The following is a 57,144-nucleotide window of genomic DNA, read 5'->3' as shown; positions in this document are numbered from 1 at the left end:
TCGAGCAAGAAGCCCGACACGGCGTGCACAATGCCGGGTTTGTCCTTGCAGGACAAGGTCAAAACGTAAGTCGAATTCATGATCCCCCGATTGTCGCAGGTCGGGGGGAGCCTTCAGCCGTCCTGGTTGATGCGGCTGATGAGCGCCTGCAGCACCGCATCGGCACGGTCGTTGCTGACCTGGCAGGTACCCGCTGCCTGGTGTCCACCGCCGCCGTAGGCGAGCATCAGTTCGCCCACATTGGTTCGGGACGAGCGATTGAGGATGGACTTGCCTGTAGCGAACACGGTATTCTGCTTTTGCAGGCCCCACATCACATGGATGGAGATGTTGGCTTGTGGGAACAGCGCGTAGATCATGAAGCGGTTGACCGCCCAGATCGTTTCCTCGGTGCGCAGGTCCAGCACCACCAGATTGCCGTGCACGGTGGCGCAGCGCCGGATCTGCTCCTTGCCCTTGGCTTCGTGTTCGCGGAACAGCTCCACCCGCTCCTGCACGTCGGGCAGGGCCAGGATCTGCTCGATCGTGTGGTCGCGGCAGTACTGGATCAGGTCCATCATCAGCTGGTAGTTGCTGATGCGGAAGTTCCGGAAGCGGCCCAGCCCGGTGCGTGAGTCCATCAGGTAGTTCAGCAGCACCCAGCCGGTGGGGTTGAGCACCTCATCTTCGGAGAACTGGGCGGAATCGGCCTTGTCCACCGCGTCCATCATCTCGTCGGAGACGCGCGGAAAAGCGGCCTTGCCCCCATAGTGCCGGTACACCACCCGAGCGGCCGAAGGGGCAGATGCGTCGATGACGTGATTGGGCCGGTCGCCAGTGTTGCGCAGTGTTTCCGAATCGTGATGGTCAAAAGCCAGGTGCGCGCCGGGCACATAGGGCAGGTTCGTGGTGATGTCGCGGGATGTGATCGCCACCTTGCCGTCCTGCATGTCTTTGGGGTGAACGAACAGGATGTCGTCGATATCAGGTCAAGTTCGTTCAGCAAGACAGCACACACGAGGCCGTCGAAGTCGCTGCGGGTCACCAGGCGATAGCGTTGTCCAGACATGGAAATACCTCGTGCACGGTTGGAAGGAAGGATCGGCTTCATTATGACGCCGAAACCGCTGGACTCAAGCCGCCGTTTCCAGGGCGCGCACCAGCGTGTGGAGCAAGCGATTCGCTGGCACCGGCAGGCCATGCAACGCGGCGCGGCGCAGGACATAGCCATTGATGTGGTCGATCTCGCTGGGATGGCCGCGCATCATGTCGCGCGCGGTGGACGACAGCTGCGTCGGCATGGTTCGGGCAATGTTTTCGATGGCGGCCCAGGTGTCGCCAGGCAGGGTGATGCCGTCTGCAGCGGCGACAGCCAGGCATTCGCGCTGGATGTCGCGCATGACGTCCCACATGCCATCGAAGGTCACCAGGCGGGCATAGGGCTGCCGTGTCACCGCCGACAGGGCGTTGTAGGCGCAGTTGATCACCAGTTTGGCCCACAACTCCCCTTCCACATTGTCGCTGGTGGTGACGGTCACGCCGGCCTGGGCACAGGTGGCGATGAGGGCCTGGTCGCCGTCATAAGGGCGGATCACCAGCTCGCCCCGGCCGTGGTGTTGCACATGCCCTGGTCCGGCCATCCCGCAAGCCACATAGACGACCGCCGGGATGACGGCACGGCCCAGCACGTCGGCCAGACGGGGTGCGTTGTCCACTCCGTTCTGCAGGCTCATCACCACCGCCCCGGGCTTCAGGTGGGGCCGAATCTGGGCGCCGGCCGTTTCGGTGTCGGTGGACTTGACGCAGAACAGCACGACATCGGCGTCCTTCACCCCGATAGGATCGGTTGTCGCCGACACCGGGACGTACTCATCAAAAGTGGTGGCCTGCAGCCGCAGCCCGTGAGCCCGAAAGGCCGCCACGTGTGATTCGCGCCCAATCAGCGTGACCGGATGACCGGCACGCGCCAGCATACCGCCGAAATAACAGCCGACCGCGCCGGCCCCCATGATGGCAAAGTGCATGATTGGTCTCCTGAGGACTGGCCTCTTCCATACCCTGCGCATGCTACAGGAACCCGCTTGAGCGCTACACTGAACCCATCATGGTTTCCCCTTCGTCCTCCTCAGTTGTCCCACCTTCGTCGGTCATCGTGCTGGGCGCCGGCATGATCGGTACCTGCACGGCGCTGCACTTGCAGCAGCGCGGTTGTCAGGTGACATTGATCGACCGTCGCGAGCCCGGCCGCGAAACCTCGTATGGGAATGCCGGGCTGATCCAGCGCGAATCGGTCGAGCCTTATCCCTTCCCGCGCCAGTGGCGTAAGCTCTGGCAGGTGCTGTGGCAATCCGGGGCCGATGTGCACTACCACCTCAAGGCCCTGCCGTCACTGATCGGGCCGCTGTGGGGCTATTACCGGCATTCAGGGCCGGCGCTGTATCCGCAAGTGGTGCAAGCCTACAGCCGCCTGATTGCCCATTGTGTGACCGAGCATCAGGCGCTGATGCAGGGGGTGGACACACAGAACCTGGTGTCGCCGACGGGCTATCTGGACGGCTTTCGCACCCCGGCGGCCTGGGCGGCCGCGGTGAAAGACGCCCAGCGACTGACGGAAGCGTTTGGCATCCGTCACCAGGTGCTCGACAGTGCCGGTATGGCGCAGGCCGAACCGGCCTTGCATGCCCGGCTTGCTGGAGGCTTGCTCTGGCAGGACCCATGGGCGGTGAGCGATCCTGGGGCGCTGGTGCGTCGCTACGCCGAGGCTTTCGCGCAGCGTGGTGGCACCTTGGTGGAAGCCGATATCCAGCAGTTGCACGCCAAAGGTGCCGGCTGGCAAGTGGAGACCTCGCAAGGTCAGTTTGAGGCCTCGGCCGTCGTGCTGGCGCTGGGCCCCTGGGCAGCCCGCTGGACGCAGACGCTTGGCTACCGCATGCCTTTGTTTGTGAAGCGCGGGTACCACCAGCACTACGCCGCCGGCGGGCGATTGAACCGCCCCTTGCTGGATGCCGAGTCGGGCTACGTGCTGGCGCCGATGCAACGCGGCATGCGACTGACGACCGGCGCTGAATTCGCACCGGTGGACGCGGCCCCCACGCCTGTGCAGGTGACCAAGGCTGAAAGGCTGGCCAGGCAATGGCTGGACTTGCGTGATCCGCTGGATGATCCACCCTGGCTGGGTGCGCGCCCCTGCACGGCCGACATGCTGCCTGTGATGGGGCCTGCGCCCCGGCATCCGGGCCTCTGGTTCAACTTCGGGCATGCCCATCAGGGCTTCACCCTGGGGCCGGTGGCCGGTCGTTTGCTGGCCGAACTGATCACCGGTGAAACCCCCTTCATCGACCCCACGCCTTACTGCGCCAGCCGTTTCTGAGCCGATAATCGCGCCACTGGGGTGCAAGGGTACCTTCGATACAGGAAAGGGCGGTATGACAGGGTTGGTGGATGTGGTGGTGATGGCGGCGGGCAAAGGCACACGCATGAAGAGTGCCTTGCCCAAGGTGTTGCACAAACTGGGGGGCCGGGCGCTGGCCGCTCACGTGCTCGATTGCGCGGCTGCGCTGGGTGCTCGCCGGGCCGTGGTGATCATCGGCCACGGTGCCGACCAGGTGGAGCCCGCGCTGGCTGCCCACGCCGAGGGCCTGCTGCCCCTGCAGTTTGTGCGACAGGAGCCCCAGCTGGGCACCGGCCATGCCGTCCAGCAGGCCATGCCCGTGCTCGACGACGATGGGGTCACCCTGGTGCTGTCGGGCGACGTGCCGCTGACCCGACCGGACACCCTTCAAGCCTTGCTGTCCGTGTGCGGGGGTAAACATCTGGCCTTGCTGACGCTGGATCTGCCCGATCCCACGGGCTATGGCCGCATCCTGCGCGACGACGGTGGCCAGGTGCGCGCGATCGTCGAGCACAAGGATGCCAGCGAGGCCCAGCGCGCCATACGCGAAATTTACAGCGGCATCATGGCTGTGCCGACGCGCCTGTTGCGCCGCTGGCTGTCCCAACTGGACAACCGCAACGCCCAGGGCGAGTACTACCTCACCGATGTGGTGAAGTTTGCCGTGGCCGATCGCGTGCCTGTCCATGCCCATCGCATTCAGGATGCTTTGCAGGTGGCGGGTGTGAACAGTCCGGCCCAGCTGGCCGAGCTCGAGCGAGGGTACCAGCGTCGTGTGGCGGACGCACTCATGGCCCAGGGTGTGCGGCTGGCCGATCCCGCCCGTCTCGATGTACGCGGTCGCCTGATCTGCGGCCAGGATGTCGAGATCGACGTGAACTGCCTCTTCGAAGGCGAGGTGGTGTTGGGTGATGGTGTGCGCATTGGCGCGAACTGTGTCATCGCCCATGCTCGGATGGCGGCTGGTGCCGTGATTCATCCCTTCACGCACATCGATGGAGGGACTTCCGGGGTGTCGGTGGGGCCGGGTGCGCTGGTCGGGCCCTTTGCGCGCTTGCGCCCGGGCACCGAGCTCGGGCCCGAGGTGCACATCGGCAATTTTGTCGAAGTGAAAAACAGCCAGCTGGCCGCCGGGGCCAAAGCCAACCACTTGGCTTATTTGGGCGACGCCACGGTGGGCGAGCGCGTGAACTACGGCGCCGGCTGCATCACCGCCAATTACGACGGTGCCACCAAGCACCGCAGCGTGATCGAGGCCAACGTGCACGTGGGCAGCAACAGCGTGCTGGTGGCGCCGCTCACGCTGGGGGCGGGCGGCACCGTGGGGGCGGGATCGACCCTGACCAAAAACACGCCACCGGGCGCGCTCACCGTGGCGCGCAGCAAGCAGATCAGCCTAGCCAACTGGCAGCGGCCCAAGAAGGGCAAGGGCTGAGGCAGCGCTAGGCGCGCCCCCTGGGTGGCGCTGGCGCAAGCGGTGGCTACCAGCCCCAGAGCAGCTCGCTGGCCACCCAGGCGTTGCCGCGGCCGTCGGGGCGCTGCACCTGCACCCAGTCGCCTTGGCGGCGCACGGTGCGCAAAATGTCGCCATAGACGGCGGTGTGCACCACGCGGTGCTGGGTGCCGGGGCCGGCGCGCAGGTTGGCGCGCGGGCTGCGCACGATGTGGTGCGGGGTGTCGCCCACCACGCGGCGCGCCACCCAGCCTTGGTCGCCTTCGAAGTCTTGCACGCGCAGCCAGTCGCCACGGCGCTCGAGCACCTGCAGCGGGTAGCCTCGAGCAAGGCGCCAGAGCACCTCGGCATCGGTGCTGGGGGCGGCGCGCATGTTGATGGTCGGGTTGCGCGCGCTCACCAAGTCTTGCGCCCAAACCGGGGCCAGCGCGGCCAGCCCCAAGGCGGCGGCAAGAAACAGAAGGCGGATGTGGGCCAGCCAGGACATGCGTGAAACTCCTCGAGACACAGGGGGGGCGGGTCGGGCGGTGAAGCCGGGCGGTGCGCGCTGTTTTTGCCGTTAGCATCGTGACCTCTGAATTCTATTCTCAAGAAGGCTATTTCCTATGTGCGGCATCGTGGCAGCGGTTTCGGGTAGCAATGCGCTACCGATCTTGGTTCAGGGTTTGCAGCGGCTCGAGTACCGCGGCTACGACTCGTGCGGTGTGGCCGTGCACACCAGCGCTGGCCTGGTGCGCAGCCGCAGCACCGCGCGCGTGGCCGAGCTGCGCGCCCAAGTGCAGGCCGACGGGCTGGTGGCGGGCACCGGCATCGCCCACACCCGCTGGGCCACCCACGGCGCCCCGGCCGAGCACAACGCCCACCCCCACTTCAGCCACGGCCCAGGCTCGCTGGCCGCTGTGGCGCAGCAGCCGGCGCGGGTGGCGCTGGTGCACAACGGCATCATCGAAAACCACGAAGAGCTGCGCGCCGAGCTGCAAGCCCAAGGCTACGCCTTTGCCAGCCAGACCGACACCGAGGTGATCGTGCACCTGATCGATGCGCTCTACCAGGGCGACTTGCTGGCGGCGGTGCGCGCAGCGGTGGCGCGGCTGCACGGCGCCTACGCGATTGCGGTGCTGCACCAGGCCGAGCCCGAGCGCGTGGTGGGTGCACGCGCCGGCTCGCCGCTGGTGTTGGGTGTGGGTGCGGCCGATGCGCCCGGGGCCGCGCACTACCTGGCCAGCGACGCCATGGCGCTGGCCGGCGTGACCGACCAGATCGTCTATCTGTCCGAGGGCGACGTGGTCGATCTGCGCCTAGGCAGTTATCAGATTTTTGCTGGCAGCGGCCAGTTGCTCGGTGCCGCCGAGCGCCCGCTGCGCACGGTGCAGGCGCACACCGGCGCGGCCGAGCTCGGGCCCTACAGCCACTACATGCACAAAGAGATTTTTGAGCAGCCGCGCGCGCTCGCCGACACGCTCGAGGGCGTGGAATCGATCGGCCCCGAGCTGTTCGACGGCTTGGGCGAGCAACCGGCCAAAGCGGCGGCGGTGTTCGCGCAGATCGACCGCGTGCTCATTTTGGCCTGCGGCACCAGCTACTACAGCGGCTGCGTGGCGCGCTACTGGTTGGAAGACATGGCCGGTGTGCCGACCACGGTCGAAGTGGCGAGCGAATACCGCTACCGCACCAGCGTGCCCGACCCGCGCACGCTGGTGGTGGCCATCAGCCAGAGCGGCGAAACCGCCGACACCCTGGCGGCGCTGCGCCACGCCCAAAGCCTAGGGATGCGGCACACGCTGGCCGTGTGCAACGTGGCCACCAGCGCGCTGGTGCGCGAAACCGCGCTCAGCTACCTGACGCGCGCCGGGGTCGAGATCGGCGTGGCCAGCACCAAGGCCTTCAGCACCCAGTTGGCTGGGCTATTTTTGCTCACGCTGGCCTTGGCCCAAGTGCGCGGGCGGCTCGACGCGCAGCAGCAGGCGCAGCAGCTCAAGGCCATGCGGCATCTGCCGCTGGCGCTGCAAGCCGTGCTGGCGCTCGAGCCACAGCTCATCCATTGGGCCGAGGCCTTTGCCCAGCACGAGCACGCGCTGTTTCTGGGCCGCGGCATGCACTACCCGATCGCGCTCGAGGGCGCGCTCAAGCTCAAAGAGATCAGCTACATCCACGCCGAGGCCTACCCGGCCGGCGAGCTCAAGCACGGCCCGCTGGCGCTGGTGACCAAGGAAATGCCGGTGGTGGTGGTGGCACCGAATGACGCGCTGCTGGAAAAGCTCAAGAGCAACATGCAAGAGGTGCGCGCCCGCGGCGGCGTGCTCTACGTGCTGGCCGACGCCGACAGCCACATCCGCAGCGCCGACGGTCTGCACGCGATCCGTCTGCCCGAGCACTACGGCCACTTGAGCCCGATTTTGCACGTGGTGCCGCTGCAACTGCTGGCCTACCACTGCGCGTTGGCGCGCGGCACCGACGTGGACAAACCGCGCAACCTGGCCAAAAGCGTGACGGTGGAGTGAGGGGGCTTGGGTAAGTGCGTACGGGATCAGTCGCTGCGCAACTGGCGCCGGGTGGTGCTGGGGCGCTGGCGACAATCCAGCACGCGCCAGACTTGGATCTCCTCGCCCTCGAGGCGGTAGTAAATGGCGTACGGAAAGCGGCGCGACAACGCGCGGTAGCAGCCCAAGACCTTGGCGTGCACGCCGGCGTAAAGCAGCAAGGATTCGATGTCGGAGTACAGGGAATCGAGAAAATAGTCGCCCAAGCCGGCTTGCTGGCGTTCGTAAAAGCGCCGTCCAGCGTCCAAGTCATCGAGCGCCAAGGACAGCAGGCGGATGGTCATGCCCGGCTGCGCGCACTCAAGATTTGTTTGGCGGCTTGCCAGTCGATGAACTCGGCTCGGCCCGCGCGCAGCGCAGTTTCAGCCTCCTGCAAGGCCTGCGCATGCCAATCCGGGGCGGCCTCGCTGTCGGGGGCGTCTAGGGTTTGGGACAGCGACTCCCACAGCGCCTCCATCAAACGCAGTTTTTGGGCCACCGGCATGGAGTCGATTTCGATAGCGTTCATGGAAGCAACCTCTGGTGCGGTAGTGTGGTTTGGTGGCGCCATGGTAGCAAAATCCCATGCTGTTTGGGTTTTTGGGTGCGGGCCAAAAGCGTGACGGTGTAGCAGATCAATGCTTCCGTAAAAAACCCGCTTTGGTCGAAGAAGGCGCCGCCGCTGCTGAGAGCCTGCATGGCCAAGCGCTGCGCCTAGGCGAGGCTTTGGCGGTGTACCGAGCCGATGCAGAGCAGGCCCCAAGCGCACGGGCAGCGCAGCCCCAACGCACCCAGTCCACAGCCAAGGCACCCCTGCGGCTGGCGGCCAAGGCGGCCTGAGTCACGGCACCAGACGCAGTGCGACGCAGCGCGGGCTCTGGGCAGCGCAGGCTTTGGGCGGGCTGGGTGGACGGGGGCTAAAATGCATGTTTGGTGCGCTCGCACGGCGTGCGCGCACCCAGCCCGGCCCGGTCGGCCGCTTTATTGAACCGCTTGCGCCGCCGGACGCGAGACCAGCTTTTTGCCATGCCTCTTCAATTCCTGACCCAGCTCTTTGGCAACCGCAACGAGCGCCTGCTCAAAACCCACCGCAAGACGGTGGCCCGCATCAACGCCCTCGAGACCGAGTTCGAGCGCCTGAGCGATGCCCAAGTGCAAGCCAAGACGGCCGAATTCAAACAGCGGCTGGCGCAGGGCGAGACGCTGGATGCGCTGCTGCCCGAGGCCTTTGCCACCGTGCGCGAGGCCAGCAAGCGCGTGCTCAAAATGCGCCACTTCGACGTGCAGCTGATAGGCGGCATGGCGCTGCACAGCGGAAAGATCGCCGAAATGCGCACCGGTGAGGGTAAAACCCTGACCTCGACGCTGGCGGTCTATCTCAACGCCTTGGCCGGCCAAGGCGTGCACGTGGTCACGGTCAACGACTACCTGGCTGGGCGCGACGCCGAGTGGATGGGCCGCATCTACAACTGGCTTGGGCTCTCGGTCGGGGTCAACCGCTCGCAGACCACGCGCGAGCAAAAGCAGGCCGCCTACGCCGCCGACATCACCTACGGCACCAACAACGAATACGGCTTTGACTACCTGCGCGACAACATGGTCTATGAGGCCCGCGACCGGGTGCAGCGCGGGCTGTATTACGCCATCGTCGATGAGGTCGATTCGATTCTGATCGACGAGGCGCGCACGCCGCTGATCATCAGCGGCCAGGCCGAAGACCACACCGACGAATACATCGCCATCAACAAGCTGGTGCCGCACCTCGAGCGCCAAGAGGGCGAAGAAGACATGCGCACCGGCGAGGGCGTGATCAAGCCGGGTGATTTTTTGGTCGATGAAAAGGCGCAGACCGTCAACCTGACCGAGAGCGGGCACGAAAAAGCCGAGGCGCTGCTGGCCCAAGCCGGCCTGCTGCCCGAGGGCGCTTCGCTCTACGACCCGGCCAACATCGCGCTCATGCACCACCTGGTGACGGCGCTCAAGGCGCAGCACCTGTACCACCGCGACCAGCAGTACGTGGTGCAAAACGGCGAGATCATCATCGTCGATGAATTCACCGGCCGCCTGATGGTCGGGCGGCGCTGGAGCGAGGGCCTGCACCAAGCGGTGGAGGCCAAAGAGGGCGTGCGCATCCAGCCCGAGAACCAGACCCTGGCCTCGATCACCTTTCAAAACTACTTCAGGCTCTACGCCAAGCTCTCGGGCATGACCGGCACCGCCGACACCGAAGCCTTCGAGTTCCAGGAAATCTACGGCCTCGAGACCGTGGTGGTGCCGCCGAACAAACCGAGCCAGCGCAAGGACGAGCTCGATCGCGTGTACAAGACCACGCCCGAAAAATACGCTGCCGCCATCGCCGACATCCGCGAGTGCCACGAGCGCGGCCAGCCGGTGCTGGTGGGCACCTCGTCGATCGAGAACTCCGAGATCATCGCCGACCTGCTCAAAAAGGCCCAGTTGCGCTTTGAGGTGCTCAACGCCAAGCAGCACGAGCGCGAGGCCGAGATCATCGCCCAGGCCGGCCGGCCCGGCGCCATCACCATCGCCACCAACATGGCCGGGCGCGGCACCGACATCGTGCTCGGCGGCAACCTGGAAAAAATCTGCGCGGCCATCGAGGCCGACCCGGCGCTCGACGAAGCTGCGCGGGCGAGCAAGGTCGCCGCCGCGCGCGCCCAGTGGCAGGCCGACCACGAGCGCGTGGTGGCGCTGGGGGGCTTGCGCATCATCGCCACCGAGCGCCACGAGAGCCGGCGCATCGACAACCAGCTGCGCGGCCGCGCCGGGCGCCAGGGCGATCCGGGTTCGAGCCGTTTCTACCTCAGCCTCGACGATGCGCTGATGCGCATCTTTGCCGGCGACAAGGTGCGCGCCATCATGGAGCGCTTCAACATGCCCGAGGGCGAGGCGATCGAGCACCGCATGGTGACGCGCTCGATCGAGAACGCGCAGCGCAAGGTCGAGGCGCGCAACTTCGACATCCGCAAGCAACTGCTCGAGTACGACGACGTGGCCAACGACCAGCGCCGCGTGGTCTATCAGCAGCGCAACGAGTTCATCGACACGCAGGAGGTCGGGCCCCAGATCCGCAACCTGCGCAGCGGCGCGCTCGAGCACGTGGTGCGCCAGTTCGTGCCGGCCCAGAGCGTGGAAGAGCAGTGGGACTTGCCGGGCCTGGAAAAAACCCTGGCCGACGAATGGGGCCTGCAGCTGCCTCTGGTGCAAGAGGTGCACGCGGCCAGCGAGATGGACGACAGCGACGTGGTGGAGAAGGTGCTGCAGGCCGCACACGCCCACTACGAGGCCAAGGTGCAGCTGGCCAGCCCGGGCAGCTTTGCCGCCTTCGAGCGCGTGGTGCTGCTGCAAAACCTCGACAGCCACTGGCGCGACCACCTGAGCGCGCTCGACTACCTGCGCAAAGGCATCCACCTGCGCGGCTATGCACAAAAGCAGCCCAAGCAGGAGTACAAGCGCGAAGCGTTCCAGTTGTTCTCGCTGATGCTCGACCAGGTGCGCGGCGAGGTCACGCGCATCCTCATGAACGTGAAAGTGCAGACGCCCGAGCAGGTCAGCGCCGCCGCGCAGGAGCTCGAGGCCGCAGCCGAGCGCTTCAGCAACGTCACCTACACCGCCCCGAGCGAAACCGGTGAGGCCGAAACCGTGGCCGACCGTGGCCTGCTGGGCGGCCGCGCCACCCCGGCTGGTGCGCTGCCGCGTGTGGGCCGCAACGACCCTTGCCCCTGCGGCAGCGGCAAGAAATACAAGCATTGCCACGGCAAGCTGGCCTGAGCGGCCCGGAGCTCGAGCGGCACCAAGGCCCAAAGGAGTACCCACCATGCCCGTCAACTGGAGCGCCCCTGCCGCCGACAGCCTGTTGCCCGTGCCTGGGGTGCGCATCGGCGTGACTGAAGCCGGGGTGCGCAAGCCCAACCGCAAAGACCTCACCGTGCTGCTGCTCGACCCCGGCAGTGCCGTGGCCGGGGTGTTCACGCGCAACCGCTACTGCGCCGCACCGGTGCAGATGTGCCGCGAGCACCTCGGGGCCGGCGCGGCGGTGCGCGCGCTGCTCATCAACACCGGCTGCGCCAATGCCGGCACCGGCGAGTCGGGCCTGGCGCACGCGCGCCAGAGCTGCGCCGCCCTGGCCGCGCTGCTGGGCCTGGCGCCCGAGCAGGTGCTGCCTTTTTCCACCGGCGTGATCATGGAGCCGTTGCCGATCGAGCGCATCGTCGCTGGCTTGCCGGCGGCGCTGGCCGACGCCCAGCCCACGCACTGGCTGCGCGCCGCCGAAGGCATCATGACCACCGACACCGTGGCCAAGGCCGCCAGCCGCCAGCTGCAGCTCGGTGGCCAGCGCGTGACCTTGAGCGGCGTGTCCAAGGGCGCCGGCATGATCCGGCCCAATATGGCGACCATGCTCGGCTTTGTCGCCACCGACGCCTGCATCGCCCCCACGCTGCTGCCCGAGCTGGCGCGGCGCCTGGCCGATGCCTCGTTCAACCGCATCACCATCGATGGCGACACCTCGACCAACGACTCCTTCATCCTGATCGCCACCGGGCAGGCCGGGCACGCCCCCGTCACCGACCTGGCCAGCCCAGACGGCGTGGCCCTGCAAGCGGCCCTGACCGAGCTGGCGCAGACGCTGGCGCACGCCATCGTGCGCGACGGCGAGGGCGCGACCAAGTTCATTGCCGTGCGCGTCGAAGGCGGGCGCGACGCCGAGGAATGCCTGCAGGTGGCCTACGCCATCGCGCATTCGCCGCTGGTCAAGACCGCGTTCTACGCCAGCGACCCCAATCTGGGCCGCATCCTGGCGGCGGTGGGCTACGCCGGCATCGCCGACCTGGATCAAGGCCTGATCGAGCTGCACCTCGACGACGTGCACGTGGTCACGCGCGGCGGCCGCCACCCCGGCTACACCGAAGCCGAGGGCGCGCGCGTGCTGCGCCAGAGCGAGATCACGATCCGCGTCGGCCTGGGCCGGGGCGCGGCCACCGAGACCGTCTGGACCTGCGACCTGAGCCACGAGTACGTCAGCATCAACGCCGATTACCGCTCCTGATGCGCATCTCGATGCCCGCCTGGACATGAACGAAACCTTTGCCCGCGTGCTGCTGCGCGCCGAAGCGCTGTTGGCGCGCCTCGAGGCCGTGCTGCCGCAGCCGCTGGCCGCGCCCGACTGGGGCGCCGCCGTGGCCTGGCGCTACCGCAAGCGCGGCGGTCACGGCCTGCTCGAGCCGGTGCGCCACATCGGCGCCATGGCGCTGTCGGACCTGCAGGAAATCGAGCCGCAAAAGGAGCGCCTGGTGCGCAACACCGCGCACTTCGTGCAGGGGCTGCCGGCCAACAACGTGCTGCTCACCGGCGCGCGCGGCACCGGCAAAAGCTCGCTCATCCGCGCCTGCCTGCACGCCTTTGCGGCCCAGGGCTTGCGCCTGATCGAAGTCGATAAGGCCGATCTGGGCGACTTGCCCGACCTGGTGGCGCTGGTGGCCGAGCGCAGCGAGCGCTTCCTGATTTTTTGCGACGACCTGAGCTTCGAGGAGGGCGAGAGCGGCTACAAGGCGCTCAAGTCGATTCTGGATGGCAGCGTGGCCGCCAGCAGCCCCAATGTGCTGATCTACGCCACCAGCAACCGGCGCCACCTGCTGCCCGAGTACCTGCGCGACAACCTGAGCCACCGCCGCGACGAGGACGGCGAACTGCACCCAGGCGAGGCGGTGGAGGAAAAAATCTCGCTCTCCGAGCGCTTCGGGCTGTGGATCAGCTTTTACCCCTTCAGCCAGGACGAATACCTGAGCGTGGTGCGCCAGTGGTTGGCCCATTTTGGCGTGCCCGAGGCGGCGATCGAGGCCGCACGCCCGCAGGCGCTGGTCTGGGCGCTCGAGCGCGGCGCACGCAACGGCCGCGTGGCGTACCAGTTTGCGCGCGATTACGCCGGCAACCACCCGAGCTGCGAAACGGCCGCTTCGCTGCCGGCCTGGCCGCACCGACCCAGCCAGCCTGTGGCCCCTACATGAGCCTGCCGCCGCCGTTGCCGGAGTTGCACGGGTCGCCGCTGCCGCCGGTGTGGGTGGTGGACGCCGAGCGGCCGCGTGCTCCGGGCCACGGGCAGCGCCTGATCGAAGTCGCGGTGGGCGTGCTGATCGACACCCAAGGGCGGGTTTTGCTCACCACGCGCCCGCCGGGCAAGGCCTATGCCGGTTGCTGGGAGTTCCCCGGCGGCAAGATCGAAGCCGGCGAGAGCCTCGAGGGGGCGCTGCGGCGCGAACTGCACGAAGAAATCGGGCTCCAGATCGGCGCCGTGCAACGCTGGCGCAGCCTCGTGGTGGACTACCCGCACGCCTTGGTGCGCCTGCAGGTGTGCCTGGTGCGCGACTGGAGCGGCACCCTGCACATGCACGAAGGCCAAAGCTGCGCTTGGCAGAGCCTGCCGGTGCAGGTGGCACCGCTGTTGCCGGGTTCGGTGCCGCTGTTGCAGGGGTTGCAGCAGTTGCAGGGCTTGCTGCTGCAGCCTCCCTTGGCCCCTTAACCTTAAGTTAAGCGCAGAGCGTGAACTCCAGCTCGGCCTCGCTCTCGCTGGCCAGGTGCAGCTTGCCGTCGACGCCGCGCTGCAGCAGGCGCACAGCAAACAGCATCCGGTTGCCGCTGATCTCGGGCACCAGGCTCAGCTCTGGGGCGATCCACAGCCGCAGCATCTGGTAGCTTTTGCCTTGGGCCAGGTTTTGCTGGAACTGGCCGTGGCTGGCCCAGACCTTTTGCGCTTGGGCCGAGTTGCGCAGCACGTTCATCAGCAGCTGCACCGGTTCGAGCAACGGTTCTAGGGTCTGCGCCCACGGCTGCAGATCTTGCTGGCGCAGCTCGGGGCTGCGCTGTTGCCAGTCGTGGTAGGCGGGCAAGTCGAACTCGAAGCTGCCGCCGGGGATGGCCAAGCGGCTGCGCACCGCTGTCAGCCATTCGTTGTCGGCCAGCGACTGCCCCACCTTGCCGCATTCCTGCAAGGCGGCGTAGCAGCCTTCTAGGCGGGCGATGAACTGCTCCAGCGCCGCCTCGGAAATGGCCGGGTTGCCACGGTAGCCCAGGTACTGCTGCTTGAGGCGCTCGAGGTCTTTGAGGATTTCTGATTTCAAGTCGGAGCGCGCCCCGATTTCGAGCAGCTCGAACAAGGTGTGCAGCGCAAAGTGGTGATCGAGGGCGCTGGGGCGCAGCAGCAACTGGCCCAAGCGCTCGGCCAAGCGCTCGAGCCGCAGGTAGGTGCGGATGCGTTCGTTGAACGGGTACTCGTAGAGGATCACCGCTCGATCATAGCCCGAAAAGCTGGCGCTGCCGGGCATAAGCCGCCGCCACTTGCGCTTGCAACTGGGGCAGGGTGGTGGTGGCGTCGTTGTCGAGCACCGTGTCGGCCAGCGCCAGCCGCTGCGCGCGGCTGGCTTGGGCGTCGAGCACGGCTTGTATTTGCGCCCGCGGCCAGCCGTTGCGCGCGCGCACGCGCTCAATCTGCGTTTGCGCGCTGCAGTCCACCACCCACACCGCATCGACTTGCTGCAGCCAATGCGCCGATTCGGCCAGCAACGGGATGTCGAGCACCACGCAGTCGCTGTGGCCTTGCAGCTGTGCGCAGGCCTGCTCGATCGCGGCGCGCACGAGCGGGTGCACGATCGCCTCCAGCCGCTGGCGCGCCGCGGGCTGGGCAAAAACCAGCGCCCGCATCTGCTCGCGGTCCAGCGCCCCGTCGGGCCCGATGTATTGCGGGCCAAAGGCGGCGCGGATGGGCTCGATGGCGGTGCCACCGGGGGCGGTGCAGGCGCGCGCCAGAGCGTCGGCGTCGAGCACCGGCGCGCCCAGCGCCTGCAGCATCGCCGCCACCGTGCTCTTGCCGCTGCCGATGCCGCCGGTCAGACCGATGCGCCAAGGGGGCTGGGGGTGGGCGCGCATGGTGGGCGGTGCGGTTTAAAGCCCGATCCAGCCCAGCAGCGTGGCCGGCCCCAGCGCCAGCGCCAGCAGGCCGCCAAAAGCCAGGAACGGCCCAAAGGGCACGTAGCCGCCCTCGCGCAAGCCGCTGCTGTACTTCATGGCGATGCCCACGACCGCGCCCAGCACCGAGGCCAGCAGCAGCACCGGCAGCAGCGCCTGCCAGCCCAGCCAGGCCCCGAGCGCGGCCAAGAGCTTGAAGTCGCCATAGCCCATGCCCTCTTTGCCGGTGAGCAGCTTGAAGGCCCAGTAGATCGACCACAGCGTCACGTAGCCCACCACCGCGCCCCACAAGGCGGTGCCCAGATCGATGGTGTTCCAGCCCAGCGCGGCCACGATCAGCCCGGCCCAAACCAGCGGCAGCGTGATGTCGTCTGGCAGCAAGGTGGTGTCCCAGTCGATGAAGGCCACCGCCAGCACGGCAGCGACGAAACCCATCCAGGCCAGAGTGGCCAAGCCCGGGCCGTGCAGGTGCATGACCCAGGCAAAGCCGATGCCGGTGAGCAACTCCACCAGCGGGTAGCGCAGCCCGATGGGGGCCGCGCAGGCGCTACAGCGGCCGCGCAGCAGGGCGTAGCTGAGCAGCGGGATGTTTTGGTACCAGGCGATGCCGGCCCCACAGGCCGGGCAGCGCGAGCGCGGGGTGAGCAGGTTCAGGGCTTCAGCGGGTGCGTGGTTCGGGGCGCTGTGCGCTGTGTGGGCTGTGTGGGCGCTGTGGTGAGCGGCGGCCTCAGCCCCAGCCCCAGCAGGGCTGGGATGCAGCTCGGCGCACTCGGCGGCCCAGCGCCGCTCGAGCATGATGGGCAGCCGGTGGATGACGACGTTGAGGAAACTGCCCACCAGCAGCCCAAGCAGGCCGGCAAACAGCAGTCCGATCCAGCCGGTGAGGAGTTCCAGTGGCATGTGTGGTGTGGCGTAGTCGCACTGCGGGAAGTGTAAACGAGGCCGGGGGTGGCGCTCGCGCTCGCGCTGGAGTTGGAGTTGGAGTTGGGGGTTGGGGGTTGGGGGTTGGGGGTTGGGGGTTGGGGTTGGGGTTGGGGTTGGGGTTGGGGTTGGGGTTGGGGTTGGGGTTGGGGTTGGGGTTGGGGTTGGGGTTGGGGTTGGGGTTGGGGTTGGGGTTGGGGTTGGGGTTGGGCTTGGGCTTGGGCTTGGGCTTGGGGCTTGGGCTTGGGGCTTGGGCTTGGGCTTGGGCTTGGGCTTGGGGCTTGGGGCTTGGGGCTTGGGGCTTGGGGCTTGGGGCTTGGGGCTTGGGGCTTGGGGCTTGGGGCTTGGGGCTTGGGGCTTGGGGCTTGGGGCTTGGGGCTTGGGGCTTGGGGCTTGGGGCTTGGGGCTTGGGGCTTGGGGCTTGGGGCTTGGGGCTTGGGGCTTGGGGCTTGGGGCTTGGGGCTTGGGGCTTGCGGCTTGCGGCTTGCGGCTTGCGGCTTGCGGTTAAAGTGGCGACGATGAAGCCGCCCAGCCCACACCCCGCAGCCGCACGGTCGCCTGAGCTTGTCTCGGCGCACATACCGACACCCGTACCCGCAACCGAACTTACACCTGCCTCAGCCTCAGCCTCAGTCCCATCGCAGGCCGCCCCCATCGCCCCCGCCGACCTGCTGCGCCAGCTCTTTGCCGCGGCCGTGGCCTCTGCCCAGCCGGCGCGGTGCCTGCCACCGCATCTGCCGCGCGCGGCCGACATCGGCGCTGGCCGTCTGTGGGTGGTGGGCGCCGGCAAGGCCGCGGCGGCCATGGCGCGCGCCGTCGAAGACCATTGGGACGGCGACCCACAGGCGCTCGGCGGCCTGGTGGTGACGCGCTACGGCCACGAGGTGCCGTGCGCGCGCATCGAAATCGTCGCCGCCGCGCACCCGGTGCCCGACGCCGCTGGCTGGCGCGCCGCCGAGCGCGTGCTCGCCAGCGTGCAGGGCCTGAGCGCGGCCGACACCGTGCTCTGCCTGCTCTCGGGCGGCGGTTCGGCGCTGTGGCCTCTGGCGCTGCCCGGCATGGTGCTGGCCGAGCAGCAGGCGCTGGCGCGGGCCTTGTTGGCCAGCGGCGCCCGCATCGGCGAGATCAACTGCTTGCGCCGCCATTTGTCGGCGCTGCAGGGTGGGCGGCTGGCAGCGGCCTGCTATCCGGCGCGCGTGCTCACGCTGCTGATCTCCGACGTGCCCGGCGACGACCCGGCCGACATCGCCTCTGGCCCCACCGTGGCCGACCCCAGCACCTGCGCCGATGCCTTGGCCATCGTGCAGCGCTACCGGCTGCAGCTGCCCCCAGCCGCGCTGGCGCTGCTGCACAGCGGCCAAGGCGAAACCCTGAAACCGGGCGATGCGCGGCTGGCGCGCAGCGAGCTGCGCTGGCTGGCCACGCCGCAGATGGCGCTCGAGGCCGCTGCCGCCGCGGCGCGCGCCGCCGGCTTTGCGGCACACATCTTGAGCGACGCGCTGCAAGGCGAGGCGCGCGAAGTGGGCAAGGTGCTGGCGGCGCTGGCGCGCCAGATCGCGCAGCGCCAGCAGCCGTTTGCGCCGCCTTGCGTGCTGCTCTCGGGTGGCGAGACCACGGTCACGCTGCGCAGCAACACCCCCGGCCAAGGCGGTCGCAATGTCGAGTGCCTGCTGGCGTGCGCGCTCGAGCTCGGTGACCAAAGCGCCGCTCAGCCAAGCGGACAAGCAAGCGGCCAGCCCGGCATTCATGCGCTCATGGCCGACACCGACGGCATCGATGGCGTCGGTAGCGCTGCCGGGGCCCTGATCGGCCCCGACACGCTGGCACGCGCGCACTCACTAGGGCTGGAGGCGCAACAAATGCTCGACGCCCACGACGCGCACCGCTTTTTTGCCACCTTGGGCGACGCGCTGCACAGTGGCCCCACGCGCACCAACGTGAACGACTTCAGGGCGCTGCTGATCGGCGCGTGCTGACGCGTCAACCCCGCGCCGGCCGCACCTCGGTCACCAAGGCGCGTACAAAGGCCTGCTGCCCCGCGGCGTAATCCCACTGCTCGATCAGGCAGCAGCCCGGGGGGGCGTGCGCACCCCAACGCAGCAGATTCACCGAATTGGGCAGGCCTTCGCGCACCCGCGTCGACACCGCCGTGCCGGCCTGCACCGCCCACAGCGGCCGCGCCAGCGCGGGCAGCGCCAGCACATAGGGCAGGTGGATGTGCCCGCCCAGCACCAAGTCGGCACCCGCAGCCGCCCAGCGCTCCAGCGCGGCCGTGTGCCCGCGCAGCAGGTTGACCCGGTCGGAGGCACGGATCACGGCCACCGGCTGGTGCACCACCACCACACGCAGCTGCGCCGCCCCGGCGGCCTCGAGCCGCTGCGCCACGCGCTCGATCTGCTGTGCCGACACAGCGCCGTGCTTGTGCCGCCACGGCCGGGTGGTGTTCAGGCCCAGCACCAGCAGATCGGGGACATCGTGCACCGGCTCGAGCGCCGGGCCAAAGGCGGCGAGGTACCGGGCGTAGGGGCGGCGCAGGCGCGTCCACAGATCGAGCAGCGGGATGTCGTGGTTGCCCGGAATCGCCAGCAGCGGGGCCCCCAGCCGGTCCATGAAGGTGCGGGCGGCGCGAAACTGCCCCGGCCGCGCGCGCTGTGTGATGTCGCCCGAGAGCACCGCCAGGTTGGGGCGCAACCGCTGCGCCAGCGCCACCAGCGCCTCGAGCACCGGGGGCTGTTCGGTGCCAAAGTGCGTGTCCGAGATCTGCAATACGAGGCTCACGGCTGCGCCCTGAGGTCGGGGGCAGGGGGCGGCTTGAGCAGCAGCAGCGGTTGTTCCAGCACGCGAAAGTCGAGCGGCGCGCGCATACGCGTCATTTACAGCACCAGCGTGCGCACATCGCGCGCCTCAGTGCCCTGTTCGATGTGCAGGCGCAACTGGCGCTGCGCGCGCAGCAACGTGACGCAGGCAGACCAGAACGCCACCCAGCGGCTGCGCCCGAAGCGCGCCTTGTAGGCCTCGCGGTCTTCCAGCAGATCGGGGTACAGGCCCATGCTGGCGTTGACCAGGAACAGGCGCTGGTTGATGGCCGCCACCTGCACCGGTTGCGCGGCCCAGCCCAGCAGCCCGCGCACCGCCTCGGCCGGGTCGGTGGGTATGCCGTGCGTGCGCGCAAAGTAGTTGAAAGTGCCTTGGGGCACGGCCTCCATGGGGCAGCCGGCCGCGTGCGCGTACTGCGCCACCGTGTTCAGGGTGCCGTCGCCGCCCACGGCCACCACCGCCGTGCCGGTGGCCAGCGCCTTGGCCGTGGCTTGTTGCGCCACCGCGCTCAGCTCAGCCGGCTGGCAAAAGTGCAGCTCCCCGCGCCGTCCAGCGGCCTGCAACACGCTGTCGATGAGCGCGCCCTTGGTGTCGGCGGCGCTGCTGCCCGAAGCCGCGTTGATGACGAACTGCAGCGCCGCAGCGGGGTCGATGGTGGGGCTGGGGCTCATGGCGCGCACGCCATCCGGGTGGAGACGATCGGATGCAAGCGAATTCAATCGTGGCGCAGCAGGTCGCCAAAGACGGTGTGCTCGCCCTCTCGGCGATCGGCACCGGGTGCGTCGTACAACACCAGCCAGCTGGGCTTGCGCCCCGCAAGGTCGGCCGGCAGATCGCAGATCGCTTCGGCGCGGTTGCTGCCCTGGCCATGCGGCAGCACCACCGATTCGCTCAGCGCCGACTCGAACCGCACCGGCTCCAGGTTGGCTTCGAGCAGCGGCCGCGCGGCCGGCCATTTATAGACGCGGATTTCGCCGTTGAGCACCATCGTCGGGCCGGCCAGCAGGTACAGGTCGTCGCCAGAAAAATGCAGGTCGCTCACACCCAAGCCATCGAGCTGCAAAAAGTGTTTGCGCAGCAGCGTGCCGTTGTCGTCCAGCGGTACCAGGCGCAGTTCGTCGCCGCGCGCCTGCACTTCGATCTCGAGCAGCGCCGACCAGCCGCGCAGCACCGGCCCGCGCAGGCCCAGCAGCAGCCGGCGCCCGAACACCGCCAGGCCTTCGATGTCAAAGCCGTTGTCCTTGCCCGGAAGCGCCAGGTAGGGCCCGAAGTGCGGGTCGTCGGCCAGCGCCCGCGTGAGCAGGTTGTGTTGGGCATCGCCCTTGAGGCGCAGGGCGCGGCGGCCATCGGCGGCCAAGCGCACCAGGCAGGGCGCGCCGTCGGCATCGGGTTCGATCGGCAGGCAGGCCAGCAGGCGCCGGTTGCCGTCTAGGGCCAGCTTGGCCAGCCGCCGGGCGTTGTCGGCGTGGCTGCGCTCGGGTTTGGCGTTTTTGCGCTTCAGGCCGTGCGAGCCCACCAGCCACAAAAAGCCGTCCACCACCGCCATGCCCTCGATGTCGGCCTCTTCGTCGGGGGCGCCGGGCAGGTCGAGCAGGTCGGCCAGCGGGAAATCGCACACCTCGCCAAAGCGCAGCGTCTCGCGCCCCACCGGCTCGAGCCGGCGCAGGCGCTCGACGCCACAGGCTTCATCGCCCGCCACCCAGAGCCAGTCGCCCGTAAAGGCCGCCCCCGAGAGGTTGGTTTTGACCAGGCAGTCGGGCGTAAATTCCAGCCGCACGGCATTGGCGCTTCGGGTGTTGGGCATGGGGGGCTCCTGGGTGCGTGGCGTGCACGGGCGCACGGTTTAGCGCTGTATAGCATACACCCGGCGCCAGCCCGCCAGCAAAGGCCACAGCAGCAACATCAGCGCCAGCCCCAGCGCCGGCAGCACCAGCGGTTGCGCCAGCAGCACCAGTCCATCGCCGCGCGCGTGCATGAAGGCGCGGCGCAGGTTGTCCTCGAAGATCGGCCCGAGCACGACGCCAAAGACGATCGGGGCCAGCGGGTAGTCGGCCTTGCGCAACACATAGCCCAGCAGACCAAAAGCGGCCAGCAGCGCGACATCGAAGGCCAGCCGGCTTTGGGCATAGACCCCGAGCACGCCCACGAGCACGATCAGCGGCGTCAGCCAGCCCAGCGGCAGCGCCAGCAGCCGCACCCAGAGCCCGATCAGCGGCAGATTGAGCACCAGCAGCGCCAAGTTGGCCAGCACCATGCCCCAGATGATGGCCTCGAACAGCTCTGGCGAGCGTTCGAACATGACAGCGCCAGGGGCGATGCCGTGCAGCATGAAGGCCCCCAGCAGCACCGCCATGGCCGGGTTGCCGGGCAGCCCGAGGCCGATCAGCGGCACCAGCCCGGCTTGGGCGCTGGCGTTGTTGGCTGCCTCGGGCCCGGCCACACCCGACAGCGCGCCGTACCCGTACTGGGCGCGGTCACGCGCCACGCGCCGCTCCAGCGCCAAGCTCATCATCGAGGCCAGCAGCGTCTTGCCACCCGGCAGCATGCCCACCAGTGCGCCCACCGCCGTGCCGCGCAGCGCCGGCGCCAAGCTGGCGCGCAGTTCGCTCACGCGCGGCCAGATGCGGCCGATGGGGGCGATGCGCGTGCCGGCGCGCAGCCCGGCGTGGCTGGCCAGCACCTCGCCCAGACCAAACAGGCCGACGATCAGCGGCACGAGGCCGATGCCGTCGCGCAGTTCGGCCAGCCCGAGGGTAAAGCGCGGCGCGCCGCCGCCAAAGTCGGTGCCCACCAGCCCGAGCATTAGCCCCAGCAGCAGCATGGCTAGGGCCTTGAGGCGCTGCGGTTGGCCGATGCAGACCAGCGCCACCGCCGCCAGCAGCACCAGCGCCGCCACATCGGCCGGCCCCAAGCCCAGCGCCAGCCGCGCCAGCGCCGGCGTCAGCGCCGCCACCAGCGCCGCGGTGATGAGGCCGGCCAGAAACGAGGCCAGCGCCGCCACCGCCAGCGCCACCCCGGCCTGCCCCTTGAGCGCCAGCCGGTGCCCTTCTTCGGCCGTGACCACGCCCGAGGCCTCGCCCGGCAGCTTGAGCAAAATGGCGGTGGTCGAGGAGCCATACTGGGCCCCGAAATAGACCCCACACAACAGCACGATGGCCGCCTGCGGCTCGAGCAGAAACGAGGCCGGCAACAGCAACGCCATGGTGGCCGCCGGCCCGATGCCGGGCAACACCCCAACCAGTGTCCCCAACCCGGCGCCGAGCAAGGCCGGGCCCGCCAGCGCCCACGCCAGTTCGAGGCTCATCATGGATGCAAGGCCGCTGCCAGGGCCGGCGGCAGCAGCTGAAACGGCACCTGCAAGCCGAGCACAAACACCAGCAGCCAGAGCAGGCTCAAGGCCGATCCGATCAACAGCGCGTGCGGCCAGCGGTTGGCGGCGGCGCGCGCCGCCAGCAGCGCCAGCAACCAGGTGGCCAGCGCCACCCCCAGCACGGGCACCAGCAGAGCAAAGCCCAGCACCGCGGCCAGCGTCAGAGCGGCGGCGCGCGGCTGGCCGGCGTTGGGGGCCTCGGCGGCGCAGACCGCCGATTCGGTATCAGCGGCGCAGACCGCAGATTCGGTCTCAGCAGCGCCGGCCGCCGTTTCGGCCTTGGCCCAGCCGGCCCGATGGCTGCGCCAGAGCAGCAGCAGCGCCACGCCCAGCAGGGCAACGGCCAACAGCCCCGGCCAGTAACCCGGCCCCATGCGTGTGAAGCTGCCCAGCGCCAGTTCGGGCCGCTGCCCGACCTGCGTCAGCACCCACACCGCCAGCAACAGCAGCGCCCAAGCCACCGCGCGCAGGCCCCAGAGCTGGGCGGTGGGTGCGAGCTCCAAGGGACCTAAGGGGGCCGAGGAGGTGACGGTGTTCCTACTGCCGGCCGCATCGCCGCTGCCAGACCAAGCCCAAGCCGCAGCGCCAACCGTTGTGTGGGCCGGGCTGCAGGGGGCATCGGGTGGGGGTGCGGGCGCGGGGTTATCTGACGGCCGCATACTGATCAATAACAAGAACCATTCGCATTAGCGTTATTTTATGGTCTAATGCCGTTTCCGTCAAGGGACAGACTGTGGCCGTTTGCGCTGCCGATCGTCGCCTCACCCAAAGCTAATTTTTTCGGAGTTGTCTGCATGAGCACCCGCCGTACCCTACTCAAATCATCGGCCGCTGCGGCGGCCCTGGTCGTCGCCCCAGCGATTGTGCGCGCCCAGAATTTTCCTTCGCGCCCGCTGCGCCTGATCGTCGCTTCGGCGGCCGGTGGCAATGCCGACGTGGTCACGCGCCTGATGGCGCCCGAGCTCGAGCAGCGCCTCGGGCAGCGCATCGTGGTTGAAAACCTCGCCGCTTCGTCGGGCATGCAGGGCACCGAGGCGGTGGCGCGCGCCGAGCCCGACGGTCACACGCTGCTGGTGGGCACCGCCTCGCAACTGGTGTTCAATCTGGCGCTGTTCGACCCCATGCCCTTTGACCTCGTGGGCAGCTTGCGTGGCGTGGCCATGATCAACAAGGTGCCGCTGGTCATGCTGGTCAACCCCAATGATCCGGCCGCCAACATGCGCGACTACATCGCGCGCCTGCGCGCTGCACCGGGGCGTTACCAGTACGGTTCGGGCCCGCGCGGCACCACCACCCACATCACTGGTCTGATGTGGGCGCGTGCGGCCGGGGTCGAAGTCCAACACGTGCCCTACCGCGCCGGCGCCGAGGGGCTGCGCGATCTCATGGCTGGGCGCATCTCGCACCAGTTCGACGTCGCCGTGACCGCCATCCCGCACGTGCAGTCGCGCGCGCTGCGTGCGCTGGCCGTGACCAGCCGCCGCCGCTTGCAGGTGCTGCCCGATGTGCCCACGGCCGCCGAACAGGGCCTGCCAGGTTTCGAGGGCTTTACCTGGAACTCGATCGCCGCGCCGGCGGGCACGCCGCAGCCCATCGTCGAGCGCCTGAACCGCGAAATCGCGGCCGTGCTCGAAGTGCCGGCGCTGCGCGAGCGCCTCGTGGGTTGGGGCAGCGAATTTTCCGGCCCCATGAGCCCGGCGCAGGTCGATGCCTTTTACGCCGAAGACCGGCGCATCTGGGTGCCGTTGGTGCGCGAAGCCAGCCGGGCAGTTTGATTTCAGGCAACCCCCGCCCAGCGCGCAGCAAAAATGCGCGCTGGGCTTGGGGCGTTGCAGTCTTTCAGTGGTGCCCGTTGCAGGGCAGCGCTTGGGCTGGCGGTGCGCTGGCAGCTGCGCCGCGCTCAAAGGTGACGACGTGATCCACCGCTGCCTTGATGCCGATCCACTCGCCCACGGCGTGGTCGTGGTGCGAGGGCACGTGCGTCATCACGGTTTCGCCGCTGCTCAGTTGCAGGGTGTAGAGGAACTCGGAGCCGCGGAAGGATTTGCGCACGATGCGCGCCTTCACGGGGGCGGCGTCGTCGTGCAGGATGTCGTCGGCGCGCAGCAGCACGTCGCACAGGCCGTCGGGGTAGGCGCTGGGCAGCGGGCATTCGGCCACGTCCTGCAGCGACCCCAAGGGGGTTTGCACCTGCACCTCGGAGCCCGACTGGGCGATCTGCGCCGGGGCAAACACGCCGTGGCCGATGAATTCGGCCACGAAGCGCGTCGCTGGCCGGTGGTACAGCGTGTAGGCGCGGTCCCACTGGTGCAGCTCGCCCTGGTGCAAGACGCCGATCATGTCGCCAATGGCAAAGGCCTCGAGCTGGTCGTGCGTCACCAGCAGCGCGGTGGCCCCGGCGGCTTTCAGAATCCCGCGCACCTCGTGCGCCAGGCGCTCGCGCAGGTCCACGTCGAGGTTGGAAAAGGGTTCGTCGAGCAGCAGCAGGCGCGGGTTGGGGGCGAGCGCACGGGCCACGGCCACGCGCTGCTGCTGGCCGCCCGAGAGCTCGTGCGGGTAGCGCCCGTGCAGCCCCTCGAGCCCGACCAGCGCCAGCACCTCTTGCACCCGCTGCAGCCGCGCCGGCTTGGGCAGGTGGCGCAGCCCGAAGGCCACGTTGGCGCGCACATCGAGGTGCGGAAACAGCGCGTAATCCTGGAACACCATGCCGACGCGGCGCTGCTCGGGCGGCATATGCGTCTGGGCGTTGCTGACCACTTGCCCACCGAGTTCGACCTGACCGCCGCTGGCGCGCTCGAGCCCGGCCACGGCGCGCAGCAAAGTGGTTTTGCCGCAACCCGAGGGGCCGATCAGCACCCCGATCTGGCCCGCCTCGAGGCCGAAAGAAACCGAGCGCACCGCAGGCTGGGCGGTGTGGGGGTATTGAACCGAGAGTTGGGACAGGGTCAGGAACATGGTTGCTTATTCTAGACGATTGCTGTTCTCATTCAGGCAGACTGTGCCGCTGCTGCGCCACCCGTCTGTCATACACCGGATCGCCACCCAATCTATACTGAGCGCCACACCCGCTCACCGTTCGTCGTGAACCCCATGGCCAAACCCAAGCTGAAAAGAATCCCGACCGCGCAAGTGCAGCTGGGCATGTACATCGAGGCTTTTCAAGGCTCTTGGATGGACCATCCCTTTTGGCGCAGCAAGTTCGTGATCACCGACGCGCACGAGTTGCGCCTGGTGCATGAGTGCGCGATCAAGGAGGTGCTGATCGACGTCAGCCAGGGCCTGGATGTGGTGCCAGCCTCTACCAGCGACGCCGCCGCAGAACCCTCGTCAGCCGCCACAGCCCCTGAGCCGCAGCCCGCTCCCGATACCCAGGCGGCCTCGATGCGCGCCGAGTATCAGCGCGCGGCCGCCATCTGCAAGGCCGCCACCGGCGCGGTGCGCCACATGTTTGCCGAGGTGCGCATGGGCCGTGCCATCGACCAAGAGGTGGCGCGCCAGGTGGCCGAGGAGATCACCGATTCGGTGTTGCGCAACGGCGGCGCCCTCATCAGTCTGGCGCGGCTGAAAACCGCCGACAGCTACACCTACATGCACTCGGTGGCGGTGTGCGCGCTGATGGTGGCGCTGGCGCGCCAGCTGGGTTTGAGTGAAACCGAGACGCGCGCGGCGGGCTTTGCCGGCCTGATGCACGACCTGGGCAAGGCCGACGTGCCGCTGGAGGTGCTCAACAAGGCAGGCCGCCTGACCGAAGCCGAATTTGCCCAGGTGCGCCTGCACCCAGAGCACGGGCACCGGCGCTTGCTCGCCGCCGGCGTCGATGATCCGCTGGCGCTCGACGTCTGCCTGCACCACCACGAGCGGCTCGACGGCAAGGGTTACCCGAAGCGGCTGGCGGGCGAGGCCATCAGCCGCATGGCGCGCATGGGCGCGGTGTGCAATGTCTATGACGCCATCACCTCGAACCGGCCCTACAAGGAAGGGTGGGATCCGGCCGAATCGCTGGCCAAAATGGCGCAGTGGACCAACGGCCACCTCGATGCCACGATTTTCCAGGCCTTTGTGCGCAGCCTCGGCATCTACCCCACGGGTTCGCTGGTGCGGCTGAGCAACGGCAAGCTGGCGGTGGTGGTGGAACAGTCCAAGGCGTCTTTGCTCAAGCCGGTGGTCAAAACCGTGTTTTCCACCACAAGCAACGAGCGCGTACAGCCACAACTGATCGACCTTTCGGCACCCGACTGCCGCTGGCAGATCGAAAAGCGCGAAAACCCCAAAGACTGGAAAATCCCCGACCTCGACGCGCTCTGGCTGGACGAGTTGGCGCAGCCGCAGGGTACACAGGGCGGGTGAAGCTGCGTCGGCACCTGGGGGTCCGAGTACGGGCAGGGACATGGTCCCACCGACAGGAATCGAACCTGTATTTGCCGCTTAGGAGGCGGCCGTTCTATCCATTGAACTACGGCGGGGGGTGGCTGCGCGCGATTATCCCCGATGCCCGCTGCCGGGGCGCTATTTCGAGAGCGCCCGCATGGCCTCTTCGAGCCCGCGCAGCGTCAGCGGGTACATGCGCTGGCCCAGGATTTGCTGGATCAGCTCGATGCTGCGCCGGTAGGGCCACAGGCCCGCCGGTTGCGGGTTGATCCAGGCGTGGCGCGGGTAGTGGTGCGCGAGGCGCTGCAACCAGTCGGCCCCGGTTTCGGCGTTGGCGTATTCGACGCTGCCGCCGGGCTGCAGGATCTCGTAGGGGCTCATGGTGGCGTCGCCCACGAAGATGAGCTTGTAATCCTTGTGGTACGTGCGGATCAGGTTCCAGGTGTCGAATTTTTCCGTGTGGCGGCGGCGGTTGTGCTTCCACACGTAGTCGTACACGCAGTTGTGGAAATAGTAGCACTCCAGGTGCTTGAATTCGTTCCTGGCGGCGCTGAACAGTTCCTCCACCTGCTGGACGTGCTCGTCCATGGTGCCGCCCACGTCCATGAGCAGCAGCACTTTGACGTGGTTGTGCCGCTCTGGGACCATCTTGGTGTCGAGCCAGCCGGCGTTGGCGGCCGTGGCGCGGATGGTGTCGGGCAGGTCCAGCTCCAGCGCGTTGCCCTCGCGGGCAAACTTGCGCAGGCGGCGCAGCGCCATCTTGATGTTGCGCGTGCCCAGCTCCTGCGTGTCGTCATAGTCCCGATAGGCGCGTTGCTCCCACACCTTCACGGCGCTCTGGCCACCGCCCTTGCCACCGATGCGGATGCCCTGCGGGTTGTGCCCGCCGTGGCCAAAGGGGCTGGTGCCGCCGGTGCCGATCCACTTGCTGCCGCATTCGTGCCGTTCCTTCTGTTCCTCCAGGCGCTGCTTCAGCGTCTCCATCAGTTCGTCCCAGTCCATCCTGGGCGCGTTGGCCTTTTGCTGGTCGCTGAGCAGCCGTTCGAACTCCTTGCGCAGCCAGTCGGCGGGAATCTCCTTGCTGAAGTCGGCCAGCGTCTCCACGCCCTTGAAGTAGCCCGCGAAGGCGCGGTCGAACTTGTCGAAGTGCTTCTCGTCCTTCACGAGCGCGGTGCGGGCCAGGTAATAGAAGTCGTCGAGCGTGCAGGCGTCGGGGTTGCGTGGGCCCACCACGTCCTGCCGCAGGCACTCCAGCAGGCTCAGGTATTCCTTGACCGAGACCGGCAGCTTCGCGGTGCGCAGGGTATAGAAAAAGTCGATCAGCATGGGTAGGGCAGGGCAAGGCTGGGCGAGCCAAACCGGCTCAGCGGTGGCGCTGGTTCATGAACACCAGTTTTTCGAACAGGGTGATGTCCTGCTCGTTCTTGAGCAGCGCGCCCACCAGCGGCGGCACCACCAACTGCTGCTCTTTGCCGTGCAGCGCCTGGGGCGGGATGTCCTCGGCCAGCAGCAGCCGGATCCAGTCGAGCAGCTCCGAGGTGCTGGGCTTTTTCTTCAGGCCCGGCAGCTGGCGCAGCTCCAGAAAGGCGTTGAGCGCCGCCGTCAGCAGCTCGTCTTTGAGACCGGGAAAATGCACGCCCACGATGCGGCGCAGCGTGGCCGGCTCGGGGAACTGGATGTAGTGGAAAAAGCAGCGGCGCAAAAAGGCGTCGGGCAGCTCTTTTTCGTTGTTCGAGGTGATGAACACCAGCGGCCGGTGCCGCGCCCGGATGGTCTGGCGCGTCTCGTAGCAGTGGAACTCCATGCGGTCGAGCTCGCGCAGCAAGTCGTTGGGGAACTCGATGTCGGCCTTGTCGATTTCGTCGATCAGCAGCACCAGCGGCTGCTCGGCCGTGAACGCCTGCCAGAGCACGCCTTGCACGATGTAGTGGCCAATGTCGCGCACGCGCTCGTCCCCGAGCTGCGAGTCGCGCAGGCGGCTCACGGCGTCGTACTCGTACAGCCCTTGCTGTGCCTTGGTGCTGCTCTTGATGTGCCACTGCAGCAGCGGCATCCCCAGGGCTGCCGCCACCTCTTCGGCCAGCAGGGTTTTGCCGGTGCCGGGTTCGCCCTTGATGAGCAAGGGCCGCTGCAAGGTGATGGCGGCATTGACCGCGAGCAGCAAATCGGGGCTGGCGACGTAGTGGGGGGAACCAGAAAATTTCATGAGCAAAATGGGGGGTTGTACAGGCAGGCAGGGGGCGGTGTGGGGCGGTTCAGGCGCAAAGGGCTGGCGGGTGGTGCAGGCCACAGGCGCTCCACCAACACCATTGGGTGGCCGATCATGGCCTATGGTAGCGCCAAAGTGCCGCAGCAGCATAGAATCACAATTTCCATCTCTCTGCCCCTTACCGCGCACCATGCAGCAACCCAGCACCAGCTTGCGGCCACCTGCCACCTGCCACCGGCCTTGCAGCCGTGGACGGTGCGTCGGCCTGCGCGGGCCCTGGGCGGCGCGGACTTGGCTGGGCGTGCTGGTTTTTCTGGGCATGGTGGCGACGACGGTGCAGGCCCAGGCACTGCCCGAGGCAGCCGATGCCGCGCCCATGCCCCTGCTGGCCCAAGCGGCCCAGTTTGATCTGCTGGCGCAGGCCGAACCCGATTTCTTTGCCGAAAAGACGCAGCTGCAGGTGCTGTCGGTGACGCGCCTGGCGCAGCCGCTGGCCGACACGCCGGGCGCGGTCACGGTGCTGGACCGCCAGACCCTGCGCCGCTCGGGTGCGCGCAATCTGACCGAGGCGCTGCGGCTGGTGCCGGGCTATATGGTGGCCGGCTTGAATGGCGCCAATCTGGTGGCGGCCTACCACGCGCCCGTGGACGAATACGGGGTGCGCAGCCTGATTCTGGTCGATGGGCGTTCGCTCTATTCCCCAAGTTACATGGGCGGTGGCTTCAGGGCGCTCAACGCGGTGCCGATCGAGGAGGTCGAGCGCATCGAGGTGCTGCGCGGCAGCAATTCGACCGCTTTCGGAGCGCATGCCCTGTTTGGCGTCATCAACGTCGTCACCCGGCACGCGCTCGATACCCTGGGTCAAGCGCTGAGCTTCACTGCCGGCAGCGGTGGCGTGGCCGACGCCTACGCGCGCATCGGCTGGGGGGCGCCGGGGCTGGCGCAGCGCTTGAGCGTGAGCCGCAGCGCCGACCACGGCCTGCGCGACCTGCACGACAGCCACGAGCGCGTGCAGTTGCTATGGCGCGCCGACCTCAAACCCAGCCCCGGAACCGAACTGATGCTGCAAGCCGGCTTGAGCGAGCTGGAAGCGGGCCATGGGTTTGCGCGCAATCCGACCGATCCGCAGCGCGACGTGGGGTTGCGCACCTCCCATGGGCTGCTGCAATGGAGTCGGGCCGAGCGGCCCGACGCCACCTGGAAGGCCACCTTGTCTTGGGATGAGGAGCGCCTGACGGACCCGATTGCGCTAAATTTCTCGCCCCGAACCGCCGTCGTCGATTTGATTTACCACGAGCGGCGGCTGGCGCTGGAGCTCGAGCACACGCGCGTGATGTCGCCGAGTTGGCGCTGGGTGCTGGGGGCTGGGGTGCGCGACGACAGCAGCTTTGCGCCGGTGTTGTTTGCCACCACCGAGCGCGTGGGCGTGCGCGATTGGCGGGTGTTCGGGCACGCGGAATGGACGCCGGCACCACGGTGGCTGCTCAACGCCGGCCTGTTTGCTGGCTACCGCAGCGACACCGGCAGCTACCTGGCCCCGCGCCTGATGCTCAACCACGAGCTCGCGCCCGGCCACACGCTGCGTGCCGGGCTCACGCGCGCCGAACGGCCGCCGCTGTTGTTCGAGCGCAGCGCCGATGTGCACGCATACTCCAATGGCATCCGGGGCCCGAGGTTCTACCGTCCGACCCCGGAGTTGCGCAACGAGGTGCTGCGGGTGCAGGAGCTGGGCTACCACGCCAGCCTGGCCGAGGGGCGTGTGAATCTGGATCTGCGGCTGTACCAGGAGCGCATGGGCGATTTCATCCAGTTTCGCCCGGGTGTGCCGCGCCAGTACGTCAACGCCCCTGGCTTCACGCTGCGCGGGCTCGAGTACCAGCTGATCTGGCGCCCGAGTGAGCGCACCGAGCTGCGCCTGAACCAGTCCTTCAACCAGATGCAGTGGCACCAGGCCGAGGCCATGGGGCGCGAGCCGCCCGCGCGCCTGAGCACTGTGGCTTTATTCCAGCGCCTGGATCACGGCTGGGACGTGGCGCTGATGCTGCACGAGCACAACGGCATGTCGTGGCGCCCGCCGGCCAGTGCGGTGGGTTCCGTCACCCGCGTCGATGCCCGCCTGGCGCGCGCCTTCGACTGGGGCGGCGCGCGCGCCGAAGCCGCCTTGGTGGTGCAGTCGCTCGGCGGTGATATCGACGAATTCGTGCCCAATCGGCACAGCAACCGGCGCGTCTATGCGAGCCTGCGCCTCGAATTCTGATCCCGAACAGCCGGCCCGGCGCATGGGTTTGCTGGCCGGCTTGGGTTGGCTGGGTCTGGGCCACTTTGCCAGTGCCGACCTGTGGGCGCAAGGGGTCGGCGCCAGCGCCGCGCCGCTCGCCACCGCGGCCAGCCCTGCGCCCCTGTGGGTGGTGATGTCGGAACGCAACGCTGCGCAGGACGAGGCGCTGCGCGTGCTGCGCGGCAGCGCGGCGCTGCCCTTGCGGGCGGGCTTGTGGTCCGATTGGGCGCAGTGGGAGCAGTTGGCTTCGGGTTCGGCGCTGATGTTGCTGGGCGCGCGCGCGCTGGCGGCCTGGGCGCAGCGCCAGCCCCCCGCCTTGCCGGCCATGCCGTGGGTGGCGGGCCTGCTGTCGCAGGCGGCATGGGCGGGTTTGCCCGCTGCGCTGCGTGGCCGCACGCACGTGGCCTGGTTGGACCAGCCGCTGCCACGCCTGGCCGAACTGCTGCGGCTGGCCTTGCCCGATCGCTCGCGGGTGGCGGTGTTGTTTGGCCCCGCCACCCGCGTCTGGCGTGAGCCGCTGCAAGAGGCCCTGCGTGTGCGCCACTGGCAGATGCAGGCGGCGCAGTTGCACGCATCCGACGGGCCGTCCGAGCTCTTTGCGGCCCTGAGCCGGGTGCTCGACGGCAGCGAGGCGCTGTTGCTGTTGCCCGACGCCCAAGTGGTGCAGCCCAGCCAGTTCCAGAACCTGCTGATCGCCGCCTACCGCCAGCGCCTGCCGGTGCTGTCCTTCAATCGGGCCCACGTGCATGCAGGGGCCACCTTGGGGCTGTACACCACGCCTGCCCAGGCGGCGCTGCAGATGCTCGACCTGCTGCGCTTGGCGCAACAGCCCGGCGCGCGCCTGCAGCAGCAGTGGGCCAGCCAGTTTGAACTGGACATCAACGAGCCGGTGGCGCGTTCGCTCAACCTGCAGTTGCCCTCGGTGGCCATGCTGGCCGGGGCGCTGATGCAGCGCACCGGTGTCGCGCCAGAGGGGGGTGCTCGATGAACCCCGACCCCATGCTGCGCCAGATGCGCCTGCGCCTGTGGCTGGCTGCAGCCTTGCCCGCTGTGCTGGTGGTGCTGGTGTTGCTGGCCGTGTTTGTGCAGCGGCATGGCCACGAACTGCTGCAGGCCAAGCAGCACCAGGCACAGGCGGTGGCCAAGCAACTGGCCAGCCAAGCCGAATTTGCCCTGTTTGCCGCCGACGTGCAGACCCTGCAGCGCCTGGCCGGCGCCACCAAAGACAGCGACAGCAATGTGGTGGCGGTGGCGCTGCGCGCAGCCACCGGCCAGTTTCAGGTCGGAACAGGGCGCTTTGGCGCCCAATTGCCCGATTTTTCAGGCAACCGCGTGCACCTCGAGGGCGAGCGCTTGTGGGTGATCCACGAAGTGCGTTCGCCATTGATGGCGGTCGATGATCCGCTGGCCGCCGGCTGGCTGGAGTCCGGGGCGGCCGAGCCGGTGGTGCTGGGTTTCGTGGCGCTCGAATACGACCTGAGCGCTCTGCAGCGCAGCAACCGGCAGCTGCTGCTGTGGGCGCTGGCGGCCACCGGCCTGGCCTTGGTGTTGGCGGCGCTGCTCTCGACCCTGATCGCCTCCAGCGTGACGCAGCCGGTGGCCCACATCAGCGACGTGGTGCGCCGCATCGGCGGTGGGCAGTTGCAGGCGCGCGCCGACGTCGAGCGCTGCGGCCCGATGGCCCAGCTGGCCAGCGGCATCAACCGCATGGCCGGTCAGGTCGCCGTCACGCAAGCCGAGCTCAGGCAGCAGGTGCAGCAAGCCACCGAAGAGCTGCGGCTGCAAAAACTGGAGGCCGAACGCACGGCGCGCACCGATGGCCTGACGGGTTTGCTGCGCCGGCGCGCGTTCATCGAGCTGGCCGACGCCGAGATCCAGCGCAGCCTGCGCTACGAAGACCCGCTGTCGTTCATCATGTTCGACGTGGACCACTTCAAGGCCATCAACGATAACCACGGCCACGCCTGTGGCGACGCGGCCTTGGTGCACCTGTCCGAGCTGTTGCGCGAGCAGATGCGCGACTCCGACCTGCCCTGCCGCTGGGGGGGCGAGGAGTTCGTGGTGTTGCTGCCGCGCACCAGCGCCGACGTGGCGCGCCACGCGGCCGAGCGCATCCGCAGCCACTTTGAGGCCAACCCGGTGCGCTGGGAAGATCGCAGCCTGCGTGTGACGGCCAGCTTCGGCGTGGCCGCCTTCGATGCGCGCGACCTCAGCCTGTCGAGCATGGTGGCGCGCGCCGATGTGGCCCTATACCGCGCCAAACGCAACGGCCGCAACCGGGTCGAGGTGGCCGAGGGCGGCCAGCCCTCGGGCCTGGAGCAGCCGGCGGCCTGAGGCGGCTCGCGCAGGGGGTGCCGCACCGCAGCGGCAGCAGGTTTTCAGGGGGTTGCAGCGGCTGGTGCATCCAGCCCCAGCCGCGCGCGCTGGCGCGCCAGTTGCAGCCGCACCTGGGCCGGCGCCGTGCCGCCCACGGTCGAGCGCGCCTCGAGCGAGCCGCGCAGGCTCAGGCAGTCGTAGACATCGGCCCCGATCAGCGGGTGAAAGCCTTGCAGCACCGCCAGCGGCAGCTCGGCCAGGTCGCAGGCGTGGCTGCTGGCGGCCTTGACGGCGTGCGCCACGCATTCGTGCGCGTCGCGAAAGGGCAGCCCCTTTTGCACCAGATAGTCGGCCAGGTCGGTGGCGGTGGCGTAGCCTTTTTGTGCCGCTTGCTCCATGGCGGCGGCGTTGACACGCAAGCCCCCGTGCCTGAGGCCCGTGGCCGCATCGGGCGTGCCGCCGATCATCTCGGCAAAAATGCGCAGCGTGTCGCGCAGCGTGTCCACGGTGTCGAACAGCGGCTCTTTGTCTTCCTGGTTGTCTTTGTTGTAGGCCAGCGGCTGGGCTTTCATCAGCACCAGCAGGCCCATCAGGTGGCCGACCACGCGCCCGGTCTTGCCGCGCGCGAGCTCGGGCACGTCGGGGTTTTTCTTTTGCGGCATGATCGAGCTGCCGGTGGTGTAGCGGTCGGCCAGTGCGACGAAGCCAAAGTTTTGGCTCATCCAGATGATCAGCTCTTCGCTCAGACGGCTGAGGTGCACCATGCACAGGCTGGCGGCGGCGCAGAACTCGAGCGCAAAGTCGCGGTCGCTCACGGCGTCGAGGCTGTTGAGGCACAGCTGCGGCTGGCCGTGCTCATCGACCATGCCCAGCGTGCGCGCCACGCGCTCGCGGTCCAGCGGGTAGCGGGTGCCGGCCAGCGCCGCGCTGCCCAGCGGCAGCCGGTTGGTGCGCCGGCGCACCTCGGACAGGCGCTCGGCGTCGCGCGCAAACATCTCGACATAAGCCAGCAGATGGTGCGCAAAACTCACCGGCTGCGCCACTTGCAGGTGGGTGAAGCCGGGCATGATCACGTCCACGTGCTGCTCGGCCACTTCGACCAGGGCGCGTTGCAGTTGCTGCAGCAGCGCCTGCAGGCCGTCGATCTCGTCGCGCAGCCACAGGCGCACGTCGGTGGCCACTTGGTCGTTGCGGCTGCGTCCGGTGTGCAGGCGCTTGCCGGCGTCGCCCACGAGCTGCGTCAGGCGTGCCTCGATGTTCAGGTGCACGTCCTCGAGCTCGAGCTTCCACTCGAAGCGGCCGGCTTCGATCTCGGCGGCGATGCTGGCCATGCCGCGCTCGATCGCGGCCCAGTCGGCAGCGCTGATGATGCCTTGCGCCGCCAGCATCTCGGCGTGCGCCAGGCTGGCGCGCAGGTCGGCGCGCCACAGGCGCTGGTCAAAACCCACGCTGGCGGTGTAGCGTTGCACCAGCGCGCTCACGGGTTCGCTGAACAGGGCCGACCAGGCCTGGGTTTTGGAGTCGAGTTGGCTGGCAGTCATGGCGGGCGGGTGTGGGGCAGGGCGCAGGCAGGGCACGGGCGCGGGCGCGGGCAGGGCAAAATTGGCGAAAATGGACGAGGCGGTAAACGCCAGCCTGAATTTTACGTGGCCCGGCTGGGCACAGCGGGCTGCGCGGGCTGCATGTGCACAGAGAAAGGGCTGCCATGGCGTTGCGGGTGTTGCTGGTGGATGACGAGGCGCTGGCGCGGGCGCGGCTGCGGGCGTTGCTCGATGAGCTCAGCCTGGCCGCGGCGGGCGCTGCGCTGGAGGTGGACGAGGCCGCCAACGCGGTGCAGGCCATGGAGCGCTTGCAGCACGCCGCTTGGGATGTGCTGTTGCTCGACATTCAAATGCCCGGCCTCAACGGCTTGCAATTGGCCGAGCGCTTGCGCCAGTGGCCCAGCGACTGGCCGGCGCCACCGGCGCTGGTGTTCGTGACTGCCCACTCCGCGCACGCACTGGCGGCCTTCGAGCTGCAGGCCATCGACTACCTGACCAAACCGGTGCGGCGCGAACGGCTGCAGCAGGCGCTGGCCAAGGCGGCGCGCTGGCGGCTGGCGGCAGCACAGGCGGCGGCTGGAGCGGCCTTGGCCGATGTGGCGGCGGCCGCAGCCGCCGCGGCGGGCGGCTCCCCGCCACCCGCCCTGGCGCCCGCCACGCTTGCCGAGGCGCTCACGATCCACGACCGCAGCGGCCTCGTGCGGGTGCCGCTGGCCGATATCCTGTACGTCAAGGCCGAGTGCAAGTACCTGACGGTGCGCACCGCCGCCCAGAGTTACCTCTACGAGGGCGCGCTGAACGAACTGGAGCAGGCGCAACCGGGGCGCTGGCTGCGCATCCACCGCAACGCGCTGGTGGCGCGGCACCGCGTGCGCGCGCTCGAGAAAGCCGGCGCGCGCAGTGGCCACGACGAGCCCGAGGGCTGGTGGCTGCGCCTCGACGCGGTGCCCGAGGCGCTGGCGGTCTCCAGGCGCCAGTTGCCGCTGGTGCGCGAGCTGCTCGGCCGCTGGCCGAGCCGTTGAGTCGTAAGCGTCCAGCCAACACACCTTGCCCGATGTTGATGGTATCGACAAGATAGGGCACAAGCGTCCACTTCTTTGACGTGGACACGAACACACCTTGAACTGGACTCACACCTGAACCAGAGCGGTTTGCAGGCTGTCTTCCAGACTGGCCCCAGTCAGGGCGCTGTTCAGGGTCGCGCGGGTGAGGTGGTTGACGACGTTCTTGCCCAGGTTGGCCGCCAAGCCGTCGTTGACGCTGATCTGCTGGAGCGGCTTGCCATTGATGTGCAGCTGGCTGCCCAGGCTGCTCAAGGCCCCGGCGCTGACCATGCCGGCAATCAGCCCTTTGAGGCTGTCTTGGCTGCCGAGGTCTTTGAGGGTCTTGCCGATGTCGCCGCCGTGGTTGATCAGGCTCACGCTGGCTTGGCTGGCCAGCGTGCTGAAACCCGCATTCATGGCAGCCGCACTGGCGGCGCTGCCGCTGGCGGCACCGGTGACGCTGCTCGCCAGGTTCGCCCCCATGCCGCCCGTGGCCCAGGCCACGGCCAGCGACAGCAGGGCGGCACCGGCACCCGTGAGGCCTTGTTGCTCGTAGTTCCACTCGCGCTGCGCCAGCTCCAGCGCCTGCCACTGCACCGCCGGGTCGGCCTGCAACTGCGCCAGATAAGCCAGGCCGGGGTTGAGGCGCGCCAGTTGTTCGACTTGCGCCTCCAGGCTGGGGGCGGGCTGATTGGCGTGGCGGGCGTGTACCTCGCGTGGCAGCTCCACGCTCAAGCGGATGCTGGGGTCGATGTGCACCTGCCCGAGCAGCTCGCTCATCTGTGCGCGGCTGTGCGCGTAGCCCACGTCTTGCGTCTGCTGCCACAGCCCCAGCGTGGTGCGGCTGGATTGGGTGCGCTGGCTGACGCCGAAGCGCAAGGGCCGGGGCGCTAGGAGAACGGTTCGCACAGCGGTGCTGCTTGGAGTGGTGTGGACGGCAGAAATTCAAATACCTCCATTGGATGTATTTTTAATGATTGCCAGCCGAAATTTGTCAAATTGAACAAATAGCGAAGCTCTTATGATCAATATACTCATTCCTGTTATAAGCATGTAAAGCAATACAGTTTCAGCGACTTCGATGGCGCGGCCTGCCATTTCGGCATCGGCAAATAATTGGCTTGCGGCGTACCCTGATATGTTGACTACAATTAGCACGGCTATGCAAACAATGATGGCTCGCCACAAATATGACAAAGCCACCACCGCAGCCGCCTTCCATGTTGCTTGCAGAATGATGTTTTCGTTTCGACTGTCCAGTAGCGCCAGTCGAAATTCTTTGAAGTTTCGGTTCATTATTTTCCTGATTGGAAAAATAATTGATACGACAAGAATGGGTGCAATGGCTGCAATGAAGACCAAATTTACCACTTCGTCACTGGCGCCAAGCCATTCTGAGAACACCAGTCCGATCATCAGACCTGCAAGAAAGCTTATTGGAGCGGCTGCAATTGCAGCCGCCAATATCCACAAGTAATGCACCAGCCAGATTTTGAGAATTCTTGGCCATGTAATTTCCAGTTCTGCAATCATTTTGATGCTTCCTTCGTTTAAGATTTTGCGGGGCTTGCTCGGGCTTTGAGTCACTGGATCGAATGCTTATTCGGTACCAAATAGGGCTTTGGCGGATTGATAAAGCACTGCTGCGGCTCCAAACAGCTCAAGAAAGCACCAGCCTGACCAAAAAGTAACGTTTTGATTTAATGGAAGACCAATTCCAACAGCGCCATAAATGCCATTGTTAACTGTCTTCCTGTGAAAAAACGTATTCGAGATCTTCCGATAAAAAAAGAATATATTAAAGCCGCGAGTGTTAAAAAAAGCAGGCCGTTATCGGCCTTGTCTCTGGTGGCAGATATTAGGAGCAATGTTGCGCCAGCAACCTGCAATAACAGCAATACGTATGCATAACCTGAATCCGTGACCTCAATCCCCGCATCACGACATGCCCGCCCAACCGCCGCCCCAAACTGAGATTTCTCGCACTTTTCCCGCCCAGCGGGCCGCGCGAAGACCCATCGGCGCTCACAAACACCCCGCACAAGGCGCTTGCAAGCCCATCTAACCGTGTTTTCGCCCGCTTTCGCCACCACCAGCGCAGCCTTAGCCCCGCAGAACCCCGCGTTTTTCGCAATCCGTGAGTTCGCTGAGCCCGATCTGACCCAGCCAGCAACCTTAAGCTGCCTTCATCTTGCCAAAGGCACGCTCAAACACCGCAAAGCCCGAGTCCGAGCCCGAGATGCCCAATGCCCAGCCCCGCGCATGGCTGATGACGCGCGCGGCCTTGTACATCAGCTCTTGCATCACGGTCTTGATGCGCCGGCGCAGTGCGGTCTTGCGCATCGGGCTGTCGCTCTCGTGCAGCGTGTACTGCCCCACGATGCGCAGCAGGTTCATGGCCAGCGCCGCCAGCGAGCACACCAGATGGTTGGTGGCAAACTTGCCCGAGGGCAGTCGGTTCAAGTCCATGTCGGTCTTGAACTCGGCATGAAACTGCTCGTGCGTGGCATGGTCTCGGTACAGGGTGATGACTTGCTCATGCGTGACTTCTGGCCCCAGCGTGGTGCTCCAGCCTTCCAGCACGTACTCGGGAAAGAGCAAGGGCTGGCCCCGCTTGTCCAGCGTGCGCTCGGTCAGACGATAGACGCGGCGCAGGGTGCGGCTGCCTCCTTGGGGCACTTGCACGGCAGGCAGTGCTTCGCTCCACAGACACTCGCGCTTGCCGGCTCGGATCTGGTTCCAGACGGTGCTGACATCGGCGCAGCGCTGGGCGGCAATTTGCTCCACCGGCGCCGAGCGTGGGTTCCATTTGATCAGCAGATCGACGGCTCGCCCCAGCTTGTCCGCTTGTTCCAGTGTGCGCGCCATCAGGTGCTGCGAGCAAAAGCCCGAGTCGGCGCGCAGCAGCAAAGGCGCTTGGGCCACCGCACAGGCGGAGCCGAGTGCCCGCTCGATGTTGTATTCGCTCTCGCGCGCGCTGTGCTGGCTGCCCGCTCGCAGATCGAGCTCCAGACAGTAGCCGCGTGTGCCCAAGTACAAGGCGATGGGGCAGTAGCCATCGACGCCGGCGTAGGTGTAGGAGACGCCTTCTTTGGCGCTGTCGCTCTGATCCATGACGAAGGTGTCGATGTCCAGTGGCAGGTGGCCGCTGGGCAGGGTGCCGAAGTCGATCGCTGCACCATCGATGTGCAGGCCCAGCAGGGCGCGGTTGATCGAGTCGGCCAGTTCGCTCCACTCGCAGCCCATGGCGTCGAAGCGCTGGCGCAAGGTGGCGCTGGAGGGCACGGCGCGCAGGCCCAAGGCTTGGTGGGCAAAGCGCTGCTTGCGAAAGGCTTCGACGGCTTCGAAGTCGTTCTTGCCCAAGGTGAGCATGGCTACGTAGCACTTGAGGATGTCGCTGTTGGCGATGCCAGCACGCACCGGGTACTTGGGGTCCACCATCGCTGGCAGGTTGATGCGCTTGAACAAGCGCCCCACCAAGGCCAAGCCACCGTGGCTGCTCAGGTCGTAGGGCAGCTTCTTGACAACGAACTCGACTGGGTCAGTCATTTGCGGCGCTTGCACCTAGTGGGTGCGCGTTTGTTTGTGGATAGTTCGTTGATTATAATAGAAAAACATGGGGTTTGCGGGACTCAGGTCACGGATTCAGGCATAAATTAACAAATATGAACAAATCTGCCTGAACTGTTCTTCTGTCAATCCTGGGTCTGGTGACTGCGTCATTTCCCAGCCTCCTGTGCCCGACAATTTACAGTGCCGCAATCCAATATATCTGGAGCATTGCTGACTGCTTTGCCCGCCAGGTATCCGTAGACATTGCCCCACCACTCCATGGCGTTTTGAGACCATGCATTAGGGTACCTGAATCCGTGACCTGATCCCTGCAAACCCTATGTTTTTCCATTATAATCAACGCACTATCCCCAATCAACTGTGCGCCCAGCAGGTGCAAGCGCCGCAAATGACTGACCCAGTCGAGTTCGTTGTCAAGCAGCTGCCCTACGACCTGAGCAGCCACGGTGGCTGGGCCTTGGTGGGGCGCTTGTTCAAGCGCATCAACCTGCCGGCCATGGTCGATCCCAAATACCCAGTGCGTGCGGGCATTGCCAACAGCGACATTCTCAAGTGCTATGTCGCCATGCTCACCTTGGGCAAGAACGACTTCGAAGCCGTCGAAGCCTTTCGCCAGCAGCGCTTTGCCCACCAAGCCTTGGGCTTGCGTGCTGTGCCCTCCAGCGCCACCTTGCGCCAGCGCTTCGATGCCATGGGCTGCGAGAATGGAGCGAACTGGCCGACTCGGGCTTTTGCTCGCAGCACCTTCAAAACCGACATGGACTTGAACCGCCTGCCCTCGGGCAAGTTTGCCACCCACCATCTGGTGTGCGCGCTGGCAGCGCTGGCCATGAACCTGCTGCGCATCGTGGGGCAGTACACGCTGCACGAAAGTGGGTTAAAGCACGGCTAGGTGGGCTTGTGAGAGCCTTGTGCGGGGTGTTTGTGCGCGCCGCCGGGCCTTCGCACGGCCCGTTGGGCGGGGAAAGTGCAAGAAATCCCTGTTTCGGGCTGCGGCTGGGTGGGCGTGAGGGGTTGGCTCAATTGAGGTCACGGATTCAGGGGGTAGTTTGGATTAGGCCGAGAAACTAACTCTTTCGCAGCTAACGATGCGGCTAAGCTTGCGAAACTTGTTGCTGCATCAGTATTACTTCCTCTAGCGACACTTGCCACAATTTCAGTTCCAGTCAAAAGCAGATTAATGCCTCGACAATGCACCGCTGCAGGCATCACCGCGCACAGCTCCACGGCTGTCTTGGTGGCCCCGTACATGGCGTGGAGCAGAGCCTGGTTGTTTGCAAACGTCACCTGCCCTTGTTCGATCATCAACATGGTGGTGGCCATGTCGCGCAGTTGCCGCTGGACCAGCGCAGTGGTGGCGCGCTCGCCCAGCAGCGCTCTTGAACCAGGGTCTTGCAGCAGCGCCAGCGCCGCGCTCATGTTTTGCAGATCGTTGGCGCAGCTCATCGGGTTGGGGCCTTGGCAGCGGTCTTGGAGCGGAGCGACACTGCGTTGCCAGCCGCCTTGGTTGAAGTTGGCTTGCAACTGATTGATGATCAGGCTACAGGCCCGCTCACCACTGCAGCGCCTGAGTTGCTCAAGCGCAAAGGCCAGCTCCCGCGTTTGCAGGTAGTTGTTCTGCACCGCGTTGGCCGCGGCATTGGCTGCGGTGTTGACGCTGGCGGCGCTGCCGTCGCCGGTGAGTGCGCCGGCCACGCCGCCCATGAGTTGGGCAAAGGCCAGCACTTGCGTTTGCGGCTTGATGCCCTCGGGGTCGAACCAGTGGGCAGACAGCTCGCCGACCAGCGCCCCCAGGCCGCCTGCGGTGCAAGCGGCGCTGCCGCCTTGGCCCGCTGCTGCGGCCACACAAGCGGCCAAGGCATGGGCCAGCGCAGCCCCGGCCGGGTTCAAGCTCGGCTCGATGCCGTCCACCGTCAGTCCGCCGATCGTGTGGGCCACCTGCCCCGCAGTGGCACCGATGGCCGCGCTGAGCAAGGCGGTTTGCAGGCTGTCTTGCAGACTGGCGCCGGTGAGCGCGCTGTTCAGGGTCGCGCGGGTGAGGTGGTTGACCACGTTCTTGCCCAGGTTGGCCGCCAAGCCGTCGTTGACGCTGATCTGCTGGAGCGGCTTGCCGCCGATGTGCAGCTGGCTGCCCAGGCTGCTCAAGGCCCCGGCGCGGACCATGCCGGCAATCAGGCTCTGGAGGCTGCCCTGGCTGCCCATGTCGGGTACAAATATACCGCTCATGCGCCGTCAAGCAAAGCTTTAGGGACACTCTGAAAAACTCAAAATCAGGTCAGCCAGCAGGCTGATGCATTCCACCAGCTGAGATTTCGAGCGATTTAAGCCAGCTTGATTCCAGCCTCGCCTTCAAAAAACGCTGTTTTTATCTTTTCTGTGCCATTTCTCCAGTTTTTGGACGCACTCATGCCTGCGCACCCATCAGCTTGTGTCGCGCCATCCACAGATTGGAGAGCGCAAACAGCGTCTTGATCTGCAAGGTGTTCTTCATCAAGCCCCGATAGCGCACCTGCTTGAAGCCAAACTGGCACTTGATGACCCGAAACGGGTGCTCCACCTTGGCGCGTATCTTGGCCTTGATCTGCTCGACTTTGTCGATCAGCGCATCCACCAGCTTGTTCTCTGTGTCCAGTTGCTTGCGCTTGCCGGGGCGCATAGCGATGTGCCACTTGCAGCCGGTCTGGGCTTCGGGGCGGTGGTCTGCGCCTTGGTAGCCTGCGTCGCCGTATGCGTCGGTCTCTTGGCCGTGCAACAGGCTGTTGCCTTGGGTGACATCGGAGACGTTGCCCGAGGTGCCGCAAACGGTGTGCACCAGACCCGAGTCGGCATCGACGCCGATGTGGGCCTTCATGCCAAAGTGCCACTCGTTGCCCTTCTTGCTCGAATGCATCTGAGGATCACGCGCTCGGTCTTTGTTCTTGGTCGAGCTCGGCGCGGCGATGAGGGTGGCATCGACGGCGGTGCCGGCTTTGAGCAGCAGGCCGCGTTGTTCGAGCAGTTCGTTGACGGTGGCCAAGATGCGCTCGGCCAGCTTGTGCTTCTCCAGCCGGTGACGCTGACTTGGGGTTTTGCCAAAGCGAAGAATGGTGCTCTCATCGGGCAGTCGGCCAAAGGGGCTCAACTGGGCAAACTCGCGGTACAGCGGGGTGTCGAAGAAGGCTTCTTCCATGGCCGGATCCGACAGGCTGAACCACTGCTGCATGAAGTGTACGCGCAGCATGGTCTCGAGGGCAAAGGGTGGCCGGCCGTTGCGCCCGTCGCTGTAGTAGGGGGCGATGAGCTCAACCAAGGCAGCCCAAGGCACCACGGTTTCCATCTGCTGCAAAAAAACCTGTTTGCGGGTCTTGCGTGTGCACAGGCTCAGATCAAGTGGGCTTTGTTTCATGTGCTGAAGTGTGCCATTCAAGGCTTACAGCTGGCATACTGCTGGGAGTAGTTTTGCAGGGTTTCCTTAGCTGACCATTTGAGGACGCCAATAGCGAGAGCTGATTCAATCATACACCATAATGTCCAAAAAATTACATTTTGACGGAATGGCAATTCAAAACCAGTTGCACCATTAATGCCGTTGTCAACCAATCGTCGCTGAAAGAATATTCGCCTATCGTTGCCAGCCCACAAAGAGTACAGCAGTGCAGCAAATACAAGGTATATCAACTCCTCGTCCTCTTGGCCCGTTGCAACCAAAAAAAGATAAAGGCCGACACCTGTAATCTGAATGCATAGCAACGTATATGCATATTTTAGCAAGTAATTGCATATCATATGAAACTGTTCTTCTGTCAATCCTGTAGCGGGCTTAGTCATTTGCCATCCCCGCTATTTTCGCTCCGTGTATTGTCCTGTCCGCAGTTTTGGGTGCCGCAGTCGAGTATATCCGGCGCTATTGTTACGGCTTTGTTTGCCAAATATCCATATATGTTTCCCATCCATGCAAGAAATTCCTTGGATAGTGCATCTGGGTATTCTAGATTTGTTCGAGAAGTAAGTCTTTTGGCACCTTGAGCGGCCACCTCGCCAAGAACCTGATGTAACGCATTACCAGTGTTGCCTTTTAAGACACTGGCCGCAATCTCCGAAAAATTTAGGACTAAAGCTCCAGTCTGGCAATGCACCGCTGCAGGCACCACTGCGCACAGCTCTACGGCTGTCTTGGTGGCCCCGTATGCTGCATGGAAAGCACTCTGCATAGCCTGAAGCTGAGCTGGGTTGTTTTCAAAAACCGTCACCCGCCCTTGTTCGATCATGCGCATGGTGGTGGCCACGTCCCTGACTTGGCGTTCGATCAAAGCGTTGACTGCGCGCTCGCCCAGCAGAAGGCGTGTTGCCGGGTCTTGCAGTTCTTGCAGGGCCTGGGTCATGTCCTGCAAGCGTGCAGCACAAGCCTGTGGGTTGGGGCTGCACAGGTCTTGCAAACGGCGCACCGAGCGCTGCATTCCGCCCGGCCCGTCGGCCAGCAGCAGGCGGCGGATGCTGTCGCAGCCTGTGGCGCAGTTTTGCAATTGATCAAGTGCGTGGCGCAGCTCCCGCGTTTGCAGGTAGTTGTTCTGCACCGCGTTGGCCGCGGCATTGGCTGCGGTGTTGACGCTGGCTGCGCTGCCGTCGCCGGTGAGTGCGCCGGCCACGCCGCCCATGAGTTGGGCAAAGGCCAGCACTTGCGTTTGCGGCTTGATGCCCTCGGGGTCGAACCAGTGGGCAGACAGCTCGCCGACCAGCGCCCCCAGGCCGCCTGCGCTGCAAGCGGCGCTGCCGCCTTGGCCCGCTGCTGCGGCCACACAAGCGGCCAAGGCATGGGCCAGCGCAGCCCCGGCCGGGTTCAAGCTCGGCTCGATGCCGTCCACCGTCAGATCGCCGATCGTGTGGGCCACCTGCCCCGCAGTGGCACCGATGGCCGCGCTGAGCAAGGCGGTTTGCAGGCTGTCTTGCAGACTGGCGCCGGTGAGCGCGCTGTTCAGGGTCGCGCGGGTGAGGTGGTTGACGACGTTCTTGCCCAGGTTGGCCGCCAGGCCGTCGTTGACGCTGATCTGCTTGAGCGGCTTGCCATTGATGTGCAGCTGGCTGCCCAGGCTGCTCAAGGCCCCGGCGCTGACCATGCCGGCAATCAGCCCTTTGAGGCTGTCTTGGCTGCCGAGGTCTTTGAGGGTCTTGCCGATGTCGCCGCCGTGGTTGATCAGGCTCACGCTGGCTTGGCTGGCCAGCGTGCTGAAACCCGCATTCATGGCAGCCGCACTGGCGGCGCTGCCGCTGGCGGCACCGGTGACGCTGCTCGCCAGGTTCGCCCCCATGCCGCCCGTGGCCCAGGCCACGGCCAGCGACAGCAGGGCGGCACCGGCACCCGTGAGGCCTTGTTGCTCGTAGTTCCACTCGCGCTGCGCCAGCTCCAGCGCCTGCCACTGCACCGCCGGGTCGGCCTGCAACTGCGCCAGATAAGCCAGGCCGGGGTTGAGGCGCGCCAGTTGTTCGACTTGCGCCTCCAGGCTGGGGGCGGGCTGATTGGCGTGGCGGGCGTGTACCTCGCGTGGCAGCTCCACGCTCAAGCGGATGCTGGGGTCGATGTGCACCTGCCCGAGCAGCTCGCTCATCTGTGCGCGGCTGTGCGCGTAGCCCACGTCTTGCGTCTGCTGCCACAGCCCCAGCGTGGTGCGGCTGGATTGGGTGCGCTCGCTGCTGTGCTCGATGGCCGCACCCAGGTGTAGCTGGCCTGCGGCATCGGGCGCGGCGTTGGCAGCGGTGTTTTGGCTGCGCACGAAGTCGATCTCGGGTGCCTGCACGCGCGCGCCCACGAGCGCGGTGCGCTCGCCCACGCCGATGCGCACCGCCTGGTCGGAGAGCAGTTCGGTGTGCACCGCGGTGCTGCTTTGGGTGGTGCGGGTTCGGGTGCTGTGCCGGGTCTGGATGGCAGGTTCGCTGGAGCGATGCAAGACCATGATGGCGCTGACAGTCGTGAATTGACCCGTCGGGAATATACGAAATTTGCCAGCGCCGTTTATGCAGTTTTGGGTAGCCATGGCTCGGTTTCTGTCTGAATATTAATCGGGCTATTCGCCTCTCACTATGACTGCGGAAATGATGATAATATAAGCAATGAGGCAGGTGGCAGCTAGAAGGGCCCTTCCGGGCCGACTTCCTGTTGCTGATAAATCAACGCCGTGATCTAATGGTGAAAACATTTTCTTTCTGTTCAGATAGGCGTAAATGTTCCAAGATAAGTAGCCAGTTGCAATCCAGACTCCTATAAGCTCATACGCATCCATTGGTTTTAGTATTGTGGTGAGTGTGCTGGCGATTGGGAGTAGTATGAACAAGCCCTTCACTTGCTTGTCTCCTGATTGGTCAGGTCGACTTTTGCTCTTTCAACAAATGCATCCCAGCCGCCAGCCAATTCGATAAGAGCAACCGCTTGTATGGCCCTGGCTTTAGGATATAGCAAAACATTTTCAAAGAACCATTGTCCTCCCCTTTGGGCCAAAATCTTAAATGATGTATCAGTCAAGGACTCGCCCAAATAAACTTGGATTGCGCTGGCAAGCAACCCAGTGCTGCCCAATACTAATCCGGCAGCGCCCAGTGGGGTCACCAATATTCCAACGGTTGATCCAGTTTGTAAGTGCCTGAGCGCTTGTTGATCCAACGCCTTGATGAATGCCTGCGATTCTGGGTCGCTTCTGTCCAGGTTTGCGCCAAGAGAGATGCACTGGGCTGTGCTGCATGGGAAATATCTGGGTTGATACAGCCGTCCATCAATTACTACGCTGCGGCTGTAGCGTCCCTGGCTGTCCAGTGGCAGCTGGGTCAACCGGTCGTGAGTCGGGGCTGCGCTGCCAGTTGGCGGCACGCGCTGTGGGTTGTACCAGTTGAGGAATTGCACCACTTTACTCACGTCTTCGTGCAACTGCAGCCAGTCTTGCGCGGTCATGTGAGCGAAATTGCTCTGCGCTCTCAGATCTGGCGTGAGAAAGTAGTGGCCGTAAGTGGCGCGTGCTGCCTGCAGCAAAGCGTATTCGTTGCGGCAAGCTGCAGAGCCGGGGTTGCCGCCAGCAGAAAGACTACAGGCATTGTGCAAGTCGGCGCTGCGCTTTTGGTCCAAGGCGTCCAGACGGTCAAGTTCAGCTTTGAGTTGCGGCGAGCAAGTGCCAGTGTGCTGGCACTGCTGGCGCAACTGTGCACGACGCCGGGCTTCGGTGTGGTTGAGGTAATTGTTCAACGCCGCATTGGCCCCGGTGGTTGCGGCAGTGTTGACGCTGGCCGCGCTGCCGTCGCCCGTGGCCAGAGCTCCAGCCACTGCGGCCATCAGGCTGGCAAAGGCCACGGTGTCGGCGCTGCGGCTCAGGTCGCCCTCGGGGTTGAACCACTGCGCAGCGAGTTCGCCCACCACGGCTCCTGCGGCACCCGCGCTGCAACCAGCGTTGCCGCCTTGCCCTGCCGCCCCGGCCACACAACCGGCCAGGGCATGGGCCAAGGCATTGAGGGCTGGATTGTTGTGGGTCAGATCGCCGATCGTGTGGGCCACCTGCCCCGCAGTGGCACCGATGGCCGCGCTGAGCAAGGCGGTTTGCAGGCTGTCTTGCAGACTGGCGCCGGTGAGCGCGCTGTTCAGGGTCGCGCGGGTGAGGTGGTTGACGACGTTCTTGCCCAGGTTGGCCGCCAGGCCGTCGTTGACGCTGATCTGCTTGAGCGGCTTGCCATTGATGTGCAGCTGGCTGCCCAGGCTGCTCAAGGCCCCGGCGCTGACCATGCCGGCAATCAGCCCTTTGAGGCTGTCTTGGCTGCCGAGGTCTTTGAGGGTCTTGCCGATGTCGCCGCCGTGGTTGATCAGGCTCACGCTGGCTTGGCTGGCCAGCGTGCTGAAACCCGCATTCATGGCAGCCGCACTGGCGGCGCTGCCGCTGGCGGCACCGGTGACGCTGCTCGCCAGGTTCGCCCCCATGCCGCCCGTGGCCCAGGCCACGGCCAGCGACAGCAGGGCGGCACCGGCACCCGTGAGGCCTTGTTGCTCGTAGTTCCACTCGCGCTGCGCCAGCTCCAGCGCCTGCCACTGCACCGCCGGGTCGGCCTGCAACTGCGCCAGATAAGCCAGGCCGGGGTTGAGGCGCGCCAGTTGTTCGACTTGCGCCTCCAGGCTGGGGGCGGGCTGATTGGCGTGGCGGGCGTGTACCTCGCGTGGCAGCTCCACGCTCAAGCGGATGCTGGGGTCGATGTGCACCTGCCCGAGCAGCTCGCTCATCTGTGCGCGGCTGTGCGCGTAGCCCACGTCTTGCGTCTGCTGCCACAGCCCCAGCGTGGTGCGGCTGGATTGGGTGCGCTCGCTGCTGTGCTCGATGGCCGCACCCAGGTGTAGCTGGCCTGCGGCATCGGGCGCGGCGTTGGCAGCGGTGTTTTGGCTGCGCACGAAGTCGATCTCGGGTGCCTGCACGCGCGCGCCCACGAGCGCGGTGCGCTCGCCCACGCCGATGCGCACCGCCTGGTCGGAGAGCAGTTCGGTGTGCACCGCGGTGCTGCTTTGGGTGGTGTGGGTGGTTTCGCTCTGGCCAGTGGTGATGCCAAGGGTGCTGCGCTGGGTCTGGGTGTGGGTTTCGCGGCGCTGGCTGTCTTGGGTGGCGTAGAGCAGGGTCTGGTTGGCGCCTTCGATGTGCAGTTCGCCGCCTTGGGCTGCAAAGCGGGTGCCGATGCTGAGCACATTGTGCCCGAGCACGCTCACGCTCTGGCCCGTGAGCGCGCTGCCCTGCGCGGTGCTGGACTGGCTGCTGCTGCGCGTGGTGATGGTGGCTCTGCTCAAGAAGCCGCGGTTGGTGCTCTGCTGGGCTTCGTTCAGGCTCTGGCTGCTGTGCCCGGCCTCCAGGGTGAGGTTGCCAGCGGCGTGGACGGTGAGCGCCCCTTGGGCGTTGACCTGTGCGGCGCGGGCGTGGAGCTCGTGGCCGGCCTGCAGCGTCACGGTGCCGCCGCCGCTCACCTGGCTGCCCACTTCCTGACTGCGGCTCTGGCGATGGTGGTTGTGGGCGCTCCAGGTGAGGGCGTGGCTGTGCTCGGTGCGCGCCGTGCCCAGGCGGATGTCGCCAGCGGCTTGCAGTTGCGTGGCTCCCGTGCCGGCGTTGTGCAGCTGGGCGGCGATCAGCTCGATGTCGCCTCCAGCGCGGGCCAGCAGCGCACCGGCCGGGCCGCTCACATACAGGCCCGCGATGCGGTCCATGCCCTGGCGGCTGAAGGTGTTGGCGCCGGCTTGCGTGTTCGCGCTTTGCGTGGTGCTCTCTATGCCGATGTTGCCCCCGGCGTGCAGGGCCAGGCCGCTGTGGGCGGCCACTTGCCCGCCCTGGATGCGGATGTCGTCTCGGGCGCTGAGCATCACCGCGTCGCCTTGCAGCAGGCCGCTGTGGGCAATGTTCTGCGCGCTCAGATCCACGAGCCTGCGCCCGGCAATGGTGCCGCTGTTGTGCAGGTCGCCGCTTAAGCTGAGTTGGATGTCGCGCGCGCCGATGAGGCTGCCGGTGTTGTGTGCGCCATTTTGTGCGCCGCCGAACAGAGTGCCGTCTGCTGCCAAGTCGCCAGTCCTTGGCGCGAGGTACACGCGGGGCACCAGGGCGGTGGTGCTGCTGCCGTCGGGCAGTTGCACGGTTTGCGTCACCAGCCACACGATGTCGCTGGTCAGTTGCGCCACTTGCGCTGCGCTCAGGGCAATGCCGGGGCGCAGTTGGTGCGTATGGGCGAAGGTGGCGGCAGCGGTCATGAGCGCCTGGTATTGTGCCTCGTCCGAGCGGTGATCGGCCAGGAAGCGGCGTCCGGTGAGGGCGGCGACTTGTTCGCGGATCAGGCGCTGCTCGTAGAAGCCGTCGCCCAGGCGCTTGTGGGTGGTGGTGGGGTCAAAGGCCAGGGCTTGCAGCAGGTAGTCGGAGCTGAGCCACTGGCGGTGGTTGGCAAAGCGCGGGTCGGTCTCGATGAGGTAGCGCGCGTGGCTGTCGGGCACGAAACGGAATAGGCCGCGAGGCGACGGGCTGGTGCCACTGCCCACCGGCGCGGTGTGCGCCAGGGCCTGGGTAACGGGCAGCGTCAGGCTGCTGACTTCAGCCGGGGGCTGGTAGGGGCCGGGTGCAGAGAAGGCGCGGTAGGTGCGTCGGGTGCCGGTTCTGAACGTGCCCCCACGTTGGGTGAAAGTCCAGCTCGACTGGGCCGTGCCGCTGACGCTGACCACCCGCTCACCCAAGGCCGCGCGGTTGTCGAGCCGGTGCAGATCGCCTTGCAGGCGGCCGCCGGCGACGATGCGGCTCTTGTCGTTGAGCAATTCCTGCCCGCGCAGGCTCATGTCGCCCCCGGCCAGGATCTGGCCCGGCGCGCTGTGCGTGACCTGGGTTTGCTGCACCGTTTGGGTGACGTGGTATTGCGTCCAGTGGGTGATGTCGCGCCCGGCGAACTGCTGGTTGTAGGCGCTGATGCGCTCGTCCAGCGTCTGGTAAAGCGCTTCAGTGGCCGCCTCCCAGGCGGCGTGTTCGGTGCGGTGCTGGGCCCACGCGGCCTCATGGGCCTGCCGTGCGGCTTCATAGGCTTGCACGGCCTGGGCATGGACGGCCAGCGCCTCTGCCGTGGCGTCGGCTGGCGGGGCTGGCGGGGCCAGAGGTTCGGGCAGCCCTGGGGCGGCGGGCTCGGGCGCTGGGGCCGCCAGGCCGAAGAAGGCCCAGGCCGGGTCGGTGCGCGGGTAATCGGCGCCAGGCTGGCGGCTGCAGGTGTCGAGGTTGCCGGGGTCGGTGCAGTGCACCTCGCCCACGCCGGGAATGGGGGTCTGACCGAGCACCGGCGTGACGCCGGCCACCGGGTCGGGGTCGGTATTGAAGCGGTAGCCCCAGGCACGGCTGAAATGGAAGGTGCGCAACCACTCAACCGGTATGCGCACGCTGCTGCCGGCGGGCTGGATGAGGGTGAGCGCGCGCGGGCCGTCGGTGACGACGAGTTCGGTCTCAAAGCGTGCGTTGGTGTTGTGCAGCGCATGGGCCGACAGCGCCATGTCGCCCAGGCTTTCGATGGTGGCGCCGTGGTTGCTCAGGCGCTGCGCCTGCGCGCTGGCGTCGGTGATGGCGCGGTGCTGCGCATCGAGCGCGCCGCCTATGGCCAGGTCGCCCGCGCTGAAGAGGAGCGCATCCGCCTGGTTGCTCAGGTACTGCACGCCAATGTCCAGGCGCTCGCGCGCGGCGATGGCGGCCGCATGTGTGACGCCGTCGGCGCTTTCTTCGCGGTTGTGCACGCTGTGGGCGGCGATGGCCACGCGGTCGCCATAGAGGCGGCCGGTGCCCACGTTGCTCAGGGTGTGGGTGTGAATGCGGCTGTCTGCGCCGTCTATCAACCCTCGGTTGGTGACGCTGCCGTCGCCGTGCGGGCTGGCCTCCAGCGCGGTGACGCCCTGGCTGCGCAGCACGCCTGGTGCCTGATGGTCGATGTGCGCGGCGCGAACGGTCAGGTGTTGCGCCGCCTCGATGCGCCCAGCCGAAGTCAGCCAGCCATTGGCGTCGATGTGTACGTCGCCCACGCTGGCGGCCAGGGTGCCGTGGTGGCGCACGCCGACCCCGGCTTCGGTGCCAATGAGGCGAATGTGGCCGGCGTACATGCCGCCGAGCTCGCTCACATCCAAGGCAAAGCGCGGGGCAGCGCCTGTGGCAGCAGGGGCGTGCTGGGCTTGCACGTGGAGGCTGCCAGCCGCCACGTGGTTCACGCCCGTGACCAGGTGCAGGCGCTGGGCGTGAACGTTGGCGTTGACCTCGATGGCGCGGGCCAGAATGGCGCTGTAGTCGCTGTGCTCGGTGTTGAGCCCGGCACCGTGGATGCGAACGCTGCCTTGCTGCACCCGAAAGCTCTCCAGGTGGCCGCCGTTCATGACCGGGGTGCCGGTGGTCAGCACCACGCCGCTGGCGTTGATGAAGCCTGCACCATTGACCTGTATGCCCGCCGGGTTGGCGATGACGACTTCGGCGCGCCGCCCAGCGACTTCCACAAAACCGTTGAGGTGGCTGGGGTGGTGGCTGTTGACTTCGTTGAGGATGACGCGCGCCTCGCCTGCCGCCAGCCACGGGTTGCCCTGCACCCAACCGCCCAGTTGGGTGGGTGCGTTCGTGCGGCTGTTGTTGAGCACGGCCCCAGGGGTGCCAACATCGAACTGCTGATAGGTGTTGCGGCTAACGCCAGCGGCGCTGGGCGTCTGGATGTTGACCAGCGGCACCCCGTTGGGCGCAGCCAGCACGGTGGGGCGCTGGCTGCCGGGGGCGGAAGGGTCGGCAATGATCTGCGCTTGCACCAGCGCTGCGCTCATGCTGCTCAAGGCCAACAAGCCCGCTGCACAGTGCGAGGCCGCTGCGCGCCTTGCGCCCTGGCCGCGCGCCATGCCACTGCTTTTGCTGCCACTGCGAGCGGCCTCTGACACCACGACGATGCCGCCACGGGCGGCGTTGAAGACGAGTCGATGACGCTGCTTGTTCATGGTCGAGACCCTTCAGAACCCTTCAGAATTGGGTGTGCAGGCTGAACCCGTACACCCGGTTCGATGCCTGAAAGCCAGCCGGATGCTCGAGGGGGCGCCCAGCAAACCAGTCGATTTGGGTGCGCACGCGGCCCATTTGCCAGTGCGCGCGCAGGCCCAGCACGGCTCCTGTGAGCTCGCGGCCCACCAGCGCTTGCGCGGCCGGGCCGCTGACGCGCCCCCAATCCAGACCGGCGTAAAGGCTGTACGGGCTTGCGCCCAGGCGGGTAGAAAGTTCATTGCGCAGCAGCACCCCGCTGTCGGCTGCAAGCACCCTGTGGCCATCAAAGCCGCGCACGGTATAGCGCCCGCCAATGGCAAAGCGGTCTTGCGGCGTCAGCGGCGTCTGGTGCCATTGGCCACGCAAACGGCCCTGGTAAGCCAAGCGCAGGCCGCCGAGTTGAAACGGCTGGCTGAGCTGGGCATCCAGCAGCCACAGGCGCATCTGTGCGGTGCCTTCGCCAAACGCTTCCTCTGGCGCGGGCAGGGCGCCCCAGGCTTTGATGCCCTGGCGGTGGGTGAGTTGGGCCTCCCATTGCCCCGCACCCAGGCTGCGGCGGTGGCCCAGGCTGAGGTCTAGCCCCGAGACGGCGCGGCGTTGCACCTGAACCTCGGTGTCGTCGATGAAATTGCGCGAACGGCGGTGAAAGGCGCGCACCGCTGCGGTGGTCTTGCCCGCCTGGTCGCGCTGCACCACGCGCGCCAGGCGCACATCGTGTTGCACGCTGGTGCCGCTGTAGATATAGTTTTGTAGCGCTCCGGCAACGGTCTGGTGATGGCGGCTTTGGCTGCGGTTGAACGACCACAGGTTGTAGCCCCAAGGCACCGAGTAGTGCACCGTGTGGCCGCGATTGCCCCGCGGGCCAGGGTCCTTGCCCCCGACGGCCGTGTGCAACGTGATGTAAAACAGGTCGCTCAGCGTCCACCAGTTGTCGTAGCTCAGGGTGATCGAGCCCTGGAGCCGCCCCGTGCTCGGGCTGCCTGCGTCGTCCAGCGAAGCGTGCACCCGAAAGGGAAAGGCCTGCTGGTGGCGCAGGACCAGCTCGCTTTGCCCGGGCTCGGCGCCGGGCTCGATGGCAAAGTCGGCCTGCACCGTGGGCACGCGCTTGAGGTTCTCCAGGCCCTGTTCCAGGTCGCGCAGATTGAGCACGTCGCCGGCCCGGATGGGCAAGGTATTGAAGCGGGTGGCGCGCTCGCCGTGGCCGTCGGCAAAGCGAATCTGGCTGACGACGCCCTCGTGCACCCGCAGGTGCAACGCACCCGAGGCCAGGTTCTGCGGCGGCGCGGTGACGCGGGTGGTGATGTAGCCGCGCCCCACCAGCACTTGCTGCAGGCGCGCCAACACCACGCCCACCCCTTGAACGCCCAGGCAACTGCCGACCACGGCAGAGCGGTCGCCGGGGCGGCCAATGTGCGCATGCAGCCAAGCCCAGTCTTGTTGGTGCGGCTGCGCGGCGTCGATGTGGAGGGTGTGTATGACGAAGCAGGGGGATTCTTCGTCTGGCAAGGCCAAGGCTGCTGGCGTTGCAGCTGGGTCAGACAGGCGCACATCCAGCGTCGGCTGCAGTTGCTGCGCTTGCTGGCGCTCGCGTTCCTGTTGCTGGCGTTGCTGGCGCTGCGCCTCGGCTTCAAGCAGCGCTGCGTCTTGCGCAAAGGCAAAACCAGCCCCTAGCCAGAGCGTGATGAAGCACCCGATGGCGCTTGGCTTCAAAGGCATCCCCCCCGTCAGTTATAAGTGCGGGATTCTACGGATGCCAACAGCGGCCGTACATCCCCTGTTTGGGGGAGGCTTGGGGCATCCAGCGAGGCTGTGCCAGCATGGGCGGCGTGGTCTTTGGCGGCTGGGGCAGGGGGTTTGGGGTTGGTTTGTGTGGCAGGGCCCGTGGGTTTAAGCGCCGGCAGCGGATAATCGCTTGCCCAAGGGTCGGGCCAGCTGCCTGCGCGGCGGCCCTGACCCGTGTCCTGCCCCATTTGTTGCTGGTGCCTGCCCCATGACCCTTGCTGCCTCGCGCTCACTCACCATCGCCACCCGCGAAAGCCGCTTGGCGCTGTGGCAGGCCGAACACGTGCGCGCCTTGCTGCGCCAGCGCGGGCACGCGGTCGAGTTGCTGGGCATGACCACGCTGGGCGACCAGATTCTGGACCGTTCCCTGAGCAAGGTCGGCGGCAAGGGCCTGTTCGTCAAAGAACTGGAGCTGGCGCTGGAGCAGGGCCGTGCCGATCTGGCGGTGCATTCGCTCAAGGACGTGCCGATGGAGCTGCCGCCCGGCTTCGAGCTGGCGGCGGTGCTGCCGCGCGAAGACGCGCGCGATGCCTGGGTCTCGCCGCACTGCGCCGCGCTGGCCGATTTGCCTCGTGGCGCCGTGGTCGGGACCTCGAGCCTGCGCCGGGTGGTGCTGCTGCGCGCCCTGTTGCAGGATTTGGGTCGCGACGACGTGCGCATCGAGCCCTTGCGCGGCAACCTCGATACGCGGCTGCGCAAGCTCGACGCCGGCCAGTACCACGCCATCGTGCTGGCGGCGGCCGGCCTGGTGCGGCTGGGGCTGGAGGCGCGCATCCGCCAGCGCTTCGAGCCCGAGCAGATGCTGCCCGCCGCCGGGCAGGGTGCGCTGGGCATCGAGGTGCTGCGCAGCCGCCCCGAGCTGCTGCAGGCGCTGCAGCCGCTGGCCCATGCGCCCACTTGGGCGGTGGCGACGGCCGAGCGCGCCGTCTCGCGCACCTTGGGCGGCAGCTGCTCGATGCCGCTGGCGGCCTACGCCACCTGGGTGCAAGCGCCCGCGCAGGAGCGCCTGCCAGCCGGTGGCACGCTGCAGTTGCAGGCCGCTTGGGGCGAACCCGAAGGCGCTGCGGCTGGCCAGCCGCTGCTGCGCGCCAGCGCCAGCGCTTGGGTCGATGGCCTGGAGGCGGCCGACGCGCTGGGCGTGCAGGTGGCGCAGCAGCTGCTGCGCGCCGGGGCGCGGGCGGTGGGGACGGCCGCTCAGGCCCACGCCAGCGGCGCTTGAGCGCCCTCCCGGAAGCCGCAATCGACACCCTGCCCGCCACCACAAACACCGCAAAACCACGCCCCGCCAGCCCCAGCGCCCTACATGATGCCTTCCGACCGCCCCGCGACCCGCCCTGCGAGCAACCTTCCCTGCCGCCGCACCCTGCTCGTGACCCGGCCGGCGCACGAGGCCGCGGCTTGGGTACAGGCCGTGCAAGCCGCCGGTTGGCCGGCCGAGGCGCTGGCGCTGATTGACATCACCCCGGCACTCGACCCGCTGGCACGGCACCAGGCGCACCTGCAGGCGGCGGCTTGCGATGCCCTGATGTTCGTCAGCGCCCAGGCGGTGCGGCACTTTTGCAGCCCCGATGGGCCGCCCATCACCGCGCGCTGCTGGGCGCCGGGCCCGGGCACGGCGGCCGCGTTGCAGGCGGTCGGGATCGCACCCGAGCAGATCGACCAGCCGCCGGCCGATGCGGCGCAGTTCGACTCCGAAGCCCTGTGGGCTGTGGTGCAACCCCAATTGCACCCCGGCCACCGGTTGCTGGTGGTGCGCGGCCAGTCGGCCGATGGCCGTTTGGGCCGCGACTGGTTGGAGCAGCAATGCCGGGCGCACGGCGGGCAGGTGCACAGCTGCGTGGCCTACAGCCGCCGTGCGCCGCAGTGGGATGAGGACACCGCCGAGCGGGTGCGCGCATGGGTGCGCAACGGGGCCGTGTGGTGGTTCAGCAGCTCCGAGGCGATACAGCATCTGCAGCAACTGCTGCCCGATGGTTCCTGGGCGCAATCGGTGGCACTGGTGTCGCATCCGCGCATCGCGGCGTCAGCCAAACAACTGGGTTTTGGCGAAATAATGGCTCACCGCCCCACAATCGACGATTTGTTGCGTGCCTTGTCCGAATTGCCCGCCCCATGACCGAACCCTCAGCCCCCGATAGGCCTGCGGCCCCCGCGCCGTCAGCAACCGCTTTGCGCACCGAGCGCGCGGGCGGGCTCTCGTCCGCGCCGTGGCTGCTCGGTTTGGCTTTGGTGTTGGCGCTGGCGGCTTTGGCCTGGACTTACACGCTGGTGCAGCGGGTGGAGCGCAGCGAACAGGAAATGGCGCGCCGCGCCGCCAACAGCCTGGCCGAGGCGGTGGCTGCGCGCGAGCTGGCCGCTGCCGCCGAGGCCCAGTCCAAAGACCTGGCAGCGCGCCTGGGGTTGGCCGAGTTGCGTTTGGCCGAAGTGGCGCTGCAGCGCAGCCAGCTCGAAGAGCTCATGCTCGCCGTGGCGCGCACGCGCGACGACACGCTGGTGCACGACCTCGAGTCCAGCGTGCGCTTTGCCCAGCAGCAAAGCCAGCTGTCGGGCAGCGTGCAGCCCCTGATTTCGGCCTTGCGCGGGGCCGAGCAGCGCATCGCCCGCGCGGCGCAACCGCGCCTCAACCCGGTGCAGCGCGCCATTGCCGCCGACATCGAGCGCCTGCAAGCCTCGCAGTGGGTCGATGCCCCCGCGCTGGCGCAACGGCTCGACGCGCTGGCGCGGCGCGTCGATCAGTGGCCGCTGCTCAATCAGCCCTTGCCGGCTGCAGCGCTTCTCCCAAGCCCTGTTGCGGCGCTGGCTGCTGCCGCAGATCAGGCCCCTGATGCGGCTGCGGCTGCGGCGACCCAAGCGGCGGACCCAGCGGCCCCCGCCACGGCCCCCGCTGCTGCTCCAGCTGCGGCTCCAGCTGCGGCCCCGGTGGCCGCTGATCCGGCCCCAGCGGCCGCCGCAGAAGCCTCGATCTGGGCCCGCGCCTGGGGCTGGGTCGGGCAGACGGGCAGCGGCGCGGGCGCTTGGCTGTGGCAACAGCTGCGTCAAAGTGGCGCCGACCTGATCCGCATCAGCCGCATCGATGAGCCCGAGGCGGCCCTGTTGGCGCCCGAGCAGGCTTA

Annotated in this window: 44 protein-coding genes, 1 tRNA gene and 1 pseudogene (2 of these 46 only partly in view); 18 read left to right on the top strand and 28 right to left on the bottom strand. The window is 66.9% G+C overall.

Annotated features, from left to right (window positions below; translation table 11 throughout):
• From purU to AAAZ40_RS12050, 3 genes and pseudogenes are all read right to left on the bottom strand, one after another.
• Positions 1–80, bottom strand: partial view of a formyltetrahydrofolate deformylase gene (gene purU, locus AAAZ40_RS12060; protein ID WP_476463961.1) — the start only. It extends 769 nt beyond the left edge of the window; only the first 80 of its 849 coding nucleotides appear in the window; its start codon is at positions 78–80; the stop codon falls past the left edge of the window.
• A 33-nt stretch (positions 81–113) separates the two neighbouring features.
• A pseudogene (locus tag AAAZ40_RS12055) lies at positions 114–1,048 on the bottom strand (exopolyphosphatase).
• Between the two features lie 64 nt (positions 1,049–1,112).
• A complete protein-coding gene (locus tag AAAZ40_RS12050; RefSeq protein WP_476463962.1) occupies positions 1,113–2,003 on the bottom strand; it encodes a ketopantoate reductase family protein in 891 nt (296 codons plus the stop codon).
• 80 nt (positions 2,004–2,083) lie between these two features.
• Between AAAZ40_RS12050 and AAAZ40_RS12045 the strand changes: the two genes are divergently transcribed.
• Both AAAZ40_RS12045 and glmU read left to right on the top strand, forming a co-directional pair.
• On the top strand, positions 2,084–3,349 hold the full coding sequence (locus AAAZ40_RS12045) for an NAD(P)/FAD-dependent oxidoreductase (protein WP_476660573.1): 1,266 nt from the start codon (positions 2,084–2,086) through the stop codon (positions 3,347–3,349).
• Between the two features lie 55 nt (positions 3,350–3,404).
• Positions 3,405–4,805 (top strand): bifunctional UDP-N-acetylglucosamine diphosphorylase/glucosamine-1-phosphate N-acetyltransferase GlmU, encoded by a 1,401-nt coding sequence (gene glmU, locus AAAZ40_RS12040; protein ID WP_476660572.1) that lies wholly within the window; start codon positions 3,405–3,407, stop codon positions 4,803–4,805.
• 46 nt (positions 4,806–4,851) lie between these two features.
• Here the strand turns inward: glmU and AAAZ40_RS12035 are convergent, their stop codons facing one another.
• Positions 4,852–5,310: an SH3 domain-containing protein gene (locus tag AAAZ40_RS12035; RefSeq protein WP_476660571.1), complete on the bottom strand. Its 459-nt coding sequence runs from the start codon at positions 5,308–5,310 to the stop codon at positions 4,852–4,854.
• A gap of 118 nt (positions 5,311–5,428) precedes the next feature.
• Between AAAZ40_RS12035 and glmS the strand changes: the two genes are divergently transcribed.
• On the top strand, positions 5,429–7,324 hold the full coding sequence (gene glmS, locus AAAZ40_RS12030) for a glutamine--fructose-6-phosphate transaminase (isomerizing) (RefSeq protein WP_045534332.1): 1,896 nt from the start codon (positions 5,429–5,431) through the stop codon (positions 7,322–7,324).
• A gap of 26 nt (positions 7,325–7,350) precedes the next feature.
• Here glmS and AAAZ40_RS12025 read toward each other — a convergent pair whose 3' ends face one another.
• Both AAAZ40_RS12025 and AAAZ40_RS12020 read right to left on the bottom strand, forming a co-directional pair.
• Entirely contained in the window at positions 7,351–7,647 is a 297-nt protein-coding gene (locus AAAZ40_RS12025) for a type II toxin-antitoxin system RelE/ParE family toxin (RefSeq protein WP_045534334.1), read from the bottom strand.
• Positions 7,644–7,871 (bottom strand): addiction module protein, encoded by a 228-nt coding sequence (locus AAAZ40_RS12020; protein WP_045530301.1) that lies wholly within the window; start codon positions 7,869–7,871, stop codon positions 7,644–7,646. The genes AAAZ40_RS12025 and AAAZ40_RS12020 overlap by 4 nt, the downstream gene beginning before the upstream one ends.
• Positions 7,872–8,368: 497 nt before the next feature.
• Between AAAZ40_RS12020 and secA the strand changes: the two genes are divergently transcribed.
• Genes secA through AAAZ40_RS12000 form a run of 4 tightly spaced genes read left to right on the top strand, consistent with a single transcriptional unit; the run spans position 8,369 to position 13,877 of the window.
• Positions 8,369–11,131, top strand: a complete 2,763-nt coding sequence (secA, locus tag AAAZ40_RS12015; protein WP_476660570.1) for a preprotein translocase subunit SecA — start codon at positions 8,369–8,371, stop codon at positions 11,129–11,131.
• Between the two features lie 46 nt (positions 11,132–11,177).
• A complete protein-coding gene (argJ, locus tag AAAZ40_RS12010; protein WP_476660569.1) occupies positions 11,178–12,407 on the top strand; it encodes a bifunctional glutamate N-acetyltransferase/amino-acid acetyltransferase ArgJ in 1,230 nt (409 codons plus the stop codon).
• Positions 12,408–12,432: 25 nt separating this feature from the next.
• On the top strand, positions 12,433–13,365 hold the full coding sequence (locus AAAZ40_RS12005; protein WP_476660568.1) for an ATP-binding protein: 933 nt from the start codon (positions 12,433–12,435) through the stop codon (positions 13,363–13,365).
• Positions 13,362–13,877 carry an NUDIX domain-containing protein gene (locus tag AAAZ40_RS12000; RefSeq protein WP_476660567.1) on the top strand — a complete coding sequence of 172 codons (516 nt, stop codon included), beginning with the start codon at positions 13,362–13,364 and terminating at the stop codon, positions 13,875–13,877. Before AAAZ40_RS12005 ends, AAAZ40_RS12000 begins: the two co-directional genes overlap by 4 nt.
• Positions 13,878–13,884: 7 nt before the next feature.
• Here the strand turns inward: AAAZ40_RS12000 and zapD are convergent, their stop codons facing one another.
• From zapD to AAAZ40_RS11985, 3 genes are read right to left on the bottom strand one after another with little or no spacing between them, the layout of a single operon-like run.
• Entirely contained in the window at positions 13,885–14,640 is a 756-nt protein-coding gene (gene zapD, locus AAAZ40_RS11995) for a cell division protein ZapD (RefSeq protein ID WP_476661740.1), read from the bottom strand.
• A gap of 7 nt (positions 14,641–14,647) precedes the next feature.
• Entirely contained in the window at positions 14,648–15,280 is a 633-nt protein-coding gene (gene coaE, locus AAAZ40_RS11990; RefSeq protein WP_045534347.1) for a dephospho-CoA kinase, read from the bottom strand.
• Between the two features lie 15 nt (positions 15,281–15,295).
• Positions 15,296–16,219 (bottom strand): prepilin peptidase, encoded by a 924-nt coding sequence (locus tag AAAZ40_RS11985; protein ID WP_476660566.1) that lies wholly within the window; start codon positions 16,217–16,219, stop codon positions 15,296–15,298.
• Positions 16,220–16,893: 674 nt separating this feature from the next.
• Here AAAZ40_RS11985 and AAAZ40_RS11980 point away from each other — a divergent pair.
• Complete coding sequence (locus tag AAAZ40_RS11980) at positions 16,894–18,216, top strand: glycerate kinase type-2 family protein (RefSeq protein ID WP_476661739.1); 1,323 nt, start codon at positions 16,894–16,896, stop codon at positions 18,214–18,216.
• A gap of 4 nt (positions 18,217–18,220) precedes the next feature.
• On the opposite strand, the gene AAAZ40_RS11975 is transcribed toward AAAZ40_RS11980, so the two are convergent.
• The 5 genes from AAAZ40_RS11975 to AAAZ40_RS11955 all read right to left on the bottom strand — a co-directional run bounded on the left by AAAZ40_RS11975 (position 18,221) and on the right by AAAZ40_RS11955 (position 22,930).
• A complete protein-coding gene (locus tag AAAZ40_RS11975; RefSeq protein WP_476660565.1) occupies positions 18,221–19,018 on the bottom strand; it encodes a metallophosphoesterase family protein in 798 nt (265 codons plus the stop codon).
• 95 nt (positions 19,019–19,113) lie between these two features.
• Positions 19,114–19,728, bottom strand: a complete 615-nt coding sequence (locus AAAZ40_RS11970; protein WP_476660564.1) for a diacylglycerol/lipid kinase family protein — start codon at positions 19,726–19,728, stop codon at positions 19,114–19,116.
• 44 nt (positions 19,729–19,772) lie between these two features.
• On the bottom strand, positions 19,773–20,861 hold the full coding sequence (locus tag AAAZ40_RS11965) for a DUF3616 domain-containing protein (protein WP_476660563.1): 1,089 nt from the start codon (positions 20,859–20,861) through the stop codon (positions 19,773–19,775).
• Positions 20,862–20,900: 39 nt separating this feature from the next.
• Positions 20,901–22,364: a tripartite tricarboxylate transporter permease gene (locus AAAZ40_RS11960; protein ID WP_250960721.1), complete on the bottom strand. Its 1,464-nt coding sequence runs from the start codon at positions 22,362–22,364 to the stop codon at positions 20,901–20,903.
• Positions 22,361–22,930, bottom strand: coding sequence for a tripartite tricarboxylate transporter TctB family protein (locus AAAZ40_RS11955; RefSeq protein ID WP_045534362.1), 570 nt, complete (start codon positions 22,928–22,930; stop codon positions 22,361–22,363). The genes AAAZ40_RS11960 and AAAZ40_RS11955 overlap by 4 nt, the downstream gene beginning before the upstream one ends.
• 291 nt (positions 22,931–23,221) lie before the next feature.
• On the opposite strand from AAAZ40_RS11955, the gene AAAZ40_RS11950 reads away from it, so the two are divergent.
• Positions 23,222–24,202, top strand: coding sequence for a Bug family tripartite tricarboxylate transporter substrate binding protein (locus AAAZ40_RS11950; protein WP_476660562.1), 981 nt, complete (start codon positions 23,222–23,224; stop codon positions 24,200–24,202).
• Between the two features lie 64 nt (positions 24,203–24,266).
• Here AAAZ40_RS11950 and AAAZ40_RS11945 read toward each other — a convergent pair whose 3' ends face one another.
• Complete coding sequence (locus AAAZ40_RS11945) at positions 24,267–25,382, bottom strand: ABC transporter ATP-binding protein (RefSeq protein WP_476660561.1); 1,116 nt, start codon at positions 25,380–25,382, stop codon at positions 24,267–24,269.
• A 135-nt stretch (positions 25,383–25,517) separates the two neighbouring features.
• On the opposite strand from AAAZ40_RS11945, the gene AAAZ40_RS11940 reads away from it, so the two are divergent.
• Positions 25,518–26,774 carry an HD-GYP domain-containing protein gene (locus AAAZ40_RS11940; protein WP_476660560.1) on the top strand — a complete coding sequence of 419 codons (1,257 nt, stop codon included), beginning with the start codon at positions 25,518–25,520 and terminating at the stop codon, positions 26,772–26,774.
• A 41-nt stretch (positions 26,775–26,815) separates the two neighbouring features.
• Here the strand turns inward: AAAZ40_RS11940 and AAAZ40_RS11935 are convergent.
• The 3 genes from AAAZ40_RS11935 to AAAZ40_RS11925 all read right to left on the bottom strand — a co-directional run bounded on the left by AAAZ40_RS11935 (position 26,816) and on the right by AAAZ40_RS11925 (position 29,001).
• Positions 26,816–26,890: transfer RNA gene (locus AAAZ40_RS11935), tRNA-Arg, on the bottom strand.
• A gap of 43 nt (positions 26,891–26,933) precedes the next feature.
• Positions 26,934–28,121 carry a vWA domain-containing protein gene (locus AAAZ40_RS11930; protein WP_476660559.1) on the bottom strand — a complete coding sequence of 396 codons (1,188 nt, stop codon included), beginning with the start codon at positions 28,119–28,121 and terminating at the stop codon, positions 26,934–26,936.
• Positions 28,122–28,158: 37 nt separating this feature from the next.
• Positions 28,159–29,001, bottom strand: coding sequence for an AAA family ATPase (locus tag AAAZ40_RS11925; RefSeq protein WP_476660558.1), 843 nt, complete (start codon positions 28,999–29,001; stop codon positions 28,159–28,161).
• 193 nt (positions 29,002–29,194) lie between these two features.
• Here AAAZ40_RS11925 and AAAZ40_RS11920 point away from each other — a divergent pair, with 193 nt between their 5' ends.
• From AAAZ40_RS11920 to AAAZ40_RS11910, 3 genes are read left to right on the top strand one after another with little or no spacing between them, the layout of a single operon-like run.
• Entirely contained in the window at positions 29,195–31,261 is a 2,067-nt protein-coding gene (locus AAAZ40_RS11920; protein ID WP_476660557.1) for a TonB-dependent receptor plug domain-containing protein, read from the top strand.
• Positions 31,262–31,283: 22 nt separating this feature from the next.
• Complete coding sequence (locus AAAZ40_RS11915) at positions 31,284–32,270, top strand: hypothetical protein (protein WP_476660556.1); 987 nt, start codon at positions 31,284–31,286, stop codon at positions 32,268–32,270.
• A complete protein-coding gene (locus AAAZ40_RS11910; protein WP_476660555.1) occupies positions 32,267–33,616 on the top strand; it encodes a diguanylate cyclase in 1,350 nt (449 codons plus the stop codon). Before AAAZ40_RS11915 ends, AAAZ40_RS11910 begins: the two co-directional genes overlap by 4 nt.
• Positions 33,617–33,660: 44 nt before the next feature.
• Here the strand turns inward: AAAZ40_RS11910 and argH are convergent, their stop codons facing one another.
• Positions 33,661–35,139, bottom strand: a complete 1,479-nt coding sequence (argH, locus tag AAAZ40_RS11905; protein WP_476660554.1) for an argininosuccinate lyase — start codon at positions 35,137–35,139, stop codon at positions 33,661–33,663.
• Between the two features lie 164 nt (positions 35,140–35,303).
• On the opposite strand from argH, the gene AAAZ40_RS11900 reads away from it, so the two are divergent.
• Entirely contained in the window at positions 35,304–36,161 is an 858-nt protein-coding gene (locus tag AAAZ40_RS11900; protein WP_476660553.1) for a LytR/AlgR family response regulator transcription factor, read from the top strand.
• A gap of 108 nt (positions 36,162–36,269) precedes the next feature.
• Here the strand turns inward: AAAZ40_RS11900 and AAAZ40_RS11895 are convergent, their stop codons facing one another.
• The 3 genes from AAAZ40_RS11895 to AAAZ40_RS11885 all read right to left on the bottom strand — a co-directional run bounded on the left by AAAZ40_RS11895 (position 36,270) and on the right by AAAZ40_RS11885 (position 39,731).
• Positions 36,270–37,091, bottom strand: a complete 822-nt coding sequence (locus AAAZ40_RS11895; protein ID WP_476660552.1) for a DUF637 domain-containing protein — start codon at positions 37,089–37,091, stop codon at positions 36,270–36,272.
• 36 nt (positions 37,092–37,127) lie between these two features.
• Complete coding sequence (locus AAAZ40_RS11890; RefSeq protein ID WP_476660551.1) at positions 37,128–37,715, bottom strand: hypothetical protein; 588 nt, start codon at positions 37,713–37,715, stop codon at positions 37,128–37,130.
• 642 nt (positions 37,716–38,357) lie between these two features.
• Positions 38,358–39,731 (bottom strand): IS1380 family transposase, encoded by a 1,374-nt coding sequence (locus tag AAAZ40_RS11885; RefSeq protein WP_476660395.1) that lies wholly within the window; start codon positions 39,729–39,731, stop codon positions 38,358–38,360.
• Between the two features lie 412 nt (positions 39,732–40,143).
• Between AAAZ40_RS11885 and AAAZ40_RS11880 the strand changes: the two genes are divergently transcribed.
• The gene (locus tag AAAZ40_RS11880; protein ID WP_250961004.1) at positions 40,144–40,647 is read left to right on the top strand and encodes a hypothetical protein; all 504 of its coding nucleotides are present in this window, start codon (positions 40,144–40,146) and stop codon (positions 40,645–40,647) included.
• A gap of 137 nt (positions 40,648–40,784) precedes the next feature.
• Here AAAZ40_RS11880 and AAAZ40_RS11875 read toward each other — a convergent pair whose 3' ends face one another.
• The 6 genes from AAAZ40_RS11875 to AAAZ40_RS11850 form a co-directional block, all read right to left on the bottom strand.
• On the bottom strand, positions 40,785–41,981 hold the full coding sequence (locus tag AAAZ40_RS11875) for a DUF637 domain-containing protein (RefSeq protein ID WP_476660550.1): 1,197 nt from the start codon (positions 41,979–41,981) through the stop codon (positions 40,785–40,787).
• A gap of 178 nt (positions 41,982–42,159) precedes the next feature.
• Entirely contained in the window at positions 42,160–43,140 is a 981-nt protein-coding gene (locus AAAZ40_RS11870) for an IS5 family transposase (RefSeq protein ID WP_476660549.1), read from the bottom strand.
• Between the two features lie 17 nt (positions 43,141–43,157).
• Complete coding sequence (locus AAAZ40_RS11865; protein ID WP_476660548.1) at positions 43,158–43,562, bottom strand: hypothetical protein; 405 nt, start codon at positions 43,560–43,562, stop codon at positions 43,158–43,160.
• Entirely contained in the window at positions 43,559–45,682 is a 2,124-nt protein-coding gene (locus tag AAAZ40_RS11860; protein WP_476660547.1) for a DUF637 domain-containing protein, read from the bottom strand. The genes AAAZ40_RS11865 and AAAZ40_RS11860 overlap by 4 nt, the downstream gene beginning before the upstream one ends.
• Before the next feature lie 383 nt (positions 45,683–46,065).
• A complete protein-coding gene (locus tag AAAZ40_RS11855; protein WP_476660546.1) occupies positions 46,066–52,209 on the bottom strand; it encodes a two-partner secretion domain-containing protein in 6,144 nt (2,047 codons plus the stop codon).
• 22 nt (positions 52,210–52,231) lie between these two features.
• Positions 52,232–53,965: a ShlB/FhaC/HecB family hemolysin secretion/activation protein gene (locus tag AAAZ40_RS11850; protein WP_476660545.1), complete on the bottom strand. Its 1,734-nt coding sequence runs from the start codon at positions 53,963–53,965 to the stop codon at positions 52,232–52,234.
• Between the two features lie 274 nt (positions 53,966–54,239).
• Here AAAZ40_RS11850 and hemC point away from each other — a divergent pair, with 274 nt between their 5' ends.
• The 3 genes from hemC to AAAZ40_RS11835 form a co-directional block, all read left to right on the top strand.
• A complete protein-coding gene (hemC, locus tag AAAZ40_RS11845) occupies positions 54,240–55,250 on the top strand; it encodes a hydroxymethylbilane synthase (RefSeq protein WP_476660544.1) in 1,011 nt (336 codons plus the stop codon).
• A gap of 84 nt (positions 55,251–55,334) precedes the next feature.
• Entirely contained in the window at positions 55,335–56,147 is an 813-nt protein-coding gene (locus AAAZ40_RS11840; protein ID WP_476660543.1) for a uroporphyrinogen-III synthase, read from the top strand.
• On the top strand, positions 56,144–57,144 hold the 5' portion of the coding sequence (locus AAAZ40_RS11835; protein WP_476660542.1) for a uroporphyrinogen-III C-methyltransferase. It continues 253 nt past the right edge of the window; only the first 1,001 of its 1,254 coding nucleotides appear in the window; its start codon is at positions 56,144–56,146; the stop codon falls past the right edge of the window. The genes AAAZ40_RS11840 and AAAZ40_RS11835 overlap by 4 nt, the downstream gene beginning before the upstream one ends.

This window comes from Serpentinimonas sp. SMBJO2 (genome assembly GCF_056341105.1).
Note: the sequence above shows the minus strand (reverse complement) of the source record. Positions and strands in the feature narration are given on the sequence as shown.

Bases quoted from the DNA above. Each gene is read 5' to 3' on its own strand.
- AAAZ40_RS11880 (WP_250961004.1), top strand. From the start codon at position 40,144: ATGACTGACCCAGTCGAGTTCGTTGTCAAGCAGCTGCCCTACGACCTG.
- AAAZ40_RS11920 (WP_476660557.1), top strand. From the start codon at position 29,195: ATGCAGCAACCCAGCACCAGCTTGCGGCCACCTGCCACCTGCCACCGG.
- AAAZ40_RS11900 (WP_476660553.1), top strand. From the start codon at position 35,304: ATGGCGTTGCGGGTGTTGCTGGTGGATGACGAGGCGCTGGCGCGGGCG.
- AAAZ40_RS12005 (WP_476660568.1), top strand. From the start codon at position 12,433: ATGAACGAAACCTTTGCCCGCGTGCTGCTGCGCGCCGAAGCGCTGTTG.
- AAAZ40_RS11910 (WP_476660555.1), top strand. From the start codon at position 32,267: ATGAACCCCGACCCCATGCTGCGCCAGATGCGCCTGCGCCTGTGGCTG.
- AAAZ40_RS11930 (WP_476660559.1), bottom strand. From the start codon at position 28,121: ATGCTGATCGACTTTTTCTATACCCTGCGCACCGCGAAGCTGCCGGTC.
- coaE (WP_045534347.1), bottom strand. From the start codon at position 15,280: ATGCGCGCCCACCCCCAGCCCCCTTGGCGCATCGGTCTGACCGGCGGC.
- AAAZ40_RS11850 (WP_476660545.1), bottom strand. From the start codon at position 53,965: ATGCCTTTGAAGCCAAGCGCCATCGGGTGCTTCATCACGCTCTGGCTA.
- AAAZ40_RS11855 (WP_476660546.1), bottom strand. From the start codon at position 52,209: ATGAACAAGCAGCGTCATCGACTCGTCTTCAACGCCGCCCGTGGCGGC.
- AAAZ40_RS11840 (WP_476660543.1), top strand. From the start codon at position 55,335: ATGATGCCTTCCGACCGCCCCGCGACCCGCCCTGCGAGCAACCTTCCC.
- AAAZ40_RS11985 (WP_476660566.1), bottom strand. From the start codon at position 16,219: ATGCCACTGGAACTCCTCACCGGCTGGATCGGACTGCTGTTTGCCGGC.
- AAAZ40_RS12035 (WP_476660571.1), bottom strand. From the start codon at position 5,310: ATGTCCTGGCTGGCCCACATCCGCCTTCTGTTTCTTGCCGCCGCCTTG.
- glmS (WP_045534332.1), top strand. From the start codon at position 5,429: ATGTGCGGCATCGTGGCAGCGGTTTCGGGTAGCAATGCGCTACCGATC.
- AAAZ40_RS11925 (WP_476660558.1), bottom strand. From the start codon at position 29,001: ATGAAATTTTCTGGTTCCCCCCACTACGTCGCCAGCCCCGATTTGCTG.
- AAAZ40_RS11960 (WP_250960721.1), bottom strand. From the start codon at position 22,364: ATGATGAGCCTCGAACTGGCGTGGGCGCTGGCGGGCCCGGCCTTGCTC.
- AAAZ40_RS11865 (WP_476660548.1), bottom strand. From the start codon at position 43,562: ATGACTAAGCCCGCTACAGGATTGACAGAAGAACAGTTTCATATGATA.
- glmU (WP_476660572.1), top strand. From the start codon at position 3,405: ATGACAGGGTTGGTGGATGTGGTGGTGATGGCGGCGGGCAAAGGCACA.
- AAAZ40_RS11970 (WP_476660564.1), bottom strand. From the start codon at position 19,728: ATGAGCCCCAGCCCCACCATCGACCCCGCTGCGGCGCTGCAGTTCGTC.
- AAAZ40_RS12045 (WP_476660573.1), top strand. From the start codon at position 2,084: ATGGTTTCCCCTTCGTCCTCCTCAGTTGTCCCACCTTCGTCGGTCATC.
- secA (WP_476660570.1), top strand. From the start codon at position 8,369: ATGCCTCTTCAATTCCTGACCCAGCTCTTTGGCAACCGCAACGAGCGC.
- AAAZ40_RS11950 (WP_476660562.1), top strand. From the start codon at position 23,222: ATGAGCACCCGCCGTACCCTACTCAAATCATCGGCCGCTGCGGCGGCC.
- argJ (WP_476660569.1), top strand. From the start codon at position 11,178: ATGCCCGTCAACTGGAGCGCCCCTGCCGCCGACAGCCTGTTGCCCGTG.
- AAAZ40_RS11915 (WP_476660556.1), top strand. From the start codon at position 31,284: ATGGGTTTGCTGGCCGGCTTGGGTTGGCTGGGTCTGGGCCACTTTGCC.
- AAAZ40_RS12050 (WP_476463962.1), bottom strand. From the start codon at position 2,003: ATGCACTTTGCCATCATGGGGGCCGGCGCGGTCGGCTGTTATTTCGGC.
- AAAZ40_RS11890 (WP_476660551.1), bottom strand. From the start codon at position 37,715: ATGATTGCAGAACTGGAAATTACATGGCCAAGAATTCTCAAAATCTGG.
- AAAZ40_RS11945 (WP_476660561.1), bottom strand. From the start codon at position 25,382: ATGTTCCTGACCCTGTCCCAACTCTCGGTTCAATACCCCCACACCGCC.
- hemC (WP_476660544.1), top strand. From the start codon at position 54,240: ATGACCCTTGCTGCCTCGCGCTCACTCACCATCGCCACCCGCGAAAGC.
- AAAZ40_RS12020 (WP_045530301.1), bottom strand. From the start codon at position 7,871: ATGAACGCTATCGAAATCGACTCCATGCCGGTGGCCCAAAAACTGCGT.
- AAAZ40_RS11875 (WP_476660550.1), bottom strand. From the start codon at position 41,981: ATGAGCGGTATATTTGTACCCGACATGGGCAGCCAGGGCAGCCTCCAG.
- AAAZ40_RS11870 (WP_476660549.1), bottom strand. From the start codon at position 43,140: ATGAAACAAAGCCCACTTGATCTGAGCCTGTGCACACGCAAGACCCGC.
- AAAZ40_RS11940 (WP_476660560.1), top strand. From the start codon at position 25,518: ATGGCCAAACCCAAGCTGAAAAGAATCCCGACCGCGCAAGTGCAGCTG.
- AAAZ40_RS11885 (WP_476660395.1), bottom strand. From the start codon at position 39,731: ATGACTGACCCAGTCGAGTTCGTTGTCAAGAAGCTGCCCTACGACCTG.
- AAAZ40_RS12000 (WP_476660567.1), top strand. From the start codon at position 13,362: ATGAGCCTGCCGCCGCCGTTGCCGGAGTTGCACGGGTCGCCGCTGCCG.
- AAAZ40_RS11965 (WP_476660563.1), bottom strand. From the start codon at position 20,861: ATGCCCAACACCCGAAGCGCCAATGCCGTGCGGCTGGAATTTACGCCC.
- AAAZ40_RS12025 (WP_045534334.1), bottom strand. From the start codon at position 7,647: ATGACCATCCGCCTGCTGTCCTTGGCGCTCGATGACTTGGACGCTGGA.
- argH (WP_476660554.1), bottom strand. From the start codon at position 35,139: ATGACTGCCAGCCAACTCGACTCCAAAACCCAGGCCTGGTCGGCCCTG.
- AAAZ40_RS11860 (WP_476660547.1), bottom strand. From the start codon at position 45,682: ATGGTCTTGCATCGCTCCAGCGAACCTGCCATCCAGACCCGGCACAGC.